Source organism: Paraburkholderia sp. CNPSo 3272 (assembly GCF_024206495.1).
Classification (GTDB): Bacteria; Pseudomonadota; Gammaproteobacteria; order Burkholderiales; family Burkholderiaceae; genus Paraburkholderia.
On sequence record NZ_JAMBPQ010000012.1, the window covers coordinates 1 to 54,701 of the forward strand.

The following is a 54,701-nucleotide window of genomic DNA, read 5'->3' on the forward strand; positions in this document are numbered from 1 at the left end:
GCAACAGCGGCGGCGCAAGCAGCAGCGGCGGCAGCTCAGGCGGCTGTGGCTGTGGCGGCCACGGCGGATCGGCAAGCGGCCCTTCGGGCGGTCCCGCAGGCGGATCCGGTGGTGGCGTTGGCGGGGGTTTCGGCGGATTCGGCGGTGGCTTCGGAGGTGGATTCGGCAAAGGTGGACCGTCGGGCGGCCCGGGCGGCGGGTACGGCGGCGGACACGGTGGCGGCCATGGCAGCGGTCATTGAACCTGTACGGCGGTGCAGGCAGACCGCTGCAGCCACTCCGATCTGGCGCGACGGCCAGGCGCGCCAGTCCTGGCGTCGGCGGCGGCGTCCCGGTCCCCCGGCCGGGCACCGCCGCCGTGGGCCGGTCGCCGGATGCGCGATGCGCGTGGCGGCCCCTGGCGGCCACACCGGCTGTTTGCTCGCCATACGCCGGCGCAGACCATGACCGCTTGCGCCAGGCGCGTACCCAACCACGTGCGCCCTACAGCATCTCCAGCGGACGCTTGCTGCGCGGCGGCTTGAAATACGCGTCCAGCGCCGCGTGCTCTTGTGAGCCGAGCACGAGATCGAGCGCCGCGCGGTTGTCGCGCACGTGCTCCACGCGAGCGGCCTTCGGAATCGCGCAGACCCCGCTTTGGCCCAGCACCCACGCCATCGCCACGCGATAGACCGACACCCCGTGTGCGTGAGCGATGTCGTCGAGCGGCGAGCGTCTGGGCAAGCGTGCGTGATCGACGGGGCTATACGCCGTCACCGGCATGCGATGCACAGCGCTCCACGGCAGCAGGTCGAATTCCGCGCCGCGCCGTGAGATGTTGTAGAGAATCTGGTTGGTCGCGCACGCCTCGCCGCCAGGCGTGGCGAACAGCTCCTCCATGTCGTCGGTGTCGAAGTTGCTCACGCCCCAGTGACGGATCTTGCCCGCGCGCACGAGCGCTTCGAACCCTTCGACCGTCTCTTCGAGCGGCACCCCGCCGCGCCAGTGCAGCAGATAGAGATCGAGCCGGTCGGTGCCGAGACGTTTGAGGCTCGCCTCGCACGCGCGCGCGACGCCGCTGCGGCTCGCGTTGTGCGGATACACCTTGCTCACCAGAAACACCTCGTCGCGCAGGCCCTGCAAAGCCTCGCCCACCAGGCGCTCGGTCGCGCCGTCGCCGTACATCTCGGCGGTGTCGATTAGCGTCATGCCGAGCGCCACGCCTTCGCGCAGCGCGGCGATTTCCGCCGCGCGATGCGCGCTGCGCTCGCCCATTTCCCACGTGCCCTGCCCGAGCTTCGGAATGCGTTCGCCGTCCGGCAATGCGACGCTTGCAATATCGGTCGTCATGATCTCCCTTTGCGCGCCGCAACGGCGCCCACTGGCAAAGAACGGCCAGTGTATCGCCTCGCGCGCAATGCGGTCATACGCACTCTCGCAAGCCGTTCATTTCCGCGATTGCGCATCGATGACATAAAATTGCCGTTCGCCTTTCATGCCTGCCTCCCATGAACGCACCCTCGGAAGACCGCTGGCGCGACCTGCGCCCGGACCCGGACAACGACACGCCGCTGTATTTGCAGCTCGCGCGCAAGCTGAGCCTTGCGATCCACGACAATCGCTGGAACGCGGGCGAAGCCCTGCCCTCGGAGCGCGCACTCGCGGAGTCGCTCGGCGTTTCGCGCATCACGGCGCGCAAGGCGATCGCGCTGCTCGTCGAGCAGGGCCTGATTCGCCGCACGCAAGGCGCGGGCAGCTTCATCACGCCGCGCATCGAAGACCCGCTCTCGCGCCTCACGAGCTTCAGCGAGATGCTGCGCCAGCGCGGCTTCACGCCGAGCTCGCGCTGGCTCTCGCGCGAAATCCAGCCCGCGAGCCGCGACGAAGTGATCCAGCTCGGGCTCTCGCCGGCGGCGGCCGTCACGCGCCTCAAGCGCCTGCGTCTGGCCGACGGCATCGTCATGGCCGTCGAGAACTCCACCTTCCCCGCCGCGCTGATTCCCGACCCGAACGCGATCGGCGACTCGCTCTACAGCTTTCTCGAACAGCGCGGGCTTTCGATCGTGCGCGCGCTGCAACACTTTCGCGCCGTGAACGCGAGCGAGGAAATCGCGCGGCAGATGAGCATCGCGCCCAACGAGGCGCTGTTGCTCATCACACGCGTAGGCTATACCGCCGATCAGCGCGCGATCGAACTCACCGATACCTACTGTCGCAACGATTATTACGATTTCGTCGCGGAATTGCGCAAGTAGCGCGCGCAAACGCGGCGGCATCTAGTCGTTCCATACCGGCGCATTGCTGCCGATCGGCACCGGCGGCCGCGCATGGAATGCAGGCGTGAGTTCGAGCCGCTCGGCGGGCGCCACCGCGCGCACGCGGCCGAACGGCGAATCCATTTCCTCCAGACAATCGGCGAGTTCGGCGGCGCCCACCTCGGGTGCCTGCTGGCCGTCCTCGAGCGTGCCCATCGTCTGCAGCCAGCGGCCCGTTTGCGCGAGCGAAAGGCGCACGTGCCAACTGCCGCCTTCGCGCATGCGCCGCGCAAGCGCGACCATCGCGCCGAACGCGGCGAGATAGCCCGTGGCGTGATCCAGCGCCTGGCACGGCAGCGGGCGCGCCGTAGTGAACGGCTGCGCGCCTGCTACGCCGTTGCTGGGTTTTGCTGCGGCGACGCTCTCGGCCCACACGATGCCGCTCGCCGACTGCACGAGGCTGTCGAAGCCGCGCCGCTCGCGCCACGGCCCGCGGTGCCCATACGCGCTGATCGACACGCACACGATGCCGGGCCGCACCTGCGCGAGCGCTTCGGGCGCGAATCCGCGCGCGGCGAGCGCACCCGGCCGGTAGCCTTGAACAAACACATCGGCGTCGCGCGCGAGTGCGCGCAACTGCTCGCACGCGGCTGCATCACGCAGGTCGAGCGTGGCCGAGCGCTTGCTGCGGCCGTTGTCGATCACGAGCGGCGCGATGTTCGGCAGATGCGGGCCGTTGATGAGCAGCACGTCCGCGCCGTGTTGACCGAGCGTGCGCCCCGCCACCGGCCCCGCGATGATGCGCGTGAGGTCGAGCACGCGCACGCCCTCCAGAGGACGCGCCCCGGCGCCCCCACGCGGCGCCTCGGCGGGCGCGTCGCCGATGCGCTCGATCTCGAAAAGCGGCAGGCTCGCCACGGCCTTCGCCTGCTCGTGCGCGGCCCATTCGCGCGGCGCGCGCACGAGTGCGGCGCACAGGCCCGCTTGCGCGAGCGCGTCGTCGAGCGCCGCGCCTTCCCAGCCCAGGATCGCGCGCGCCACGGCGTCGCGGTCGTCCGGGCATCGGAGCACGCGCAGGATGCCCGCGAGGTGATGCGGGAAGTTCGCGTGTAGCTGGACCCAGCGGCCGTCGCCGGTCGGGAAATGGCCCGTCACCGGATGACGCAGCTCCGCGGGCGGCTTGCCGTCCACGCTCAAATAGCGTTCGCTGCGAAACGCGGCGAGCGCGCGGCGCACGTCGATTGCGACGCGCTGCGTCCGGCCCGTGCGCAACGCGTGCAGTTGCGCCGCCGCGAGCCCCGCCGCGCCGATGCTCGCCGCCGCGAGCGTGCCCACGCGAAAGATCGAGGGCAGGCCCGGATCGCCGCCTTCCATGTCGAGCCAGTCGAGCGCGGACGGGTCGCAGCCCGCCAGCATCCAGAGGTGTTCGAGCGCGTCGCGTGGCGTCATGGCGAGCAGTCCTTTTGCGAGGGAATACGGTAAGAAAGCGAGCCGAAGTGATGTCACGCATCGTCGCGCCGCTCGAATCCGGGATCAATCTTGATTATCATGATCAACATAGATTGATTTCTCCGGTTCCAGGAGGCGAGCCACCATGTCCAGCTATATGACCGCGGAACAAGCCGCAGCCGAACTCGGCATCAGCCGCGCCACGCTCTACGCCTACGTGAGCCGCGGACTCATCGCCTCGGCGCCCTCGCCCAACGGCCGCCACAACCGCTACGACGCCGCCGAGGTGCGCCGCCTCGCGCGCCGCAAGGCCGATGGCAAGCGCGCGGGCAAGGTCGCGCAGAAGGTGCTCGACTGGGGCGTGCCCGTGCTCGAATCGTCGATCACGTTGATCGCCGACGGCAAGCTCTTTTATCGCGGCGAGGACGCCATCGCGCTCGCGCGTCAGGCCTCGCTCGAAGAGGTCGCGGCGCTGCTCTGGCAATGCGCGCCGCGCCGCGTGCTGCAGGCGCCCGAGGCGCCCATCGCGGCCGCGCAATGGTCGGCATGGCTGAAGATCTGGAGCGGGCACACGCCGCTCGAACGCGCACTCGTGCTGTTGCCGGCCGCCGCGGCGCAAATGCCGCGCATCTGGGCGCAGGGCCGCGACGCGCAAATCGACACCGCTGCGATGCTCATGCGCCTGCTCGCGGCGGCGCTCGTTTCCGCCGCGCCGTCGAACGAGCCGCTGCACCGTCAGCTAGGCGAGGCGTGGGGCGTGCGCTCGCGCGCGCAGACCGACCTGCTGCGCGCCGCGCTCGTGCTGTGCGCGGACCACGAGCTGAACGCCTCGACTTTCACGGTGCGCTGCATCACCTCCACCGGCACGCATCTGTTCGGCGCGGCGACGGGCGGCCTGGCCGCCCTGGCCGGGCCGCGCCACGGCGGCGAGACCACGCGCGTGGCTGCGCTGTTCGACGAAGCCGCGCGCGCCGACGACCTGCATCGCTATCTTGCCGACCGCCTCGCGCCCGACGAACTCGGCGCGGCCGTGCCGCTCTCCGGCTTCGGCCACCCGCTCTATCCCGATGGCGATCCGCGCGCGCGGCTCTTGCTGGACCTGCTCGCCCAACGCGCGCCGGCGCGCTCGCCAATGGACGAAGTCGACGCGCTCGCCCAGGCCGTAGCCGAGACGAGCGGCGCGCGGCCGACGCTCGACTACGCGCTCGCGGCCATCGAGCGCGTGCTGGGGCTGCCGCGCGGCGCGGCGTTCACGCTGTTCGCCGCAGGCCGTGTGACGGGCTGGATCGCGCATGCGCTCGAACAGACCGCCGATGGCCGGCTGATCCGCCCGCGCGCACGCTACGTGGGCGAAATGGCAGGCGATACGACGCATGCCGCGCGGCGCATCGCCTAGCACGAGCGACCACGTCAACCCGGTTCAACCCGCCGCCCGGACGCCCCACTGCCCGCGCTGCACCCAGCCGCGCAACGCCTCGCCGACGCGCGCCGCGACACCGCTCGCACCCGCCGCGCGCACGCGTTCCACGTCGACGGGCGCCACCGTGCACGCTGGCGCAGCGGCGCTTGCTCCGCCCAGCCCCAGCACGAAACGCGCCCCTTGGCGGCCCGCGCTCACGTGCACGCGCACGCCCGCCGCGAGCCCGACCGACTCGCCGGCACGTAGCCAGTAGTCGCCGGCGTCGCCCGCGATCGTGAGCCAGAGTTCGCCTTCGCTCACGTGCAATTGCATTGCCTGGGCAAGCCGCCAGGTTTCGACGGGTTCGCCATGTTCCAGTTCGAAGATTCGGATTTCGCGCATTGCCGTGCTCCTTGCAGACTGGCCGCCGAGTCCCCTCGGGCGGCCACCGGAAGGCTGGCTGACAAGGACTTGAAGCGCCTTACCGGTAGGAGCATTATTGCGAGCAGTGACGCACGGTCCCATGTACAGTTCCGAACAGTTCATGTAGAACTGTGCAGCCGAAAAACCGAACAGTCACTGCCGTTTCGAACCGCAGCCTCAAGCGGCATACCCTGCGAGACCCAGATGAAACTCCAACTCGACCGCGCGAGCGATGTGCCGCTCACCGAACAGATCGTCACCGGCGTGCAGACGTGGATCCGCTCGCGCGCGGCGCACCCTGGTTCGCGCCTACCGTCCATCCGCCAGTTCGCCGCCGATTACGCCATCAGCCGCTTTCCCGTGATCGAGGCCTATGACCGGCTCGTCTCGCTCGGCTACCTCGACTCGCGCCACGGCTCGGGCTTTTACGTGAGCGAGCACGCGCGGGCGGGCCTCGCCGGCATGGGCACCTGCGACCTCTCGAACGCCGCCGACGAATCGGGTCACCTGCTCAGCCAGCTCGAACGCGAGGGCGAACTGCTGCAGCTCGACAGCGGCTCGATCCCGCAGGCGTGGCGCGACATCGACGCGCTCGGCCAGGCAATCCGCCATGTGTCGCGCAGCGACCCCGCGAGCCTCGTCGACTACGGCACGCCGACGGGCGACGCCACGCTGCGCGAGCATCTGCGCAACCGGCTCGCGCCGCTTGGCATCGTCGCCGAGACGCCGCAGATCCTCATTACCGAAGGCGCGAGCGAAGGCCTCGACCTGCTAATGCGCTACATGCTCAAGCCCGGCGACACGGTATTCGTCGAGGACCCCGGCTACTACAACCTGTACGGTCTGCTCAAACTGCATGGCGTGCGCCTCGTGGGCATCCGCCGCACTGCGAGCGGCCCCGATCTCGACCATTTGCACGCGATGCTCGCCGAGCACCGTCCGCGCGCGTTCTTCGTCAACACGGTGTTCCACAACCCGACCGGCTCGACGATCTCGCCGCCCGTCGCGTTCCGCCTGCTGCAGCTCGCCCGCGAGCACCGCTTCACGATCGTCGAGGACGACATCTACGCCGACTTCCAGGCCGATCCCACCGACCGGCTCGCGGCGCTCGACCAGTTCGAGCACGTCGTGTACGTGGGCGGACTTTCGAAGACGCTCTCCTCGGCGCTGCGCGTGGGCTACGTGGTCGCCAACCCGGCGATCGTGCGCGATCTCGCGGCCATCAAGGCGCTCACCAGCATCAGCGGCTCGCGCTTCTCGCAGGCCGTCGCCGCCACGCTGCTCGAGCGCGGCGCGTATCGCAAATACCTCGAACGACTGCGCCGGCGCATTGCCGAGGCGCAAGGGTCGGCCACGCGCACGCTCGAAGCGCATGGGTGGGAGCTATTCGGCAGCGCGGCGGCGTCGACCGCCGCGGCGAGCGCGGCGCGCGGCTATGCGCAAACGGGCGGCAAGTTCGTCTGGGCGCGCGTGCCGCACGTGGAGGATTCCACCCGCCTCGCCGCCTGCGGCGAGCCGCTCGGCGTCGCGGTCTCGCCGGGCAGCCACTTCCGCCCGCAAGGCGAGTCGAGCCCGTGGATCCGCATCAACGTGGCGCTCACGCTCGACCCGCGCGCCCAGGCCTTCTTCGCGGCGGCGGCGCGTCTGGGAGGATAAACGCGCGAGGCGCCTCGGCCGCCTGCACCACGTTTGCGGCTGCGGGGCCGGCCGTCTGCGTGGGCACGCCGTTTTCCCTACAATGGCGCTTGCCTGCGCGCCACTCTCCTCGCCCATGTCCGAATCCACCACTGCGTCCAGCACCATTGCGTCGCCCCGCTCGTTGTCCGTGATGCTGTGGCTCGTCGCCACCGGCTTCTTCATGCAGACCCTCGATTCGACCATCGTCAACACGGCGTTGCCGGCGATGGCGAGGAGTCTTGGCGAACTACCGTTGCGCATGCAATCAGTCGTGATCGCGTATTCGCTCACGATGGCGGTGATGATCCCCGTATCGGGCTGGCTCGCGGACAAGCTCGGCACGCGGCGTGTGTTCCTCGGCGCGATTTTCGTGTTCACGGTCGGCTCGCTCCTGTGCGCGAGCGCGCATACGCTGAACCAGTTGGTGGTCTCGCGCATCGCGCAGGGCGTGGGCGGCGCGATGCTGCTGCCGGTCGGCCGGCTTGCCGTGCTGCGCACGTTTCCCGCCGAACGCTATCTGCCCGCGCTCTCGTTCGTGGCGATCCCGGGGCTGATCGGCCCGCTCATCGGCCCGACGCTCGGCGGCTGGCTCGTGCAGATCGCCTCGTGGCACTGGATCTTTCTCATCAACGTGCCGGTGGGCGTGGTGGGCTGCGTCGCCACCTTCATCTTCATGCCCGACAGCCGCAACCCCGACACGCCGCGCTTCGACGTGCCGGGCTACCTGCTGCTCGTGATCGGGATGCTAGCGATTTCGTTCGCGCTCGACGGGCGCAGCGAGTTCGGCATCCAGCACGCCACGGTGCTCGTGCTCTTCATCCTTTCGCTCGCCGCGTTCGTGGCCTACGGTCTGCACGCGGTGCGCACACCGCAGCCGATCTTTTCGCTCGACCTCTTCAAGATCCACACCTTCAGCGTCGGCCTGCTCGGCAATCTGTTCGCGCGTATCGGCAGCGGCGCGATGCCGTATCTGATCCCGCTGCTGCTTCAGGTGGCGCTCGGCTACACGGCCTTCGAGGCCGGCCTCATGATGCTGCCCACGGCCGCCGCGGGCATGTTCTCCAAGCGCCTCGTGACGTATCTCATCATGCGCTACGGCTACCGCAGCGTGCTGGTCTCGAACACGGTGCTCGTGGGCCTCATGATGGCGAGCTTCGCGCTTTCCACGCCCCACGAGCCGCTGTGGATGCGCATCGCGCAACTGGCGATCTTCGGCGCCGTGAACTCGATGCAGTTCACGGCGATGAACACCCTCACGCTCAAGGATCTCGGCACGGGTGGCGCGAGCAGCGGCAACAGCCTCTTCTCGCTCGTGCAAATGCTCTCGATGAGCCTTGGCGTGACCGTCGCGGGCGCGCTGCTCACCACCTTCACGGGCATCATGGCCCACAAGACCGGCGAGAACGTGATTCCGGCGTTCCATGCGACCTTCATCTGCGTGGGCATCATCACGGCGGGTTCGTCGTGGATCTTCGCGCAGCTCGCGTCTGACCTGCGCCGCACCGCGAAGAAGACCGATCCGTCCGAGCGGACCTGACAACAACCGGTCAAGCCGGGACCGCGGTCGTTGCGGTTGCATCCTCGCCGCCGACGCGCACCTCAAAGGTGCGGCGCGCCTCGTGGCCGTGCGTCGCCCGGGTTCGCGCCGGCTTTGCGCACCAACCCGCACACCCTCCCGAAATAGCGCGGGCGCCATCGCACGGGCCGACGGCCGCGGGACCCGGGACTCGCATACTTTTTGCTGTCCTATCCTGTAAACTTGGCGCTCACGCGTCCCGCCCGTCACGTCCGTCCCGCGCGCCATCGAAACGAAAATGACCAGCATGATCGACATCGATCCCCCCGGCTTCCAGTCGCGCCCTATCGCCGGCGAAGAAGGTGCCCGCCGCACCGTGCTGTACGGCGGCTACACCGTCTTCAGCGTGTTCCAGCCCGTGTTTTCGGTTGCGCACCGGCGCGCGATCGGCTATCACGCGTCGCTGCGCGCGCACGATGAGCAAGGCCAGCAGGCGCCGTCGCAGGAGGTGTTCACGCAGGCGGCGCGCCGCGGCGACCTGCTAGAACTGGGGCGCCTCGCGGAATCGCTGCATCTGGGCAATTTCAACGCGTTCGATTCGCATGACGAATGGCTGTTTCTGAGCCTGCACCCGGCCGCGCTAATGGACACGAGTTACGGCGACGCCCTGCTCGCCGGCCTCAAGGCGCTCGGCCTGCAGCCGCAGCGCGTGGTGCTGGAAGTGTCGGAACAGGCGGGCGGCGAGAATCCGCGCTTCGCGGAGATCATCGACGGATTGCGCAAGGCGGGCTTCGTGATCGCGCTGGATGGTTTCGGCGCGAAGCATTCGAACATCGACCGCGTGTGGCAGGTCCGGCCCGATATCGTCACGCTCGACCGCAGCCTGCTCGCCCAGGCGAGTCGCCACGCGCATATCGAGCGCGTGCTGCCGGGGCTCGTCTCTATGCTGCACGAGTCAGGTCAGCTCGTGCTCGTGGGCGGCCTTTCGACCGAGCGCGACGCACTGATCGCGCTGGAGAGCAACGCCGACTTCGTGCAGGGTGCGTATTTCGCGCGACCCGACGTCGAGCCGGTGCCGCCGGCCAAGGCCGCGCAGCTCATGGACGATCTTTCGTCGCGCCTGCGCGAGCGCGTGGCCGCGCGCGAGCGTTCGCAGTCGGCGCGTCTCGCGCCGTACGTGAGCGCCATCGAAGCGGCGGCGAAGCAGCTTGCCGAGGGCGCGAACATAAGCGACGCCACGCTGCCGCTGCTAGGCCTCGACGACACGGCGCGCTGCTTCCTGCTCGACGCGTCGGGCCGCCAGATCGGCGACAACGTGCTGCCCGACGGCCGCACGTCGCAGCGCGCCAAGCGCTTCCGGCCGCTGCTGCATTCCGAGGGCGCAAGCTGGGAACGGCGGCCTTACTTCATCGGCGCAATGAAGGCGCCAGGCCGCGTGCAGTTCACGCCGCCCTATCTGTCGATCAACGAGGCGCACCTGTGCGTCACGGCCTCGGTCGCCGTGCAAACGGAGCACGGCGTGCAGGTGTTGTGCGTCGATATCAACTGGGACGCCGCGTTGCGCGGCTAGCGTGCGTTCAGGCTGAGGCTGAGGCTGAGGCTCACGCTCACGCTCACGCTCACGCGAGGACGAGCGGCTGCGCGAGCAGGTTCGCGCCGCCGTGTGTGGTGGACGCGCGGGCGGTGACGGTGAGCGTGGACACGCACGCCGCGCCGTCGCTCGAGGCGAGCCGTGCCAGCATCTTGCGCACTGCCTCGCCGCCGAAAGCCCGGTTGGCCGCCTGGAGCCGGTTGGCCGGCCCCGCGCTCCCCTCCTCCATTGCCGCGATACACACGACCGGCCCGGGCAGCCCGTCGCGGTCGTCGCGCACATGCAGCCAGGCCGCGAACGCACCGTCCTGCGCGACGAGCGCCACGCCCGGCTCGCCGTCCAGCGCCAGTGCTTCGGCGCGCAAAACGTGCGCGGCGGGCGCTTCCTGCCGGGACTCGCCGTGAGCCGCTTCGGCCACGCTCGCCGCGACGAGCGCGTTTGCCGTCACCCCCAGCAAATCCATTAATCCCGCGCGATCGTGTGCATGCAGCACGTCGCGCAAACGCTCGACCGTGCGCGCGTGCTGCACTTTGTCGGCTGGCGCCGCCTGCGGCGCGGCCTCGCGGGCGAGGCGAACGCGGGCACGCCGCACGATCTGCCGACAATGCTCGTTCGTGCAGCCGGTCAGCGCGCCGATCTGCGCGTAGTCGCAGTCGAAGGCCTCGCGCAGCACGAACACCGCCTGCTCGAGCGGTCCCAGCCTTTCGAGCAGGAGCCGCAGTGCGTCCGAGAAGCGCCGCGTGCGCAACCCCGCCTCTTCCGCCGAAGGCGCCGCATCATCGAGCCATGAGGCCTCGTGTTCGCCCGCGTGCTCGCGACGCAGGCGCCGCAGCCTGTCTATGGCGAGCCGCACGGTGACCGTGGCGAGCCACGCCTGCGGTGCGCGCAAGGCCGGTGCGTCGGCGTCGCGCCAGCGGAACCACGCGTCCTGCACGACGTCCTCGGCCTCCGCGCGGCTGCCCAGCACGCGTGCGGCCAGCGCAATGAGCCGCCCGCGCGCCTCGCCGAAGGCGGCGGCGCGGCGAGCGTCGGTCCACGCCGCTGCCTCTGGCCCGGCTTCGTCGCTCACTGGGGTCGCAGCCTCATTGCGCCCAGCACCCTCCAGACTCGTTGCTTCGATTGTGTCGATCGCTTGCGTCATTCGCTTCGCTCCTTGGCCATGCGTGCTCGCTTCCGCCCGTTTCCCTCATGACGTCCGGCACACGGCCGGCGTGACAGCCGCTCGCGAAAATATTCTCGTCACGCGCGGGCCGCGCCGGGCGTCATGACAACAGCGGCGCAATCGCGCCGCCAACGCCAACCGCCGCCAACGGAAAAAACACGAGGCCACTCATGCCATCCTTTGCACTGAATCATGCAGCATTGCCGCCGAGCGCGCTCAATCTCGTCCCGACCGTGATCGAAACCTCGGGGCGCGGCGAGCGCGCCTACGACATCTACTCGCGCCTGTTGCGCGAGCGCATCGTGTTCCTCGTCGGGCCGGTGACCGAGCAAAGCGCGAGCCTCGTAGTCGCGCAACTGCTCTTTCTCGAAGCGGAAAACGCGGACAAGGACATCAGCTTCTATATCAACTCGCCGGGCGGGTCGGTCTACGACGGACTCGCCATTTACGACACGATGCAATTCATCAAGCCCGATGTCTCGACACTGTGCACGGGTTTCGCCGCCAGCATGGGGTCGTTTTTGCTCGCCGCGGGCGCGCATGGAAAACGCTTCGCACTACCAAACGCGCGCATCATGATCCATCAGCCTTCGGGTGGCGGCCAGGGCACCGCCGCCGATGTCGAGCTGCAGGCGCGCGAGATCCTGTATCTGCGCGAGCGCCTGAACGCGATGCTCGCCGCGCGTACCGGACGCAGCATCGAGCAGATCGCGCACGACAGCGACCGCGACAACTTCATGTCGGCCCAGGCGGCCGCCGAATACGGCTTGATCGACCGCGTGCTCGAGTCACGCAACGACCCGTTACTGCGCTAAGGCGCGGTGTTTGCGGCTCGCGAACTCACGCGAGCCGCACGGCGAGCCACGCCGCCAGCACGCCCTTGTACTCGGCGACCAGCAGCTTGCGCTCCTTCGGCTTCGCCGCGGCGTATAGTGGGTTGAGGCTCTTGATGATCTGCAGCATGACTTCGGCCACGCGATAGGCCTCATCGCACGCAAGCGCCGGCTGATAACGCAGGAAGAGCGCCGTGAAACGCTGGCGCAGCAGATTGCGCACGGCCGCATCGCGCCTGAAGCCGAGCGGCACGGAAAGCAGGGGCAAATACGCGGGATAGTCGTGCATCAGATCGACCATCAGGTCGAACAGACGCTCGACAAGCTGCGCGAGCGGCAGCTTGCCTGCGTCGTCGTGCGCGGCGATGAGCGCGCTCCAGCGCGCGTCCATTTCGTCGCCGTAGCGCTTGCGCAGTGCGAGGGCGAGTGCCTCCTTGTTCGGAAAGTACTGGTACGCCGCGCCCACCGAAACGCCCGCCTGCTGCGCGATCTGCGTCATCGTCGCCGCTTCGAAGCCGCGCTCGGCGAAGGCTTCGCCGGCGGCTTCGAGCAGCGCGTCGACCGTGCGCGCCGCGCGTTCCTGGCGCGGCACGCGCCGGGCGTTTTCGCGTGCCGCTTCCTTTTGCGCCTCCTTGCGCGCGAGCGGGTCTGCCGCCATATCTGAAGCCTCCTTCACATTCGTGTATGATTATGTGAAGCCATCCTCACATATAGGTGAACCATGACGCAAGCACTTTCACTGAACGCGCGCACCACGGCGCTCGTGATGATCGACCTTCAGCACGGCATCGTAGGCCGCCAGATCGCGCCCTATAGCGGCGCGCAGGTCGTCGCCAACGCCAGACCGCTCGCCGACGCACTGCGCGCCAAGGGCGGCACCGTCGTCTGGGTGCACGTGCTCCTGAACGAATTGCTCTCGCTGCCCGCCGACGCGCCCGGCCGCACGCCCGACACGCCGCCAGCCCCGGCCGAAGCCTCCGAACTCGTGCCCGAGATCGGCGCGCAACCCGGGGACGTGATCATCGCCAAGCGCCAATGGGGCGCGTTCTACGGCACCAACCTCGAGCAGCAGCTGCGCCGCCGCGGCATCGACACCATCGTCATCGGCGGTATCGCCACGAACTTCGGCGTCGAGTCCACCGCGCGCGCGGCGTTCGATCTCGGCTTCAGGCTCGTGTTCGTCGAAGATGCCACGTCGGGTCTGAACGAAGAGATGCATCACTTCTCGTTCGAGAAGCTGTTCCGCCACATGGGCCACGTGCGCTCGACGCAGGAAACCATCGCCGCGTTTGCGTAAAACGCTTCGCGCAAAACAAAAAAGCCCTCGATTCGCATCGAGGGCTTTTTGCATGTGCCGCAGCCAGTGCGGCGCATTCAGCAGGGCTTCGTATCAAGCGAAGTTTTGTGCTGCGAAGTCCCAGTTCACGATGTTCCAGAACGCTTCGACGAACTTCGGACGCGCGTTGCGGTAGTCGATGTAGTAAGCGTGTTCCCACACGTCGATCGTGAGAAGCGCACGGGCGTCGGTCGTGAGCGGCGTGGCGGCGTTGCTGGTCGACACGATGTCGAGCGAGCCGTCTGCTTTCTTCACGAGCCACGTCCAGCCCGAACCGAAGTTGCCCACGGCAGCCTTCGTAAAGGCTTCCTTGAACGCGTCGTAGGAGCCCCACTTCGCGTTGATCGCCTCGCCGAGCGCGCCCGACGGTGCGCCGCCGCCTTGCGGCGAGAGGCTGTTCCAGAAGAACGTGTGATTCCAGATCTGCGCCGAGTTGTTGAACACGCCACCCGACGACTTCTTGACGATCTCTTCGAGCGAGAGCTTTTCGAACTCGGTGCCCGGAATCAGGTTATTCAGATTCGTGACGTAAGCCTGGTGGTGCTTGCCGTAGTGGAACTCGAGCGTCTCTTCCGACATGTGCGGAGCGAGGGCGTTCTTCGCGAACGGCAGCGGCGGGAGCGTAAATGACATGATGCGGTTCCTTCGTCGTGTTATGGGGAGTTCTGCGTGATAACCGGCATGGAGCACTCGATTGTAGGCGAGTTGGAATAACCCCGCAAACGAGCGGCCTTTATGCCGGATATCGTTTGCGCGGGGCTTTTCCGAATCAACCGCGATGCGTTTTGCGCCGATGCAATGACGCTCGAACAACGCTTTTCATGCCGCGCTTTCCATGCCCGCTTCGCACGCAGGCAAGACGGCTGCAATCGCTTTGCAACCTCCGCGCAACCGATGTGCAAACTTCCTGCAACGAGACTGCAACAATGGTTCGCCGCCACGATGATTCGTCGGGGCGAAGCGATCGGGCGATTGCGCCGGTGCCTGGCTGAGTAGCAAGCAACGGGCCCGGCAGGCCGGCTGCGCGCCGAGCTCAGAAACCGTCGGCGAGGCGCGGCTGGACATCGGCGAGCGCGACGTCGGCGCTGCCCTGCGCGAGGTGCACCGTAAGCCGCTTACCCGGTTTGAGCGTGGCGGGCGAGCGCACGGCCGCGCCGCTTTGCGCGTCGAGCAGCGCCGCGTAACCTCGCTCAAACGTGCGCTGCGGGCTCAGCACTTCGAGCCGCGCCGTGAGTTCCGAAACACGTGCCGCTTCGCGCTCGCGCTGGCGCGCGAAGGCGCCGTCCAGACGCCGTCCGAGCGACTCCAGCTGGGCGCGCTGCGCGGCGGCGTCGGGCCGCGCTCGCTGCCAGCGCATTTGCATGACGTTCAGGCGCGCACGCGCCTCGGCGCTGGCACGCGAGCCCGCCGAGCCGAGCCGTATCGTCAACTGGCGCAAGTGGGTGCGCTGCTGCGCAAGCCGCTCGACGGGCGAAACGAGCCGGCGCGCCAGCCAGTCGAGCTGCTGCGCGCGCCGCTCGAGCAGACGGCCGAAATCGCGGGCGAGCGCGGCATGGCGCTGGTCGAGGTCGCGCAGCAGCAGCGTGCGCTGCGGACTGACGAGTTCGGCCGCGCCAGTGGGCGTCGGCGCGCGCACGTCGGCGGCGAAGTCGGCGATCGTGAAATCGGTTTCGTGCCCCACGCCGCTCACCACCGGAATGGCGCTGGCCGCGATCGCGCGTGCAAGCGCCTCGTCGTTGAACGACCACAGGTCCTCGATCGAGCCGCCGCCGCGGCACAGCACGAGCACGTCCACCTCATTGCGCGCGTTCGCGGTTGCCAGCATCGCCGTGAGTTTCTCTGCCGAGCCCGCGCCCTGCACCGGCGCCGGATAGACGATCACCGGCACGTGCGGCGCGCGGCGGCACAGCGTGGTGAGCACGTCGCGCAGCGCGGCGGCCTGCATCGACGTAATCACGCCAATCGCGCGCGCATGCGTGGGCAGCGCGCGCTTGCGCTCGGCATCGAAGAGCCCTTCGGCCTCGAGTTGCGCCTTCAGTCGCAGGAACGCTTCATAAAGCCGGCCCTGGCCGGTGCGCCGTACGGCCTCGACGTTCAGCTGAAGTTCGCCGCGCGGCTCGTACATGGTGACGAGCGCGCGCACTTCGATGCGGTCGCCCTCGCGCGGCGTGAATTCGGCGTACTGCGCGCGGCCGCGGAACATTACGCAGCGAATCTGCGCCTGGGCGTCCTTGATCGAGAAGTACCAGTGGCCACTCGCGGCGCGCGTAAAGTTGGAAACTTCGCCGGAAATCCAGGCAAGCGGAAACGTGCGCTCGAGCATCGAGGCGATTGCCCGGTTGAGCGCCGAGACTGGCACGACGACGTCGCCCGAAGGCGCGGAGGGAGCGGAGAAGCGGTCGGATAGCATGCGTAAGGGTGGGGAGAAACCTTGGCCGGACAGACGATAGACCGTTCAGGGGGCGCTAGTCCAGCACGAATGAGACCCGGCCCGCAAACCCCGCGAAGTGTCCACATCGGCGCTGTCATGCGGCATGGTGACCGCAGCCGGCCCGCAAACGCTGAAAAAATACTGATGCCGTTGATTTTTATACGTTTTTTATCGATATCACATCCTGACAGGCCGATGGAGAGGCCGAAGAATGGGCCTTTGCGCCTTCCCGGGACCTACTTCTCCACAAAGTTATCCACAGGCGTTGATTTTTCGGGCGTTGCGCGCGGCTTGCAGGCAACCGACAGTTGCGTGCGGCCCGGCAACTTGCCGGGCAACGCCTACCCGCGCTAGAGTGCCGGGTTCACGAGCGCCTGTGCCGCATCGCGCGAAGCAGCGGTTGCTCGCCTGCGCAGGTCACTCGTCTGCCGGCCTGTTTGTCGCTCAGCTCACCTGGAACCGGAGAACCGACCCGATGCCCGCCCTGCCTGTCTGCTTCCCGCTTGCCGCGTGCGGCGCTTCGCGCGCAAGTTGCCGATGAGCGGCCCCGTCTCCAGTCTCAAGGAACGCCTCGAAGCGCAGTTTGCGCACGCCTGGCAACGCCGTGGCGCACTCGCCTGGGTGCTCACGCCGCTCGCCGCCGTGTTCGCCGCCGTGAGCGGTGCGCGCCGCGCCGCCTTTGCGGCGGGCTGGCTCAAGAGCATTCGCGTGGGCGTGCCCGTGGTGGTGGTCGGCAACGTGACGGTGGGCGGCACGGGCAAAACGCCCACGGTGATCGCGCTCGTCGAGGCGCTGCGCGCCGCCGGCTTCTCGCCGGGCGTGGTCTCGCGCGGGTACGGCGCGAAAATCGCCAGCCCCACGCCTGTCACGTCGGATACGCCCGCGCGCCTTTGCGGCGACGAACCCCTGCTGATCGCCCGCCGCACCGGCGTGCCCGTCTGGGTCTCGCCCGACCGCGTGGCGGCGGCCACGGCGCTGTGCGGCGCCCATAGCGATGTCGACGTGATCGTGAGCGACGACGGCCTGCAGCACTACCGCCTCGTGCGCGACGTCGAAATCGTGGTGTTCGACCATCGCCTGGGCGGCAATGGCTTTCTGCTGCCGGCGGGCCCGCTGCGCGAGCCGCTCTCGCGCCGGCGCGACGCCACGCTCGTGAATAACCCGTTTGAGCGCACGCTGCCAGCGTGGCCCAATACGTTCGCGCTGAAGCTCGAACCCGGCGACGCCTGGCATCTCGCCAATCCGGCGCTGCGCCGTCCGCTCGCGCAGTTTGCCGCGGGCGCGACCGCACCGGGGCAAGGCGCAGGCACACAGGGATCGCAGGGCGCGCTGCGCCTCGTGGCGGCGGCCGGCATCGGTTCGCCGGAGCGCTTTTTCGCGACGCTGCGCGCGGCCGGCCTCGCGCCGCAAACGCTGCCGCTGCCCGACCACTATGCCTACGCAACCAGCCCGTTCGCCGACGTCACTGCCGACGCGATCCTGGTCACCGAAAAGGATGCAGTAAAATTGGGGGCCTGGAACGACGCGCGCATCTGGGTCGTCCCCGTCGAAGCCGCGCTCGATCATCGCCTCATTACCCTGGTTGTGGAGAAACTCCGTGGACGCTCGTCTGCTTGAAATCCTGGTCTGCCCGATCTGCAAGGGCCCGCTCAGCTATGACCGCGCCGCGCAGGAGCTGATCTGCAACGCCGACAAGCTCGCCTACCCAATCCGCGACGGCATTCCGGTCATGCTCGTCGACGAAGCGCGTCAAACCGTGGAAGGCACGCCGGTCGATCCGCACGGGCCCGGCGCCGCGTAACGTGTGCTGGCGGCGCAGCGCGCGCCGCCAGCTGGCCGCGATCGCGCTCACTAGCGCCGCTCATGCCGCTCACGCCGCTCGCGCCGCTCACCTCATCTTACCGGCTCGAAACTGGATCACGCGCGCCGCCCCCGGCGCGCTGTCGTCTCCCAAGGCGGTTTCCCCGACCGGTTTCCCCACTTCCCTTTCCTGTCCTAGCTCGAACTGGCCATGACCGCTCCCGTGCAACCCTTCATCGCCGTCGTCCCGGCGCGTCTCGCGTCCACGCGGCTGCCGAACAAACCGCTCGCCGACATCGGCGGCAAGCCCATGGTCGTTCGCGTGGCCGAGCGCGCACGCGATTCGGGCGCGCAGCAGGTACTGATCGCCTCGGACGCCCAGAGCGTGCTCGACGCGGCCCGTGCCCACGGTTTCGAGGCAGTGCTCACGCGCGCCGACCACCCGTCGGGCACCGACCGGCTCGCCGAGGTCGCCGAGCACTACGGCTGGCGCGACGAGACGATCGTGGTCAACGTGCAGGGCGACGAGCCGCTGATCGACCCCGCGCTCGTGTGCGACGTTGCGTCGCACCTCGCCGCGCACCCCGAATGCGCGATCGCCACCGCCGCGCATCCCATCACAGCGCCCGACGAAATCTTCAGTCCAAACGTCGTGAAGGTCGTGCTGGACGCACGTGGCGTTGCGCTCTACTTCTCGCGCGCGCCGATTCCGTGGGCTCGCGACGCATGGCAGCCGCACTGGTCGCCGGCGCGCCTCGATCTCGGCGCAATGCCCGCCCCGCCGGCTCCCGCGACCGTTTATCGCCACATCGGCCTGTACGCGTACCGCGCGAAATTCCTGCGCAGCTATCCCTCGCTCGCGCATTCGCCGATCGAGCAGGTGGAGGCACTGGAGCAGCTGCGCGCGATGTGGCACGGCGAGCGCATCGCGGTGCTCGTGACGACCGAGGCACCCGCGCCGGGCGTCGACACCCCCGCCGACCTCGCCCGTGTGCAGGCGTTATACCGGCCTTAATTCCGTGCCGTGGGGCAAAAATCCCATGGCATAATCAATTGTTTGCGCGAGCCGTCTAAAGCCTTTGTGCGTCGGGGTTTCCCCGCTTTTCGGCACCGTCTTGCAGCGCCGCCCAGTGTCCAGTGCAACTCACGAACACCGGGCGAAAGCCGCGCGGGACGTGCCGTCGCCCCCGCCAGCGCTGCCTCGACGGCCGTGAGCGAACGGGCGAGGAGACGCACGACGCTGACGATGCCGCCCCACCGCGCGTGCGGGGCAGCCGCCGCGCCGCAAGAATTCACACAGATCGGAGATTGTTCACATGCGTTTGATCCTGTTGGGCGCCCCGGGCGCGGGCAAGGGAACCCAGGCAACCTTCATCAAGGAAAAGTTCGGCATTCCGCAAATCTCGACGGGCGACATGCTGCGCGCGGCCGTCAAGGCCGGTACGCCGCTTGGCCTCGAAGCGAAGCGATTCATGGACGCCGGCGAGCTCGTGACCGACGAGCTCATCATCAATCTCGTGAAGGAGCGCCTTCAGGAGCCCGACTGCCAGAACGGCTACCTGTTCGACGGTTTCCCGCGCACGCTGCCGCAAGCCGAAGCGATGAAGCAGGCGGGCGTCGCGATCGATTACGTGCTCGAGATCGACGTGCCGTTCGACGAGATCATCACGCGCATGAGCGGCCGCCGCATGCACCCGGCTTCGGGCCGCACTTATCACGTCAAGTTCAATCCGCCGAAAGTGGACATGACGGACGACGTGACGGGCGAACCGCTCGTCCAGCGCGACGACGACAAGGAAGAAACGGTGCGCAAGCGTCTGGACGTGTACGTCGCGCAGACCAAGCCGCTCATCGCCTACTACAGCGACTGGGCAAAGCGCGGTGCGGAAAACGGCCTGCAGGCGCCGCGGTATCGCGCGATTTCGGGCCTCGGCAGCGTCGACGAAATTCGCGAGCGCGCGTTCGAAGCGCTCAAGTAAGCGCGTCAAAATTCGCGGGTTAAAGTCCGCGGGTCACGATCCGCGGGTCAAAGGCCGACCCGAAGCCGGTTTCGGCACACTTGCTGGTTTGCCTGCGGGCCGGCTGGCGCCGCACTCCCGAGGTGGTTCGGGACGCGACGCCAGCCGGCCCGTTTTGTTTTTGGTGAGTCTCGCGCGGATTCGCTCTCTGCGCAGGACAGCACGGCCACAATGACAGGAGACAAAAGATGCAGATCCGCGGCAACGTATTTCTCATCACCGGCGGCGCGTCGGGGCTCGGCGCGGCCAGCGCGCGTCTGATTGCGGCCGAGGGTGGCCAGGTCGTCATCGCCGACCTCAACGAGGACGCCGGCAACGCGCTCGCGAAGGAACTGGGCGGCGCGTTCGTGAAGTGCAACGTGGCGAGCGAGGACGACGGCGCACGCGCCGTGGCCGCGGCAACCGCGCTCGGCACGCTGCGCGGCCTCGTGAACTGCGCGGGCATTGCGCCCGCCGTGAAGACCGTGGGCAAGGACGGTCCGCATCCGCTCGACACGTTCTCGAAGACCATTTCGGTCAACCTGATCGGCACCTTCAACATGATCCGCCTCGCGGCGGCCGCCATCGCCCAAACCGCACCGGCCGAGGGCGGCGAGCGCGGCGTGATCGTCAACACGGCTTCAGTGGCCGCTTACGACGGCCAGATCGGCCAGGCGGCTTACGCCGCGTCGAAGGGCGGCGTGGTCGCGATGACGCTGCCGATCGCGCGCGACCTTTCGCGCAGCGGCATCCGCGTGATGACGATCGCGCCCGGCATCTTCGAAACGCCGATGCTGCTCGGCATGCCCAAGGAGGTGCAGGATGCGCTCGGCGCCATGGTCCCGTTCCCGCCGCGCCTCGGCAAGCCGGACGAGTACGCGATGCTGGTCAAGCAGATCGTCGAGAATCCGATGCTCAACGGCGAGGTGATCCGTCTGGACGGCGCGATCCGCATGCAGCCGAAGTAACGGCGCGCCCTCTCCCCGCGCGATAAAAAAAGCCCGCGATGAAAATTTCGCGGGCTTTTTTCTGCGGCCAGGCCGCGGGCTTCAGTCGTTATCGAGCGTGCGCTGGCGCAACTCATGCAACTGCGACTCGACTACGGTTGCATCTTCCGCATCGGGGCGCTCGTCGAGATAGTGCTCGAGGTCTTCGAGCGCCGGGCGCAGATAGTCGAGCCGTGCATAAGCGAAGCCACGGTCGCGCACTTCCTCGATGTTCTCCGGCAGCAGGATCACGAGCCGCTGCTGGATGGCCAGCAGTCGCTGCCAGCGCTCGGTCTGCAGATAGACCGACTTCAGGTTGCGCAGCATGCGCGCGACGATCTCCCGCCGTGTGGCCGGCTCGAGCAGCATGCGCAGCGCGCGCGCCACGGAATCGCCGGCGTTGGCCACGAACGGTTCGAGCATCTCCACCATGTCGGATTCGGTGAGCGTGCGGCCCGTGGTGGGATCGAGCATCTCGTCGCCTTCGGGCAACGCCACGCGCAGCAGAAAATGCCCCGGAAACGACACGCCTTTCACCGGCAGACCCAGCTGGGTCGCCATTTCCAGATACAGCACCGCGAGCGAAATGGGGATGCCGCGCCTGCGCTTGAGCACGGCGTTCAGGTGGCTGTTTTCGGGATCGAGAAAGTCGTTGAGGTTGGCAGCGAACCCCATCTCGCGAAAGAAGCAGCGGTTGAGCACGGCAACTTGCTGGCGCACGTCCGCGCCTTCGGGCATGCGGCGCCGCACGCGCAGCGCGAGTTCGTCGATTTCGGCAAGCGTGCCTTGCAGATCGAGATCGGGATAGGCGTCCTGCGCGATCGCGAGTGCCGCCTCGGTGAGCGGCAGGCTCTCGTCGTCGGCAACGAGCGCGCTGAAATAATCCAGAACCCGCGTAGTCATCGTGATCACTTCGCCCGCCTCTTGAAGTACGCGTATTTGAAGCCCATCAGCCAAAGCATACCGAAATATAGCGCCGCGAACAGGACGAGGCACGCACCGAGCAAGGCGATGCGCTCGAGCGGCGCATGACGCAGTGCGATCCAGTCGTAGCTGATGGCGCACCAGTGCATCGCGCCGGCCAGCACGAGACATGCCCCGAGCAACTGCACGAAGAACGTGGTCCATCCGGAAGACGGCATATAGATGCCGCGGCGGCGCAGCCCGATGAACAGCAGCAGCGCGTTCATGCAGGCGCCGAGGCCGACCGAGAGCGTCAAGCCCGCGTGCGAGAAGATCGGCACGAAGATGTAGTTGCTGATCTGCGTGGCGATGAGCACGCCCACACCGATCTTGACCGGCGTCTTGATGTCCTGGCGCGCGTAGAAGCCTGGCGCGAGGATCTTGATAAGGATGAGGCCGACGAGCCCCACGCCGTAGGCCGCTAGCGCGCGGGCCGTCATGATGACGGACGTGGCGTCGAACTTGCCGTAGTGAAAGAGCGTGGCCGTGAGCGGCTCGGCGAAGAAAAAGAGCGCGACGGCCGAGGGCGCGGCAAGCAGGAACGTCACGCGCAGGCCCCAGTCGAGCAACGCCGAGTACTCGTGCGGATCAGCATCGACGTGCGCCTTCGAGAGACTCGGCAGCAGGATCGTGCCGAGCGCCACGCCGAGCAGCGCGGTCGGGAACTCCATCAGGCGGTCGGCGTAGTTGATCCACGATACCGCGCCGGGCCCCAGACGCGAGGCGATATTGGTATTGATGATGAGGCTGATCTGCGCGACCGAGACGGCGAACATCGCGGGCACCATCTTCGCGAGCACCCGCTTCACGCCTCTGTGCGCGAGCGCCTTGAGCGGGTTCAAGCCGATGCGCGGCATCATGTCGATGCGCTTCAGGCCCGGCAACTGCACGATGAACTGCAGCACGCCGCCCACGATCACGGCCCACGCGAGCGCGTAGACGGGCTGCTTCATGTGCGGCGCGAAGGCGAGCGCCGCCGTGATGAACGAGACATTGAGCAGCACCGGCGCGAACGCGGGCAGCGAGAACTGCTTGTACGTGTTGAGCACGCCGGACGCGAGCGACGTCAGCGAGATGAACACGATATAGGGGAACATGATGCGCGTCATCGTGACGGCGAGCGGGAACGCTTGCCCGTCGCTTTTCAGGCCCGACGCGACCACGATCACGACGAACGTGGCGCCGAAAATGCCGAGCAGCGAGAGGATCGCAAGCACCCAGGCGAGCACGGTCGAAGTGGCGTCGACGAGCGCGCGCGTGGCGTCGTGGCCCTTCTGGTTCTTGAACTCCGCGAGAATCGGCACGAACGCCTGCGAAAAGGCGCCTTCCGCCGAGATGCGGCGCAGCAGGTTGGGAATACGAAACGCGACGTAGAAAGCGTCGGTGTACTGGCTCGCACCGAAGGCGCGTGCAATCAGCGTTTCTCGGGCCAGACCGGTCACGCGCGACAGCAGCGTGAAGCCGCTGACTGTCAGCAGGGCTCGGAATAGATTCATGGGGCGGTCATTATACGGGCGTCGTCCGCTCCAACGCGGATGCGCAGCGCAAAGGTCGGCGCAAAACCCCGGCGACGCCCAGGCGAGCGGGAGGCAAAGTCCAAGCGCGCTGATTGTGACCGTCCCGCGTGAAAGGCGTTCACACCGATAGCGTCTGGCTACGCCATAGCGTCGCGATTGCCGCCATCATTATTCTGTTGCTATAATTGTTGATTCGAGTTCTCCCAGAGGGCTCGAAACGCGTCTTGGAAAGGGGGCAGGAAAGCGTCAGAAACCCGCTCTGGCACAAGAGGCGCGGCTGGTTGAGCGAAACTCAGCCGGCAAATACCGTTTTGAACGTCTCAGGCCTCGCTGCCGGTCGTTCAAATCCAGGCAAAGAGCGCGGTCGTACCACGCTCCGCAATCACAAGGAATCGCAATGGCAAACTCCGCACAAGCACGCAAGCGCGCCCGTCAGGCCGCGAAGGCAAACTCGCACAACTCGGCACTGCGCTCGAAGTTCCGCACCGCCATCAAGGCTGTTCGCAAGGCAATCGACGCCGGCGACCAGGCTAAGGCCGCTGAAGTTCTGAAGGCATCGGGCAAGACGCTCGACATCATCGCCGACAAGAAGATCGTTCACAAGAACAAGGCCGCTCGCCATAAGAGCCGCCTGGCTGCTGCCGTCAAGGCAATGCAAGCCGCGCAGTAAAGGGCTTCGGCTTGCCGGCCACGGCTGGCAGCCCCCTCTTTGCGCTGCACCACAAAAAACCCGCTTCGGCGGGTTTTTTGTTACTGCCGAGCGCAAAAAACCCGCCGAAGCGGGTGCGTTGGTCGCCGTCAGCGCACGTTGGCTTGCTGCGTGGCGTGGTCGTGAGGCAGTTCGCACGCCTCGGTCACGACGAGGTCGTTGTCCTTCGCAAAGTTCATCACGAAATTGAAGGCCATGGGCTCGATGTCCTTCAGGCGCGAGTCCAGCACGACGACCTTGAGGTCGCCGATCATCGTCGGGCGCACATAGAGCGAGTAGCGCAGATAAGCGTTCGGGCCGCGCGCATTGGCCGACGCTTTCGGACCAAAGCTCGACATCACTCCGGCGAGGCGCTCCGACCAGTCACTCGGACGAAACTTCTTCCCCGCGCTAGTGATGCCTTGAATGAAGTATTCGGTTGGAGCTTCGTCGGCCATGCAGGAGTACCTGTGTGTGTAGCTGCTGGGTGCGTTTGCAGCGTGTAACGGCGGCACGAGCGCTGCGCCCGCGCGGGTACCGCGGAACGCCGGCCGCGGAGATGGTCCGCCGCCACACGCATGGACAGTCCGATGGATAGGGAACGGCTGCCGCACCCGCCCTGGCGTGACGTCTCGAAATTCGCCGCCGACGCGTGTCACAAGCAGTCCTCGCAACCGGATCGACAGGACGATTTCGCGGCGCACCGCCAGCCGACGCACAGGCCGCTCCCGCGGGCTTGCCTCGCGCGGTAGAAAGGTGTTCCCACCTTGCCTTACACACGTTAGGGGCCCGTTTGTCGTGCCTAAGAAATCTCTGGGATTATAGCGCACTGACCGTTTTGACGCAGTGCACACAAGGCACTTGAAAGGCTGAAACCGGGCCCTCTCGGTGCGAGCGAAACGAGCAGAAAAGCCGACGCGAAAGCACCGCCAACCGTGCGCCACGGCACCCTGCCTATATTTTGGGCAACTCGTCAAAATCCGCAAAATCCTTTATGCTGCTTTGACTTACCACCAACCGCAGCGGCGTCGCCGGCCCAATCCTGCAGTTCGAGGCCGGATCGGGCGCCGTTTCTGTTTCATGACCTCCCGGACCATACGCCATTACCTGCAGTTCAAGGATTTCTCCCTTGACGAATATGAATATGTGCTGGAGCGCGCGCGCATCCTGAAGCGCAAGTTCAAGAACTACGAGACCTATCACCCGCTGCACGACCGCACGCTGGCGATGATCTTCGAGAAGAGCTCCACGCGCACGCGCCTCTCGTTCGAAGCGGGTATCTTCCAGCTGGGCGGCCACGCCGTGTTCATGAACACGCGCGACACGCAGCTCGGCCGCGGCGAGCCGATCGAAGATTCGGCTCAGGTCATCTCGCGCATGGTCGACATCATCATGATCCGCACGTTCGGCCAGGACATCCTGCAGCGCTTCGCCGAAAGCTCGCGCGTGCCGGTCATCAACGGTCTCACGAACGAGTACCACCCCTGCCAGGTGCTGGCCGACATCTTCACGTACTACGAGCACCGCGGCCCGATCCGCGGCAAGACCGTGGCGTGGGTGGGCGACGCCAACAACATGCTCTACACGTGGATCGAAGCCGCGCAGATCCTCGGCCTCAAGCTGCGCATCTCCACGCCGCCCGGTTATGCGCTCGATCCGGCGTTGGTCGCGCCGGAAAGCAAGCCGTTCTACGACGTGTTCGAGGACCCGCACGACGCCTGCGACGGCGCCGACCTCGTCACGACCGACGTCTGGACCAGCATGGGCTTCGAGGCCGAAAACGAAGCGCGCAAGCAGGCCTTCGCCGACTGGTGCGTGGACGCGCCGATGATGGCCCGCGCCAACACCGATGCGCTTTTCATGCACTGCCTGCCCGCGCATCGAGGCGAGGAAGTGAGCGCAGAAGTGATCGACGGCCCGCAGAGCGTGGTCTGGGACGAGGCGGAAAACCGCCTGCACGTGCAGAAGGCGCTCATGGAGTTCCTGCTGCTCGGGCGCCTGAACCACTGAGCCTGGCGCACGCCATCATGAAGAAAGCCGACCCGAAGGTCTGACCCGAAGGTCGGCTTTTTTTGTGCCCGCTGTGGCTCGCGGCCCGCGCGTCAGACCGTTTCGCCAAGACGACGCGCCAGCGACTTCAGAAGCGGAGCCACGCGCTCCCGAAACACCTCTGGCCCCATCGACGAAGCCGGCCCGCTGCAGCTGAGCACGAGCCAGCGACGCTCGCGCGGCTCGCGAAACGGCACCGCCGCGGCGTTGACGTCTTCGTGCCAGTCGCGAAACGAATAGCAGCACCCTTCTTTGCCGAACACCTCGATCTCGCGTTTCGCGGCCGCAACCAACGCCGGCCCTTCGGTGCCCGCTGTCTTCTCCAGTTCCGCGAACAACGCCATGCGCACATCGATGGGCTGCACGGCCAGATACGCGCGGCCCATCGAGCTCGTGAGCATCGAGAGGCGCGAGCCCGACGCGAGGCCGAGCGTGAGCGCCGTCTCGCTGCGGATCGTCTCCAGATAGATCACGTCGAGGCCGTCGCGGCACCCCAGCGACACCGCGGCGCCCACCTCGCGCGCGAATGCGCGCATATGCGGGCGGGCGAGTTCGAGCGTGTCCGTGCCGGAGAGCAGCGCAAAGCCGAGTGACAGCACCCCGGCGTCGAGCGCATATTTGCCTAACGATTCGTCAAAGCGCAGATAGCCGAGCACGGTGAGCGTGTACGCGAGCCGGTTCACGGTCGCCTTGGGCAGGCCCGTGCGCTCAACGAAATCGCGGTTGCCGAGCAGCGTCTCGCCGGGGCGGAACGCCCGCAGCAGGTCGAGCCCGCGGGCGAGCGCCACGACGAACTTGCGCTCGTCGATCGGCCCCTCGGCCAGCGAAGAAGAAAAAGATGAAGTCGTAGTCATTCCGGATGCAGACATGGGCGCCCTGGTGCTACACTAAACTCAATCTGCAAAACATTGTTCCGCATAGCGGAACTCACGTCAAGCACGAATTTGCCCAGTTCAAGGATTTGAGGAAAGGAGAGACACCATGGCCGCACACGCCCAGTTCCATTGGGAAGACCCGCTTCTGCTCGACCAGCAGCTCACCGAGGAGGAGCGCATGGTGCGCGACGCCGCCGCCGCGTACGCCCAGGACAAGCTCGCGCCGCGCGTACTGGAAGCGTTCCGCCACGAGAAGACGGACGCCTCGATCTTCCGCGAGATGGGCGAAGTCGGTCTGCTCGGCCCGACGATTCCCGAGCAGTACGGCGGCCCCGGCCTCAATTACGTTGCCTATGGCCTGATCGCTCGCGAAGTGGAGCGCATCGACTCGGGCTATCGCTCGATGATGTCGGTGCAGTCGTCGCTCGTGATGGTGCCGATCTTCGAATTCGGCTCGGAAGCGCAAAAGCAGAAGTACCTGCCCAAGCTCGCGAGCGGCGAGTGGATCGGCTGCTTCGGCCTCACGGAGCCGAACCACGGCTCGGACCCGGGCAGCATGGTCACGCGTGCGAAGAAGGTGAACGGCGGCTATTCGCTCTCGGGCGCGAAGATGTGGATCACGAATTCGCCGATCGCCGACGTGTTCGTCGTCTGGGCAAAGCTCGAGGAAGACGGCAAGGACGACATCCGCGGCTTCATTCTGGAGAAGGGCTGGAAGGGTCTCTCGGCACCGGCGATCCACGGCAAGGTGGGGCTGCGCGCCTCGATCACCGGCGAAATCGTGCTCGACGAAGTGTTCGTGCCCGAAGAAAACCTCATGCCGGGCGTGAAGGGCCTGCGCGGCCCGTTCACCTGCCTGAACTCGGCGCGTTATGGCATTGCCTGGGGCGCGCTCGGCGCCGCAGAGTCGTGCTGGCACACCGCGCGCCAGTACGTGCTCGACCGCAAGCAGTTCGGCCGCCCGCTTGCCGCGAATCAGCTGATCCAGAAGAAGCTCGCCGACATGCAAACGGAAATCACGCTCGGCCTGCAGGGTTGCCTGCGTCTGGGCCGCATGAAGGACGAAGGCACCGCGGCCGTCGAGATCACGTCGATCATGAAGCGCAACTCGTGCGGCAAGTCACTCGATATCGCGCGTCTCGCCCGCGACATGCTGGGCGGCAACGGCATTTCCGACGAGTTTGGGGTGGCGCGCCACCTCGTGAACCTCGAAGTGGTGAACACCTACGAGGGCACGCACGACATCCACGCGCTGATCCTCGGCCGCGCACAAACGGGCATTCAGGCGTTCTTCTGAACGCCGCCTGGGCCAGCCTCGCCGGTGCATGAAAAAACGCCGCACGACTTGTCTCGTGCGGCGTTTCTGTTTTGGCGCCTGTGGGGCGGACGCTGGCCGAACGGCTTACTTGTTCGGCTGCGGCGTCATGCGCAGATACGGACGCAGGGCCTTGTAGCCCTTCGGGAATTTCTGCTTGAGGACTTCTTCGTCCTTCAGCGACGGCACGATCACGACGTCGTCGCCCTGCTTCCAGTTGCCGGGCGTCGCAACCTGGTAGTTGTCGGTGAGCTGCAGCGAGTCGATCACGCGCAGCACTTCGTCGAAGTTGCGGCCCGTACTCGCCGGATAGGTGATGATGAGGCGCACCTTCTTGTTCGGGTCGATCACGAACAGCGAGCGCACGGTGAGCGTCTCGTTCGCGTTCGGATGGATCATGTCGTACAGCGTGGACACCTTGCGGTCGCCGTCCGCGAGAATCGGGAAGCCGACGTTCGCGGCCTGCGTCTCGTTGATGTCCTTGATCCACTCGTTGTGCGACTGGGCGCTGTCCACCGAAAGCGCAATCGTCTTCACGTTGCGCTTCTCGAATTCGTCCTTGAGTTTGGCGGTCAGGCCAAGCTCGGTCGTGCAGACCGGCGTGAAGTCGGCCGGGTGCGAAAACAGCACGCCCCAGCTATCGCCGAGCCACTCGTGAAACTTGATGCGGCCAACGCTCGAATCCTGCTCGAAGTCGGGTGCGATATCGCCAAGACGTAGACTCATGGTGCGGTTCCTTTGAACGAGGTGAACGGGTTTGATCGAAACGGCGCGCGCGGCGCGTTGATCCAGTGGACATTTACAACATTCGAGCATACAGGCCCTGGCTGCGCCCCGCGAACGAACATTGCCTCACACCGGTATGAGTTTTTGTAATTTTGAACCGCTTGGAGGAAACTTTAGGTGCCGGATCAAATCAATGACTCTTACCCCCGCGAGTTTTGGTGAGCGGGATCCAGAACCCCGTCGACGCACACTCGCGGGAACGAATCGTGCGAATGCGCAGGTCGTAACGGCGCGTCACGCTTGCCAGCGCCCGTATCTTTGTTACGATTCACGCGTGATGTGACACGATGGGAGCCAGTCAATGTCAGAGGTCAACAAGGAGAGGCTGATGTCCGATATCAAAACCGTCCTCGCGGATGCAGAGGACCTGCTCAAGCAGGCTGCGAGCGCTACGGGCGAGCGCGCTTCGGAGTTGCGCGAAACGGCACTCTCGCGTCTGAAGCAGGCAAAAGAGAAGGCCGCCGACGTCCAGGTGGTCGTGGTCGAGAAAGGCAAGAAAGCGGCACGCGCCACCGACGACTATGTCCACGAGCATCCGTGGGCGTCGATCGGAATCGCCGCCGGCTTGGGCGTACTGGTCGGTTTGCTGATCAACCGCAAATAAAGAGGCTTCGCCGCACCACGCGGACGGTCTCCGGGCCGCTCGCGCGGCGCGGCTCGACCAGCCGCTGGCAGCGGGTGGCTGACGGCTCTTTGCTGACGCCGCCTGCCGCACTGATTGGTCTCGCCGGGCTAATCGAGCCCGTTGTCTTTTCTCGCGTTTTTTCTCGCCCATTGCTCGCGCATCCGCCTGCGCCACCTGCCATCGCCATGACGACAGACACCCACTCGCAGCGACACGAACACGGGCCGTTGCGCCGCCTGCTCGGCTCCGCGTCCGCGATGCTTCAGACGCGGCTAGAACTGATCGGCATCGAACTCGCCGAGGAGAAGGACCGCCTCATCGGCGTGCTTTTCCTTGGCCTCGCGGGGATGATGTTCGCGATGCTTGCCTTGATCGCGCTCACGGCGCTCGTGGCCATCGCCTTTTGGGACACGTACCGCTGGGAGGCGCTCGCCGGTCTCACGATCGTCTATGCGATCGCGGCGATTTTCTGCGGCCTGAAGGCGCGCCGCGGGCTGCACACCGCGCCACTCGTATTCCAGGCGACGCTCGATGAGTTCGAGAAAGACCGAGATGCCCTGCGCAACCCCTAGCCGCGAGCCGACGCCATGAATCAACCCCGACCGGACACTGCTTTTCGCCCCCGCCGCGGCCATGCGCACGATCTCTCGACACCGCAGTTGCGCGCCCTGCGCAAGGAACTGCTGCTCGTGCGAGCGAGCGTCGAGCGTGCCGAAATGGCCGAAGCGCTCGTGGACATCCGCGCGACGGTCACGAATTTCAGCTGGCTGCGTTTCGTGGTGCCCGGATTCAGTCGCTCCGGCGCCGGCGGCGGCGTGGCTTTCGGCCTCGGCAGCCTGCTCAAGCAATATCCGCTGGTCAGTTCGCTCATCTCGCTCGTCGTGGCGAAGCCGCTGCGGACGAGCATCGTTTCGGCCGCGCGCCCCGTCATCAAGTGGGGAGGCCTCGCCTTTACGGCGTGGGAAGCGTATCGCGTGTGGCAGCAGATGCGGCGCCAGCGCGACGCCTCGGCGCATCCGCCTGCCCGCGACAGGTCCGACGAAGACGACGTCACCGGCTGATTGCCCTCCGCGATGCCCCTCCGGGGCGTTCAACGATCCCGCCAGCACATCGGTGTAGCCGCCGCGACAGCGCCACCGCCCGCGGCTTGATTGCTGCGCGCGCCGGTTGCGTCGAGCACGAAGGCGCCGCACGCATCGCCACGCATCGGCCCGGCCTCCACTGGATCGGCTACGAGGGCGTAGCCACCGTTGGAATCGTCGGCGGGCATGAGACGCAGGCGGTAGACGGGCGCTCCCGTCGGCGGAGCCTGGTCGAACCCGGTTGGCAAACGCGCCATCGTCGCGCTCTGCGTATCGACGAGTTGCGCTGCGCGATACAGCGCGGCCACGGCGTCGATGCGATGTGCCCGCGCGATCTGCGCGCTCCACCCCGGCATCGCAAAGGTGGCCACGATAGCGGCCACGGCCAGCGCGATGACCAGTTCGAGCAGTGTGAACGCGTTGTACCGGTTGCTCTTCACGTTACCTCCCGTTTGCCTCATCAAAATGGCCTCGCGACGACGCGACGCCAGTGATGCTCGACGCGCGTCGCGTAACCCTCGGCTGCGATGACCACCTGGTCCTGCAGCCAGCTTTGCGTGTCTTCCGATGCGCCGAACCCTCGCGCCGTGACGAGATACGCTCGAGCCAGCGGACGGCTATCGATGCGCCAGGCCTCGACGAAGCATTGCGGCGTGCGCACAGACCCCGGCCACGCAGCGAGGGGCGCGACCGCCTGCCGCTCGAAGCTGTCCTGCCGTCGCCAGGCTTGCGGCTCGCCGGGCTGCGTGGCCGCCACAGGCGCGGCCAGCGAGCCATTCGTCAGCGCGCGCGAGCACAACACGAGCGCGGCGTCGGCGGCATGGAAGGACTGCAGATGATCGGCGACGGCATCGGCGTTGCGCCGCGCGAGCAGCGCTGCCTCGAACCACGCCGCCGAAGTCACGAGCATCATCGCGACAACAAGCAGCACGACTGGGAGCGCCACGCCGCGACGCGCGGCGCGCGCGCGACGCTCCCCGCGCGGGCTCGTTCTCATGACGCTGCCGGCAGAACGTTACGCAGCACGATGTGCCGCCAGAACGCCTGTCGCGCTCGCCCATCCGCGCCGACGGCCTGCCCACCATCGCAATCGACGTAGCGCATGCGCCGCGCAAAGGCCGCCCCGCGCACCAGCACGCACAGATCGACTGCCACGACCGACGCCCACTGATCGCGCGCGAGCGCCGAAGCCTCGACCGCCTGCGCCGCGCCCGCCGTCCAGTAGCGCAGGCGCAAACGCTCGACGCCCTCCACGAGCGGCTGCGGCTTGCCAGCGCCCGCGCAGTAAAGCTCGCTCCCGCGAGTCGTCTGGCTCGCCACATCGGCGTAATAGCGGTTCACGATTTCCACGCCTGCCACGCCAACCCCCTGCCCGAGGCAGTCGGTTACCTGGCCGTTTACGGTGGGCCACGTCGATACACGGTCGCCTTGATAGCGCACGGCCAATCCGTCCGACCGGCTCGGCAGCGGCTCGCAGCTAAGCGCCGCATCGGTGCCGATCGGGCGCCCCGCCGCGCAGCCGAAGATCGCCGGGCCGGCAAGTGTCGAGCGCGCGTCCGCGGCAACAAAGCCGGCCATCTGGATCTGCTCGCCGATCAGCATCAACGCATTCATGCCGGCCTCGTGGATGCGCGCGGCGTCGTTCGCGTGCGCATAGGCTTGGCGCTGCGTGCGATAAGCCGAGAGCGCGCCAAGCGTCACCACGAGGCCCAACGCTACGGCAATCGTTAGTTCGAGCAGCGTGTGGCCGGCCTGCTGGCGCACGTGGGCGAAACGAATGTTCATCGCAGATACGCGAGGGCGACGCAGGCGCGCCCGGCGGGCGCCGTGGCATCGAGACACGGCGCAACCCGCGAAACGGCCGTCGATCCCGACGCTGCGCCGAGCGGTGACGTCGCCCAACTCACGGACGCGACCGATGCGTTGCCGCCCACGCTCGACGTGGTCAGCCGCCCTTCGGGCACGATGCTCGCCGTCAGTGCCTTCCATCGATCGCCCACGGCGGGCGTTGCAATCGCCACGCGCGCCGCTTCGGCCATGGCGTCAGCGGCAAACGCCGCGCGCTCGCGCTCCGCCGCCAGTTGTGCGTGCCGAACGAGCCCAAGCTGCGTGCTCATCAGGCCGAGCCCGCACATCGCCATGACGCCGAGCGCAATGGCGACTTCCAGCAGCGTCGAGCCGCGCTCGCTCACCTGGCTCATGACGCCGCCGTGCATGCACCGTCGCTGATGCGTGCCCGGCCCCCCTGCGCGATCCGTATGCAGCGACGCCAGCCCGCGCCGCGTTGTGCCGCCGACGTGGCCCGCGGGGCAATCTCGAAGTTGCGCAAGCTGCCGATGGTCTGCCCCGCCGGCGGCGAAAACGTGATGGCAGTGAGCCCCGACGCCACGGAAATCGTGTCGAGCGCCGGCTGGATGCGCAACGGGATAGAGGCTCCGGCGCGCTCTATCATGACGGCCCAGCCGCAGGACCAGTCTGCAACACCGGACGGACACGCTTTGGCAGCCTCGATGCAATGGCGCGCGGCGTCGACGCGGCAAACGGTAACCCGCGACTTGCGCCGTATGGCCTCGTTGCGTGCGTAGGCGAGCGTGCCGAGCAAGGCGTTGGCGCGCGCGTCGACCTGATCGCGCACGCGCCACGCGGTGAAAACCGGCGTGGAAACCGTTGCGCAAATCGCCAGCAGGACGATGACGACCATCGTCTCAATGAGCGTGAATCCTCCGTACTTCATCAGCAATCCTTAGTTCGAGCGGATTGCCATCAATCTACGGACGAAAGCGAAACGGAACAATTAGCCGAACGGCTAGCTGGTGCGCGCAGCGGCGGCTCGCGAGAATGCAAGCGTTACGACAGCGGCCTGGCAGGGGGAAGTAAAATGCGAATGCGCTCAGCGCTTTTTCGCGGGGTTGTTCGCACCCGCGCGGCGGAATTCCTCGATCACGTCTTCGAATTCGGAGACGTCCTCGAAGCGTCGATACACCGAAGCAAACCGTACGAACGCGACCTTGTCGAGTTCGCGCAATTCGCCCATGACGAGCTCGCCAAGGCGCTCGCTGCGCACTTCGCGCTCGCCGCTGCCGAGCAATTGATACTCGATACGCGCAACCGCCGCGTCGATCGCATCGGCCGCAACCGGGCGCTTGCGCAGCGCCAGTTGCATGCTCGCCATGATCTTGCGGCGGTCGAATTCCGTGCGGCTGCCATCCTTCTTGACGATCGAAGGCATCGCCAGCTCGACCCGCTCGTACGTCGTGAAACGCTTGTCGCAGGCCGGGCAGCGGCGGCGGCGCCGGATCGCGGCGCCGTCTTCGGACACGCGCGAGTCGACGACCTGCGTGTCTTCGTGCCGGCAAAAGGGGCAGCGCATGGGTTATCGCCTGGCTTAGCGGTAAACCGGGAAACGCTTCGTCAGCTCGGCGACCTGCGCCTTCACGCGCTCGATCGTCGCGGCGTCTTCCGGATTGTCGAGCACGTCGGCGATCAGGTTGCCCACCTGCTCGGCTTCCTTCACGCCAAAGCCGCGCGTCGTCATGGCCGGCGAACCGAGACGGATACCGCTCGTCACGAACGGCTTTTCCGGGTCGTTCGGGATCGCGTTCTTGTTGACCGTGATGTGCGCGGTGCCGAGCACGGCTTCGGCCGCCTTGCCGGTGATGTTCTTGGCGCGCAGGTCCACCAGCATCACGTGGCTTTCCGTGCGGCCCGAAACGATGCGCAGACCGCGCTTGACCAGCGTTTCCGCCAGCACGCGCGCGTTGTCAACCACCCGCTGCTGGTAGGTCTTGAATTCCGGCGAGAGCGCTTCCTTGAACGCCACGGCCTTGCCGGCAATGACGTGCATGAGCGGGCCGCCCTGGATGCCCGGGAAGATGGCCGAGTTGATCTGCTTCTCGAACTCCGCCTTCATCAGGATCACGCCGCCGCGCGGGCCGCGCAGGCTCTTGTGCGTGGTCGTGGTGACGAAGTCGGCGTGCGGCACCGGGTTCGGGTAGACGCCCGCGGCGATGAGGCCCGCGTAGTGCGCCATGTCGACCATGAAGTACGCGCCAACCGCCTTGGCCACCTTGGCGATGCGCTCGAAGTCGATACGCAGCGCGAATGCCGACGCGCCGGCGATGATCAGCTTCGGCTTCGTTTCATGCGCGCGCTTTTCGAGCGCGTCGTAGTCGATGTCTTCCTTGGCGTCGAGGCCGTAGCTCACGACGTTGAACCACTTGCCGCTCATGTTCAGCGCCATGCCGTGCGTGAGGTGGCCGCCCTCGGCGAGGCTCATGCCCATGATGGTGTCGCCCGGCTTGAGTACGGCGAAGAACACGCCCTGGTTGGCCTGCGAGCCCGAGTTCGGCTGAACGTTCGCGGCTTCGGCGCCGAACAGCTGCTTCACGCGGTCGATCGCGAGCTGCTCGACGATATCCACGTTTTCGCAGCCGCCGTAATAGCGCTTACCGGGGTAGCCTTCGGCGTACTTGTTGGTGAGCTGCGAACCCTGCGCGGCCATGACCGCGGGCGAGGTGTAGTTTTCCGACGCGATGAGCTCGATGTGCTCTTCCTGGCGGCGGTTCTCGAGTTCGATCGCCTTGAAGAGTTCGGGATCGACGTTGGCGATGGTGCTTTCGGCTCTGTCAAACATACGGATTCCGTTAAGTGTGTTCAGGTTGACCGGGTCTCGCGCGGAACGCGTAGCGGGTACGCGGCGCTGCTGGCGAAGAGGCCAGCCTTGACGTGGCGAAAGGAGGTGCCGCACACGCGAGGCAGGGCAGCCACGGCAGCGCAAACGAAAGCGCGCGAAATCAGGCTGCCCAGGCGAACGGCAAAACGGCACCCTGCGCTTCACGGTGGGTCGTTCCACCTTGGGTCCCCAATAACGAGCGCATGGTTACCGCCTATGCCGCCGTTCCGGAACCCTATCGCCAGTCACGCAGGGATTGAGCGCGTTAGTTTATTGGAACGGCAGGGAATAGGCAACCGCCCGCCCCCAGTGCGCTCGGCCGCTCCGCGGCCTGTGGCGCGCCGGGCGGCGCCTCGTGCCCTGGGGCCCGCGCGCGTACCGACCGTTTCTTGCCGCAATGCGGCATTGCAAGTAGGCTCTCCCCTTTTCTCGCCTTCTATCGACCAGAGAGCCCCCATGATCGTTTTCGTCACCGGCGCGTCCGCAGGATTCGGCGCCGCCATCGCCCGCGCCTTCGTGAAGGGCGGCCATCGTGTCGTCGCCACGGCTCGCCGCAAGGACCGCCTCGACGCCCTCGCCGCCGAACTCGGCGACGCCCTCCTGCCCTTCGAGCTCGACGTGCGCGACCGCGCGGCGGTCGAAGCCGCACCCGGCGCGCTGCCGCCCGGATTCGCCGGCATCGATGTGCTGGTCAACAACGCCGGCCTCGCTCTCGGCGTGGAGCCGGCACAGAGGGCTGACCTCGACGAGTGGGAAACCATGATCGACACCAACTGCACGGGCCTCGTGCAGGTCACTCACGCGTTTTTGCCCGGCATGGTCGAGCGCAACCGCGGCCACATTTTCAACCTCGGTTCGGTGGCGGGCCGCTGGCCGTATGCGGGCGGCAACGTCTACGGCGCCACCAAGGCGTTCGTGCGCCAGTTCAGCCTGAACCTGCGCGCGGACCTCGCGGGCACGGCACTGCGCGTGACCGACATCGAGCCGGGCCTGTGCGGCGGCACCGAGTTCTCGAACGTGCGCTTTCGCGGCGACGACACGAGGGCGGCCAACGTCTACAAGGACGTGCAGCCGCTCACGGCCGAGGACATCGCCGATTCGATCTACTGGATCGCCACGCGCCCCGCGCACGTCAACATCAACACGATCGAACTGATGCCCGTGGCCCAGACGTTCGCCGGCACCAGTGTGCACCGAGGCTAAAATTACCTTACAAAATTAATACTTACGTCAGTCGTACGAAAGACGTAGGGGCCTCCCGTTCCGGTAGAATGCGCGGCATGGAAAATTCCACCAGCAAGCCGGACGCGGTGTCGTCACCGGCCGCGCGCGGCTTTACATGGCCGGTGCGCGTCTACTACGAGGACACCGACGCGGGCGGCATCGTGTTTTACGCGAATTACCTGAAGTTCTTCGAACGCGCGCGCACCGAATGGCTGCGCGCGTGCGGCGTCGATCAGCGTCGGCTCGCCGAGGAAACGGGCGCGCTGTTCGTCGTGCGCAGCACCGCGCTCGACTACCGTTCGCCCGCGCGCCTCGACGACGTCGTCACTACCGTAACCCGCGTGGAGAAACTGGGCCGCGCTTCGGTCGACTTCGTGCAGGAAGCGTGGCGCGAGAACACGCTGCTCGCCACGGGCACCATTCGTGTCGCCTGCGTCGACAGCACAGTCATGCGCCCCGCACCGATTCCGGCCCCCGTTCATGAAGCCTTGCAACGTGGACCACAGAAAGACGTGCACGCCGTGTCAACGGCAGCGCAGTAATTACCGTTGATACGACGCCAGTGAACTCGCGCCGGTCAATGCAGGACCAAGCAGGGTTCGGCCGCGACGGCGCGAAAGCTTCCCAACCGCCTACAGGAAGCCTTGCGTTGTCTTGCAGCCGCTCGCCCCTTTCGGGACGTCACAACGAACCTATATGAACACTACACAAGATCTGTCGATCATTTCTCTCGTTCTTAATGCGAGCATACTGGCACAGGCGGTGATGGGGCTTCTTCTGCTCATGTCACTGATTTCCTGGACTTTCATCTTCCGCAAGTGGTTTGCGATCCGCCGGGCGCGGTCGCAGACTGAGCGCTTCGAGCGCGACTTCTGGTCAGGCGGCGACCTGCAGGCGCTCTACCAGAGCGCAGCCAACAACCGTCACACGATCGGCGCGCTCGAGCGTATCTTTGAGTCGGGCATGCGCGAATTCCTGAAGGCGAAAGAGAAGCGCCTGAACGATCCGAGCCTCGTGCTCGACGGCGCCCGGCGCGCAATGCGCGCCGCCTTCCAGCGCGAAATGGATGCGCTCGAGGCGAACCTGTCGTTTCTCGCTTCGGTCGGCTCGGTGAGTCCGTACATCGGTCTTTTCGGCACGGTCTGGGGGATCATGAACGCGTTCCGCGGTCTCGCGAACGTGCAGCAGGCCACGCTCGCGAACGTCGCGCCCGGCATCGCCGAAGCGCTGACGGCGACCGCGATCGGTCTGTTCGCCGCCATTCCGGCGGTGGTCGCGTACAACAGCTACGCGCACGACATCGACCGTCTGGCGATCCGCTTCGAAACCTTCATCGAAGAGTTTTCGAACATCCTGCAGCGTCAGGCCCACTAATCTTCACGAAGCAAGGAGTCGAAGATGGGAGGCTCAGTCCGTTCGAGCATGCGAGGCAGCCGCTCGCGCCGTGCGATGGCCGACATCAACGTCGTGCCGTACATCGACGTGATGCTGGTGTTGCTCGTGATCTTCATGGTGACCGCGCCGCTCGTGGCGCCGTCCATCGTCAATCTGCCGACCGTCGGCGGCGCGTCGCAGCAGCAGCAGGTGCCGCCCGTCGTGGTCAATATTCGCCCCGACGGCAATCTGAGCGTACGCTACAAGGATGACTCCGGCGCCACGCAGCAGCAGACCATGACGCGCGCCGATCTCAACGGCTTCGTCGCCGATCGCGAGCAGAGCCATCCCGACCAGCCCGTCGTGATCGCCGCCGACAAGTCCGTCAAATACGAGACGGTGATGAACGTGATGTCCGACCTGAAGTCGCATGGCGTCAAACGTGTCGGACTGCTCGTCAAATCGCAATGATCCGCAAGAACGATTCGTATCCGCTGCAGCCTCCGCGAGAGCGTGGCACGGGACGTGCTATCGCCCTCGCGGTGCTGATGCACGTGCTGCTCGGTCTGCTCCTCTATCACGGCATTCACTGGCAGAACAGCACGCCGGCGGGTGAAGAAGCGGAACTGTGGACCGAGGTGCCCGACCTGTCCACACCGAAGCCGCTGCCGCCGCCCGCGCCGGTTGCCCCTGCCCCGCCGCCGCCGCAAACCGAGGAAGCCGACATTGCGCTGCAACAGCAAAAGCGTAAGCAGCAGGAAGCGCAGCGCGAGGCGCAACTGGCCGAGCAGCAGCGTCTGAAAGCCCAGCAGGAAGCGGAAGCGAAGCGTCAACAGCAGCTCGCGGCCCAGCAGGCTGCACAGCTCGCGGCGCAGCAGAAGGCGCAAAAGCTCAAGCAGCAGCAGGAACAGCAGCAAGCCGCGGCAGAGAAGCAAAAGCAGCAGCAACAGCAGCAGGACGCGCTCAAGAAGCAGCAGCAGGAAGAAGAGCAGCAAAAGCAGGCGAAGCTCGACGCGCAGAAGAAGGCCGACGCCGAGAAGGCCGCCAAGGCGAAGGCGCAGGCTGACGCCCAGGCGAAGAAGCTCGACGCGGAACGCCGCGCTCGCATCGCGCAGATGCAAGGCTCGATGGGCGGCGGCGAAGGCACGAGCGGCAACGGTCTTGCGAAGAGCGGCACGGGCAGCGGCTCGGGCGGCAACGCGACGTCGCCGGGCTACGCCGACAAGGTGCGCCGCCGCGTGCGTCCGAACATCGTGTGGTCGGGCGAGACGTCGGGTCTCGAAACGGAAATCGCGGTGCATTGCTCGCCGACCGGCACGCTGCTTTCGGCGGCGATCACGCGCAGCAGCGGCAACTCGTCGTGGGACGACGCCGCGTTGCGTGCAGTCCAGCGCTCGGATCCGATGCCGCAAGACACGGATGGCAAGACGCCTTCGAGCTTCAAGATCACCTTGCGCCCGGCAGGTTAATGGCGTGCGCAAGGCGCAGAAAGGTTGAGGAAAGCCGCCGCGCAACAGTGGCTAAAAAGGAACGATTCGAACGTTTTCCGGTCAGTCTGCTGTTGCTCGTTATGACAAAATTGCTTTTTTCAGGAAATATCACAGCATGACATTGATGACGAAGCTTGGCCTGCGAACCCTCGTCGCGTCCTGCCTGATCACGGCGGGCGGCGCGGCAAACGCACAACTCAACGTCCTCGTCACCGGCGTGGGCTCGACCCAGTTCCCCATCGCCACGGCTAACTTTGCCGGTGAAGCGAATTCGCCCGAGCAGGTCGCGGCCATCGTGCGCGCCGACCTGCAACGCAGCGGGAAATTCACCAATATCGACGCCGGCAGCGCACCGATCTCGGAAAACGACTCCGTCGACCTCGGCAGCTGGAAGGCCAAGGGCGCCAATGCGTTCGTTGCGGGCAGCGTGAACAAGCTCGCCAACGGCCAGTACGAAGTGCGCTTCAAGCTCTACGACACCGTAAAGGGCGAAAGCCTCGGCGGCCTCGTGCTCACGAGCCCGGCAAGCGGCCTGCGCATGAGCGCGCACAAGGTTGCGGACTACATCTATCAGAAGCTGCTCGGCGATCGCGGCGTGTTCGCCACGCGTCTTTCGTACGTGATCAAGACGGGCGGCCGCTTCCAGTTGCAGGTTTCGGACTCCGATGGACAAGACGCGCACATCGCGCTGTCGAGCCCCGAGCCGATCATCTCGCCGGCCTGGTCGCCCGACGGCACCAAGGTCGCTTACGTATCTTTCGAAAAGAAGAAGCCGATCGTCTACGTGCACGACCTGCCGACGGGTCGCCGCGTGATCATCTCGGACCAGAAGGGCAACAATTCGGCGCCGGCATGGTCTCCTGACGGCCGCACGCTCGCGGTAGCACTGTCGCGCACGGGCAACACGCAGATCTTCGCCGTCAATGCCGACGGCTCCGGCCTGCACCGTCTCACGCAAGGCACGACGATCGACACCGAACCCAACTACTCTCCTGACGGACGCTGGATTTATTTCACGAGCGACCGCGGCGGCCAGCCTCAGATCTACAAGATGCCGGCCCAGGGCGAAAGCGCCGGAGCGGCACAGCGTGTGACGTTCACGGGCAACTACAATACGAGCCCGAAGGTCAGCCCGGACGGCAAGCAACTGGCGTACATCTCACGCACGGGCGGCGGATTTAAGCTGTACATTCAAGATCTGCAGTCCGGTGTCGCCACGGCGCTCACTGACACGACACATGACGAATCGCCCAGCTTCGCGGCGAACGGTCAGTACATTCTTTACGCCACACAGGTGAACGGCCGTGGCGTGCTGGCTGCTGTATCGACCGACGGTCGTACGCGGCAAATCCTGTCCGTTCAGGGCGGCAGCGTACGCGAGCCGTCCTGGGGTCCTTTTATGCAATAACACTTCAGGAGAGAAAAAATGATGTCGAAGAAAGTACGCCTGGCCTTGGCCGTGTTGATGATCGGTGCACTGGCAGCGTGCAAGTCGGGTGTCAAGGAAACGAACCCGAACGCCGGTGCGATGAACACCCAGCCGAACCCGAACGCGGTCGCCCAGGTGAACGTCGATGAGCTGAACAACCCGAACAGCCCGCTCGCCAAGCGCAGCGTGTACTTCGATTTCGACAGCTACGCCGTCAAGGACGACTACCAGTCGCTGCTGCAAGCTCACGCACAGTACCTCAAGACGCACCCGGAACGTCATGTCCTGATCCAGGGCAACACCGACGAGCGCGGCACGAGCGAATACAACCTGGCGCTGGGTCAGAAGCGTGCTGAAGCGGTCCGTCGCGCCCTCTCGCTGATGGGCGTGCCCGATTCGCAAATGGAAGCCGTCAGCCTCGGCAAGGAAAAGCCGGTCGCAACGGGCCACGACGAAGCATCGTGGGCACAGAATCGCCGTGCTGACCTCGTGTATCAACAGTAATTGAGCATTGGATGAAGGGGCGTATGTCGCACCGTTTCTCCCCGCTGCGCGCAGCCGCAGCCGCCTGCGTGGCTGGCGTCGCCTTTGCGGCGCTGCCCGCTCACGCGGGTATCTTCGATGACGATCAGGCGCGCCAGGCGATTCTCGACCTGCGCGCGAAAACGGATAGCCTGTCCAGCCAGCTGTCCGCCGCTCAACGCACGATCCTCGACCAGTCCAACCACCTCGACCAGCTCAACCAGCAGGTCGCGACGTTGCGCGGACAGAACGAGGATATGGCGAACCAGTTGGCGACCCTGCAGAAGCAACAGAAGGACTACTACACGGATCTCGACACGCGACTCAAGAAGTTCGAGCCTCAGCAGGAGACCGTGGACGGCATGCAAGGCACGGTTCAGCCGGGTGAGATGGACGCGTTCAACGCCGCTTCGCAGCAGTTCCGCAACGGCGACTTCAAGAACGCGGCGGCATCGTTCCGTAGCTTCATCGCGAAGTTCCCGCAGAGTCCTTACCAGCCGACCGCGCAGTACTGGCTCGGCAACGCGCTCTATGCGCTGAAGGACTACAAGGGGTCGACCGCGACGTGGCAGAACGTCGTCAACAAATACCCGCAGCATCCGCGCGCCCCCGAGGCGCTACTGGCCATTGCGAACAACCAGATCGAGCAGGGGCAAAAGGCTGCGGCCAAACGCACGCTCGAGCAGGTCGTTTCCCAATACGGCAACTCGGATGTCGCCCAGACGGCGCAGAGCAAGCTTTCACAGCTCAAATAAGCGCTGCTGGCTGGTTTTGGCGTGACGTGGCGATGGCGTAATGCCAACACCGCGAAATGCGCCTCTCGCATACAGGGAAGGCCCGGGGCGCGGTGTGCTCCGGGCGCTTCCATCGGCTTTATGGCGGCAAAGGTTGACGCGTTAGCCATGCGCCGCTATAATCCCGCTTCTCTTTTGGGTCGTTAGCTCAGCTGGTAGAGCAGCGGACTTTTAATCCGTTGGTCACAGGTTCGAATCCCGTACGGCCTACCAAAGCATCAAACAAAAAGCCCAGTCTTCGGACTGGGCTTTTTGCTTTGCAGCGTACGGCGCAAGCTCAAGCGGTCTGAGAGGCTCGGCGCGCGAGCATGCGTCCAGCATGTATACTCCCTCCTCCCCGCCGTCCCATCCCCGCTGCACAGCACGTCATCATGAAGTTCACGACCCCTGCCTGCGCCCTGCTCGCGCTTTTCTGGCTCAGTCTGCGCGTTCAGGCGCAAGTTCAACCGCAACCCGAAGACTACTCATACCTGCGCCGCATTCGCGTGCCGGACGCCGTCGTCAATTGCGTTGCCGCGCTCGACCAGTGGGTGCATAAGGCGCAGCGCTACGATTCGCTGCTCGTGCCCGATCGGCGCGCCCTCTCGGCGACGATCGAGCAGCCCGCGACCGCCAATGCCACGCCCGCGCCCGCGCCCGCCGCGAGCGACGCGCTCACGCCCGTCCCGTCCATCGACACGCTGATTCACTTGCGCGCGTTCGCCAAGGTCCGCGGCAAGTACGCCTGGGTGCCCGTGAAGGCCACCTGCGGGATCTGGCATTCGCACGTCGTCGACGTCGCGCTGTCGCCGCGCGGCACGCACGCAACGTCGCCAATCCACTGACGACACTTCGTCGTCCTTAGCGCCTCCCGCAACAAAAAAGCCCGCACGCCAAACGGCGCACGGGCTTCGCATCGAGCGACGCGCGGCCCATGCCGCGCGCAAACTCAGTCTGCCTTGACGCCTTCCACCTGGATCTGCAGCGTCGTAGCCGTCTTGAAGCCATACGACTGGCCCCAGTTCACGCCGTAGTCCGCGCGGTCGAATTGCGCCGATGCATCCGCGCCACACACTTCACGCTTGAGCATCGGGTTCTGGAAGCACTTGAACGAGTCGATCTTCAGGTTCAGCGGCTTCGTCACGCCATGCAGCGTGAACGAGCCGATCACTTCCACCGGCTTGTCGCCTTCGAAGCGGATCGACGTGCCCTTGTAGGTGGCCGTCGGGTACTTCGCGGTGTCGAGGAATTCGGCCGAGCTCACGTGCTTGTCGAGCTTCGCGTTGCCGGTATCGATCGACGATGCGTCGATCGTCACGTCCACCGTGCCCGTCTTCGCCTCGCGGTCGAGCGTGACCGTGCCCGAGCTCTTCGTGAACTTGCCGCGCCACACCGAGACGCCGCCGAAGTGATCGGCTTCGAAGCTCGGATACGTGTGCATCGGGTCGAGGTTGTAGGTCGTGGCGGCTGCGAGCGCCGGTGTGGCGACGAAGGCTGCGAGCGAGGCGGCAACGGCCGCGGCGAAAATCGTGGTCTTCATGAATCGATTCCTGGTGCGGGAGAAACTGGGTGAAAAAGCGATGCCGTACGCGCGTCAGTGCGCGGCGGACACGATGTGAAACTTGATTTGCACGTCGTCGGCGACGATCGAGGTGTCCTTCCACTCGCCCGAGCCGATGCCGTAAGCGAGACGCTTGATCGGCAGTGTGCCGTCGAACACCTGGTTGGCGCCGTCCTTGCGGTACTGCACCGGCACGACGACGTCGGTCGTCTTGCCCTTGATGGTCAGCTTGCCGGTCACCGCGAACGCGCCGTTCGCGGCGGGCTTGATCTGCGTGGAGACGAAGGTCGCGTGCGGGAAATGGGAAGCGTCGAACCACTCGTCGCCGGCGACTTCCTTGTTGTATTCCGGCGCGCCGAGGTCGAAGCTCGCCACCTCGACGTCGAGCTTCGCGCTCGAGGCTGCGACGTTCGCCGGATCGAAGCGGACGTCGGCGGTGAAGTGGTTGAAGCGGCCTTCGACCGGCACGTTCATTTGCTTGAACACGGCGCTCACGGAGTTCTTCGCGACTTCGGCCGCAGCGCTGGCGTTCGTGGCGAAGGTCGTGGCAAAAGCCGCGCCGGCGGCGAGCGCCGCGCCTAGCGCGACGACGGAAGCGGTATGGGCAAAACGCTGGATCATGGGCAGTCGGTCCAAGGTGGGAGACAACGGGGAAACGGAGTCGGCGCATGCGCGCCGCGAAGTCAGTCGCGCGGCGTGCCGAACGGCAGCATGCGAGAGAGGATGTTCTGGCGGTCGAACAACTGGTGCTTGATGACGGCGAGCACGTGCAGCACGACCACGGTGAGCAGGGTGTAGTTCAGCGAGATGTGCACGACGCGCAGCACGCCCTTGAGCGCGGTGTCGGGGCCGATCAGCACGGGCATCGGCCAGATGCCGAGGTACACGACCTGAATGCCCGCCGCCGAGCTATAGAGATAACCCGTCACCGGTATCGCAACCATCAACACGTAAAGCGCGGTGTGGCCGAGGTGCGCGGCGAGCCGTTCCCAGCCATGCATGGAGCCAGGCAGCGCGGGCGCGGTGTGCGTGAGACGCCAGAGAATGCGCACGAGCACGAGCGCAAGCACGGTTACGCCAATCCACTTGTGCCACGAGAAGTAGCGCAGCTTCGTGGGCGTGATGCCCGCAATGTCGGTCATGACCCAGCCGAGCGCAAAGCCCCAGACGATCAGCGCGGCGATTAGCCAGTGCAGCAGCATGGCAACGCCGTTATAGCGGCCGGCGGGCTTGATGTGCGGGTTCATCGGCATACGACTCCATTATTCGAGGTGTGCACTTTACCCGGCGAAACCTATTCAAACAATCGTCTAAAATGGATGGTTATCATCCACTTTTTCGATAGCTCAAAAAGGACCGCACCTCGTGGACCGCACCTCGGACCGCTCCCCTAGCCTCGAGCAGCTGCGCGCGCTGATTGCCGTCGCGGAAACCGGCAGCTTCTCGGCGGCGGCGCGCCAACTCGACCGCGCGCAATCGGTGGTCAGCTATACGATCGCCAATCTCGAGGCGCTGCTGGGCGTCGCGCTGTTCGAGCGCGGCAAGCGCAAGCCGGAACTCACGGCCGCGGGCCGCGCAATTCTCGCCGACGCGCGCCGCCTCGATCTGCTCATGGGTCAGCTTAACGCCAAGGCGGCCGGACTGCAGAGGGGGCTCGAGGGCGAGGTTTCGCTCGCCGTGGACGTGATGTTTCCGTCGCAGCGCCTCGTCGAGGCGCTGCAGGCGTTCGCGTTCACGTTTCCCACCGTCGCATTGAATCTCACCATGGAAGCGCTCGGCGGCGTGCTCAAGCTCGTGCTCGACGGCGACTGCGCGGTGGGGATCAGCGGGCCGAACCATAACTGGCCGCACGTGATCGAGGCGCAGTCCATCGGCACCGTGGAACTCGTGCTCGTGGCCGCCCCCTGCCATCCGCTCGCCAGGGCGGAGCAACCCATACGCATTTCGGATGCGCGCGAGCACACGCAGCTGGTGCTCACCGACCGCAGCCGCCTCACCGAAGGCCAGAACTTCGGCGTGTACAGCAATCGCGCGTGGAAGCTCGGCGACCTCGGCGCCAAGCACCGGCTGCTGCTCGCAGGCCTCGGCTGGGGGTCGATGCCGAAACACCTCGTGCAAGCCGATCTCGAGGCCGGGCGGCTCGTGCGCGTCGCGCTCGCGGACCGGCGCTCGGTGAGCTACAACATCTCGCTGATCCATCGCACCGACGCGGCGCGCGGCCCCGCCAGCGAGTGGCTCTGCCACTACCTCACGCAAGGCACGCCGCCGCAGGCGCCGCTGCCCGACGCGCGCTGAACGCTGAACGGGCGGGGAGCGATGCGTGTGCGGGTTGTACGAATGCAGTCCCGCGCACGCCTGAATGTCGCCCTGGCGAGGTAAGGCGCGCCACCCGCTTCAGCCCTTCCTCGCCCGGGCAGGCTTGTCAGCCTTGGCCGCCTTGGCGGGCGTCGCCGCCACCGCCGTCGCTGGCGCCGCGGCTGGCGCCACGCCCGACCAGCCCGGCAAATAACGCGCGTCAGGATCGTGAGCGTGCGATAGCGCTTCGGCGAGCGCCGCGTCGAAGTCCTTGCGCAGGCGCGTTTTGGATACCTTGCGGCGCAGATAGTCGGCCCACAGGAATTCGCTGAACGGCGTCGTGTCCTTCGCGTAGCCGCCCGACATGCGCAACTCGCCCGCGAGGCTACGATACGGATCGTCGGCAAGACCGAGGAGCTGCTTGGGCAACTGGTCGAATTCGCAGCGCTCGCCCGCAGCATCGAACGGATGCACCCACTGGTCGTGCTCCATCATGCGCCAGAAGATGGTGGGCTCGAGCCACGAAAGATCCTTGAGCACGGTCACCCGCACGCTTTCCACCGATTCTTCGAGCCACGCGCGGCCAAGGTGGTGATGATCGACCACGTAGTAGCGCGACTTCGGCCCCAGCACGGCGGGAAACCAGTGCGAGTCGATGGCCGCCGCGCGCCCCTTCTTGTCGAGCGTCTGCCAGTGCGCGCGCTTGGCGTTCACCTCACGAAAGCCCACCGTGATCTGCGTGGGACGCAGCTCGTCGAGCTTCACGGTGATGAGACGGAGATCGGTATTCGGCAGGTTCATGGCGGGCCTCCTGTTTAGTGTCGGTTGGTTTCGGGGTCGATCGCGCAACGATACAGCCGAACGGCCATGCATGCCGCATCAAGCGATCGCGCGCCGCGCGCGTGTGCGCCGGGGTCAACCCTGAGACGGCCGGGCACGCTGGATGCACGCTTTCGCCGCTTCGCCTATAAATGCGCCAAGGGACAGACTGCGCGTACCACGGCGCCCGTCATGCTCCCGCCGCTGTCAGTTGCACGTCTTCCAGGCTCAACCAACGACACAAGCGAGGGCATTTTGGATCTCGAAACCATCCGCGTATTCCTCATGACCCGAGGCATCGACTTCGGGACCAAGGTCCTGGCGGCAATCGTCCTGTGGATCATCGGACGGTGGGCCATCAACCTCCTCGCCGGTGTGCTGCGCAAGGTGCTCGCGCGCAACGAGCGCGTCGATCCCACGCTCGCGCATTACCTCAGTTCGATCCTCGCCGCCGTGTTGAACCTGCTGCTGGTCCTCGCGATCCTGCAGGTGTTCGGCGTGCAGACCACCTCGTTCGCGGCGCTCCTCGCCGGTCTCGGCCTCGCCATCGGTACGGCGTGGGGCGGCCTGCTCGCGCATTTCGCGGCGGGCGTGTTCATGCAGGTGCTGCGCCCGTTCAAGGTTGGCGACTTCGTGACGGCCGGGGGCGTGACGGGCACCGTGAAGGAACTGGGCATCTTCGGCACGACCATCATCTCGCCCGACAACGTGGTCAACATCGTCGGCAACAACAAGATCTTCTCGGACACCATCTCGAACTACAGCGCGACGCCCGTGCGCCGCGTGGAGCTGACCGCGAAGATCGCCAACGGCGTCGATCCCGTCGACGCCGCCAGCCGCCTGCGCGCAGCCATCGCGAAAATTCCGAACGTTGTACAGGAGCCGCCGCCCGACGTCGAGATTCTCTCGTTCACGCCCGAAGGCCCGCTGCTGGCCGTGCGGCCCTACACCAGCAACGACAGCTACTGGCAGGTCTATTTCGACACCAACCGCGCGATTGTCGAGACCTTCAAGGATGCGGGCTACCCCACGCCCGAAACGCCCTCGATCATTCGCCGCGTGGGCGCCTAGCGCGCCGCATACGACGCGAGCGCCAAAACAAAACGGCATCGCCTGCGCAGGCGATGCCGTTTTTTGATTGCGGTGCGGCCTGAAGGCGCCGCTCGCTCAACCGCCGTTGGGCTTGCGCACCGCGCCGCTGCGCGAGTCCTTGCGCAGCATCTTCCACACGCCGCCGATCAGGATCGGCACGATCGCCGCGCCAATGCCGACGAGCACGATCACGTTGAGGTACTGGCGAATGAACGGAATGTTGCCGAAGAAGTAGCCGAGCAGCACGAGCAGCAGCACCCAGAACAGCGCGCCCGTGACCGTGAAGAACTGAAAGCGTCGCATAGGCATTTGCGAGACGCCCGCCACGAACGGTGCAAACGTGCGTACCACAGGAATGAAGCGCGCGAGCACGATGGTCTTGCCGCCGTGGCGTTCGTAGAATTCGTGCGTTTTCTGCAGCGCGGCGCGGTCGAGGAAGCGTTCGAGGACGGGAATGTGCGTGTTGAACACCTTCGGCCCGATGGCGCGCCCAATCAGAAAGTTCACGGTATTGCCGAGGACCGCCGCCACGAGCAGCAGAACGATCAGCACGCCGAGATTCATTTCGTGCGTGGCGGCAAACGCGCCGCCGATGAAGAGCAGCGAGTCGCCGGGCAGGAACGGCAGCACCACGAGGCCGGTTTCGCAGAACACGATCAGGAACAGCACCGCGTAGACCCAGCCGCCGTATTGCTGGATAAAGACACCGAGAAACTTGTCGATGTGCAAGACAAGATTGACGAACTGCAGGAGCGTATCCAAAAGTGTCCCTTATTGAGCGTGGGCCGCGCGCCTGAAAAAGCGCGTTCGCCCTGTGTTGCGCGAGAAGCCAAATTGACCGCGCCATGATACCGAAAGTGCCCGCGCGCCACGAAAATTTCCCGCTAATTTCGGTGAATTTGCGCACAAAGCGCTGCTAGATGAGGGTTTCGCGAGCGCTGAAGCGCGCCGGGTCGGTTAGCGCCGACTCGCTATAATTGCGCGCATGTCTTCGAATTCCGAACCCACCGGCGCCGTGCCGAATTCCGCCAGCAACGCCGACACTGCGAGCGCGACCAGCGCCACACTCGCGTCGCGTGCCGCGCAGCCCGCGCGCGCGATCCTGGCGCTGCCCGACCAGCTCATCAGCCAGATCGCCGCGGGTGAAGTGGTCGAGCGGCCCGCCTCCGTCGTCAAGGAACTGCTCGAAAATGCGCTCGACGCAGGCGCGAGCACGCTGCGCATCCTGCTCGACGAGGGCGGCGTCAAGCGCATCTCCATCGCCGACGACGGCTGCGGCATTCCCGAAGCCGAACTCCCGCTCGCGCTCATGCGCCACGCCACGAGCAAGATCCGCTCGCTCGCCGAACTGGAGAGCGTCGCGACGCTCGGGTTCCGGGGCGAAGCGCTGGCGTCGATCGCCTCGGTGGCGCAGATGTCGATCACGAGCCGCAGCGCCGACGCGCCGCACGCCGTGAAGATCGAGGGGCACACCGGCGCGGTTTCGCCGGCTGCGGGCGGCCAGGGCACGACCATCGAAGTGCGCGAGCTGTATTTCAACACGCCCGCGCGCCGCAAGTTCCTCAAGAGCGAGCAGACCGAACTGGGCCATTGCCTCGAGATGATCCGCCGCAGCGCGCTCGCGCGCCCGGACGTCGCGATCTCGGTGCTGCACAACGGCCGCGCGGTCGAGCACTGGAACGCGAGCGATCCGGCCACGCGCGTCTCGAAGATCCTCGGCGAAGTGTTCGCCACGGCGCATCTTCCGCTCGACGAGCGCGCCGGGCCGCTCGCCGTCTACGGTTGTGCGGGCCTGCCTACGGCGAGCCGCAACCGCGCCGACCAGCAATACTTCTTCGTGAACGGCCGTTTCGTGCGCGACAAGCTGCTCACGCACGCGGTGCGCTCGGCGTATGAGGACGTGCTGCACGGCGAGCGCTACCCGTCGTACGTGCTGTTCCTCGACCTGCCGCCCGAAGCCGTCGACGTGAACGTGCATCCCTCGAAAATCGAAGTGCGTTTCCGCGATTCGCGCTCGATTCACCAGTTCGTGTTCCATGCCGTGCAGCGCGCGCTCGCGCGCCACGCGGGCGCCTCGCCCGAGACGACCTCGGGCGGCCATGCCGCCGCGCTCATCGAGCCGCGGGCGTTGCCGGGCGCCGGGGTGCTGGGCGCCTCGGTCGGGCTCGCTTCGGGCGCGGCCGACTCCGCGCGCGCGGGCGCAGCGCCGGGCGCGGCGGGCGGCTTCAGCGCGGACGGCAGGTTCGGCACCGCGAGCGTGGCGAGCAGCTTCGGCGGCGGCGCGGGTGGCCTGCCTTCGCGCGCGTCGGGTTTCGGCCAGCCAGGCGGCGGCGATGCGGGCGCGAGCAGCGGTAACACCTGGCTGCGCCAGTCGCGCATGACGCAAGGCAGCCTGCCAGTCGCGCAGCCGCTCGCACTTTATGACGCGTTGTTCGGCCGCAAGGATCTCGGCGCCGGCACGGCGCAAGGTTCGAGCGTGCCGCAGGCGCAAGACGGCGCAGCCGGTGCCGCCCGTGCCGCCGGTGCGTTCCCCGCCGGCGCGCCCCACGCCGCCTTCGAAGCCGGCGAGGACCACCCGCTCGGCTTCGCGCTCGGCCAGGTCCACGGGATCTACGTGCTCGCGCAGAACGCGCGCGGCCTCGTGATCGTCGACATGCACGCCGCGCACGAGCGCATCCTGTACGAGCAGTTCAAGCAGGCCCTCGCCGAACGCTCGCTCGCTGTGCAGCCCTTGCTGATCCCGATCTCGATGACAGCCGATCCCGTCGAAACCGGCACCGTCGAAGAAGAAAAGGCCACGCTCGAAGCGCTGGGCTTCGATCTCGCCGTGCTCTCGCCGACCTCGATTGCGATCCGCGCGGTGCCCGCGCTCCTCAAGGACGCCGATCTCCAGGCGCTCGCGCGCGCCGTGCTCGCCGATCTGCACGCGTACGGCGGCTCGCGCGTGCTCACCGAGCGCCAGCACGAGATGCTCGGCACGCTCGCCTGCCATCACGCGGTGCGCGCGAACCGGCGTCTCACGCTCGACGAAATGAACGCGCTCCTGCGCCAGATGGAAGCCACCGAGCGCGCCGACCAGTGCAACCACGGCCGGCCGACCTGGTACCAGCTCACGCTCGCCGATCTCGATCGGCTCTTCATGCGCGGTCAATGACGCAGTCCACGAAACAAGAAAGCGGCGCGTTGCCGGTTGCCTGTCTGCTCGGCCCCACGGCCTCGGGCAAGACGGCGGCCGCGCTCGCGTATGCCGCGCAGTCGGCGGCGCGCGGGCGCATGGTGGAGATCGTGAGCGTCGATTCGGCGCTCGTGTATCGAGAGATGGACATCGGCACCGCGAAGCCGAGCGCCGCGGAGCGCGCGGCCGCCCCGCATCATCTGATCGATATCGTCGATCCTCTGGACGCCTATTCCGCCGCCGACTTTCGCGCCGACGCGCTGCGCGTGACGGGCGAGATCGTCGCGCGCGGGAACGTGCCGCTGCTCGTGGGCGGGACGATGCTCTACTACAAGGCGCTCACGCAAGGCCTGAACGACCTGCCCTCGGCGGATCCGGCCGTGCGCGCGCAACTCGACGCCGAGGCCGCGCGCGATGGCTGGCCCGCCATGCATGCCCGCCTCGCGCAGGTCGATCCCGCCACGGCTGCGCGCCTCGCTCCGAACGACTCGCAGCGCATCCAGCGCGCGCTCGAAATCTTCATGCTGAGCGGGCAGCCCATGTCAGTGCTGCTCGCCACGCCGTCCACGCGCGAGGATGAAGCCGCGCGCTACCGCTTCGTGCCCGTCGCGCTCGAGCCGTCCGATCGCAGCGTGCTGCACGCGCGCATCGAAGCACGCTTCGACGCGATGCTCGCGGGCGGTCTCATCGACGAGGTGAAGGCGCTGCGCGCGCGCGGCGACCTGAACCCCAACCTGCCGTCCATGCGCTGCGTGGGTTATCGCCAGGTTTGGGAATACCTCGACGGCGAAGTCGATTACGACATCATGCGCGACAAGGGCGTGTTCGCCACGCGCCAGCTCTGCAAGCGCCAGCTCACATGGCTGCGCGCCATGCCGGAGCGCATCGTGGTGGATTGCTGCGCGCGCGATGCGAGCGCACAGGCCGTCGCGGCAGTCGCGCAGATTGGCGGCTAAGCCCGCCGCTCCCCTTTCCCACCCTCTGCTGCCGGGCGCTTTGTGCGCCACAGCATCCCCGCTCGGCCGGCAGGCGGCGCGCGTCGGTGCGCTGCACGCGCGCCATCGGCCGCCGCAGCGCGCCACCGAAATCCCCCTCGCCCGCTTGACTTTCAATCGACCCGATGCGATCATTCGTTCATCAATAGAGCAATTGCTCAGGCATGAGCCGATCGGCCGCTTCGAGTAAGGAGACACCGAATGAACACCGAACGCAGCAATGCCAACGTGATCCTGCACATCGGCGCCGGGTCGTTTCACCGGGCGCATCAGGCGTGGTACCTGCATCGCGTGAACCTCACGCGCAAGCCCGACGAGGCCGCATGGTCGCTCACCGTCGGCAACATCCGCTCCGACATGAACGCCGTGATGGACGCGCTGGCCGCGCAGAACGGCGCCTACACGCTCGAAACGGTCACCCCGCAGGGCGAGCGCGCCTACGAGACGATCCGCTCGATCACGCGCGTGCTGCCGTGGTCGGCCGATCTCGCGAGCCTGACCGATGCAGGCGCCGACGCGAACTGCAGGATCATCGCGTTCACCGTGACCGAAGGTGGCTATTACCTCGACGAACACGACCGCCTCGACACCGCGAACCCCGACCTCGCCGCCGACCTCAAGGGCGGCCGCACGACTATTTACGGCGCGCTCGCCGCGATCCTCGAAGCGCGCAAGGCGCGCGACGGCGGCCCCGTCACGCTGCAAACCTGCGACAACCTGCGCAGCAACGGCAAGCGCTTTCACGCGGGCATGCGCGAATTTCTCGCGCTGCGCGGCGCAACGGATCTGCGCGATTGGTTCGACGCGAACACGGCCTGCCCCGACTCCATGGTCGACCGCATCACGCCGCGCCCCACGCCCGACGTGCGCGAGCGCGTGAAAGCGGCGACCGGCGTAGACGACGCCTGCCCGGTCATGGGCGAGGCGTTCATCCAGTGGGTGATCGAGGATCACTTCTGCGCGGGGCGGCCCGCCTGGGAGCGCGCAGGCGCGGAGATGGTCGAATCGGTGATGCCCTACGAGGAAGCGAAGATCCGCATCCTCAACGCCACGCACAGCTGCATTGCGTGGGCGGGCACGCTCGTCGCGCTCGACTTCATCCACGAAGGCACCCACGACGCCGACATCCGCACCTTCGCGCGCGAGTACGTGAGCGAGGACGTGATTCCCTGCCTCACGCCCAGCCCGCTCGATCTCGCGAAGTATCGCGACGTCGTGCTCGAACGCTTCAGCAATCCGTACATCCAGGACACGAACCAGCGCGTCGCCGCCGACGGCTACTCGAAGATCCCCGGCTTCATCGCGCCCACGCTCGCGCAACGCATCGCCGCGGGCGCGACGCCCGCCGCCACGGCCATGCTGCCCGCGCTCTTCCTGCGCTTTCTGGAACGCTGGCACAAGGGCACGCTGCCGTACCGCTACCAGGACGGCGTGATGGACGAAGCAGCCGTGCACCGCATGTTCGATAGCGGCGACCCCGTCTCGACGTTCCTCGGCGACAAGCTGCTGTGGGGCGGCCTCGCCGGCAATCCGACCCTGGGCGGCGCAGTGCGCGGCGCGCTCACGCGCGTCGACGCGTGGCTCGCCTCACGCGGCTGCAGCGTTTGAAGCAACACTGCGGCATCACCCCTTAGACCGCGCCATGCGCCCTCCGGGTCGGCGCGCATGGCGTCGCACCCGGCGCGCGGCTAAAGTAGCGCAACTCCTCATCACGACTTCAGCGCGCCTATGTATCTCGGCATCGACCTCGGCACCTCCGAAGTGAAAGTCCTGCTGCTCGCGCCCGACGGCCGCGTGGTCGGCACTGCCGGCACGCCCTTCGTCGTCTCGCGCCCCCACCCGCGCTGGTCCGAGCAGAATCCCGCCGACTGGTGGGACGGCACGCGCCGCGCGCTCGCCGCGCTGCGCGAGGCGCATCCGCACGATTTCGCGCAGGTGCGCGGCATCGGCCTTTCCGGACAGATGCACGGCGCCGTGCTGCTCGACGCGCACGACAACGTGCTGCGTCCCGCGATCCTCTGGAACGACATGCGCGCGGTGGACGAATGCGCCGAACTCACCGCGCGCGCGCCGCAGTTGCATCGCATCGCGGGCAATCTCGCCATGCCGGGCTTCACCGCGCCCAAGCTGCTGTGGGTCGCGCGCCACGAGCCGCAGATCTTTCGCGAGACGGCCTGTGTGCTGCTGCCGAAGGACTATCTGCGCCTGCAACTCACCGGCGGCAAGGTCTCCGATCCGTCCGATGCCGCGGGTACGCTCTGGCTCGACGTGGCCAAACGCGACTGGTCCGACGCGCTGCTCGACGCCTGCAACATGACGCGCGCGCAAATGCCTGCGCTCGCCGAAGGCAGCGCGCCCTCCGGCACGCTCCTGCCCGCGCTCGCGCGCGAATTCGGTCTGCGCGAGGACGTGGTCGTGGCGGCGGGCGGCGGCGACAACGCGACGAGCGCCATCGGTATCGGCGCCACGCAGCCCGGCGACGGCTTCGTCTCGCTCGGCACCTCGGGCGTGCTTTGCGTGGTAGGCGACCGCTTCCGGCCCAACCC

At 66.5% G+C, this 54,701-nt stretch carries 58 protein-coding genes, 1 tRNA gene, 1 pseudogene and 1 riboswitch (1 of these 61 running past the window's edge); of the genes and pseudogenes, 36 read left to right on the forward strand and 24 right to left on the reverse strand.

The features are described from left to right. Positions 1–242, forward strand: a 242-nt coding sequence (locus M3I53_RS16645; RefSeq protein ID WP_254317003.1) for a hypothetical protein, incomplete at its 5' end; no start/stop codon positions are given. 241 nt (positions 243–483) lie between these two features. Here the strand turns inward: M3I53_RS16645 and M3I53_RS16650 are convergent. Continuing rightward, positions 484–1,329 carry an aldo/keto reductase gene (locus M3I53_RS16650; protein ID WP_254317004.1) on the reverse strand — a complete coding sequence of 282 codons (846 nt, stop codon included), beginning with the start codon at positions 1,327–1,329 and terminating at the stop codon, positions 484–486. Between the two features lie 158 nt (positions 1,330–1,487). Between M3I53_RS16650 and M3I53_RS16655 the strand changes: the two genes are divergently transcribed. Further along, on the forward strand, positions 1,488–2,234 hold the full coding sequence (locus tag M3I53_RS16655) for a GntR family transcriptional regulator (RefSeq protein ID WP_254317005.1): 747 nt from the start codon (positions 1,488–1,490) through the stop codon (positions 2,232–2,234). A gap of 21 nt (positions 2,235–2,255) precedes the next feature. Here M3I53_RS16655 and M3I53_RS16660 read toward each other — a convergent pair whose 3' ends face one another. Further along, the gene (locus M3I53_RS16660; protein WP_254317006.1) at positions 2,256–3,683 is read right to left on the reverse strand and encodes a CoA transferase; all 1,428 of its coding nucleotides are present in this window, start codon (positions 3,681–3,683) and stop codon (positions 2,256–2,258) included. A 145-nt stretch (positions 3,684–3,828) separates the two neighbouring features. Here M3I53_RS16660 and M3I53_RS16665 point away from each other — a divergent pair, with 145 nt between their 5' ends. Then, a complete protein-coding gene (locus M3I53_RS16665; protein WP_254317007.1) occupies positions 3,829–5,079 on the forward strand; it encodes a citrate synthase family protein in 1,251 nt (416 codons plus the stop codon). A 24-nt stretch (positions 5,080–5,103) separates the two neighbouring features. On the opposite strand, the gene M3I53_RS16670 is transcribed toward M3I53_RS16665, so the two are convergent. Continuing rightward, positions 5,104–5,484: a DUF2917 domain-containing protein gene (locus M3I53_RS16670; RefSeq protein ID WP_254317008.1), complete on the reverse strand. Its 381-nt coding sequence runs from the start codon at positions 5,482–5,484 to the stop codon at positions 5,104–5,106. A 225-nt stretch (positions 5,485–5,709) separates the two neighbouring features. On the opposite strand from M3I53_RS16670, the gene M3I53_RS16675 reads away from it, so the two are divergent. The 3 genes from M3I53_RS16675 to M3I53_RS16685 all read left to right on the forward strand — a co-directional run bounded on the left by M3I53_RS16675 (position 5,710) and on the right by M3I53_RS16685 (position 10,268). Next, positions 5,710–7,161 (forward strand): PLP-dependent aminotransferase family protein, encoded by a 1,452-nt coding sequence (locus tag M3I53_RS16675; RefSeq protein WP_254317009.1) that lies wholly within the window; start codon positions 5,710–5,712, stop codon positions 7,159–7,161. 115 nt (positions 7,162–7,276) lie between these two features. Next, entirely contained in the window at positions 7,277–8,719 is a 1,443-nt protein-coding gene (gene mdtD, locus M3I53_RS16680; RefSeq protein ID WP_254317010.1) for a multidrug transporter subunit MdtD, read from the forward strand. 277 nt (positions 8,720–8,996) lie between these two features. Next, the gene (locus tag M3I53_RS16685; RefSeq protein ID WP_254317011.1) at positions 8,997–10,268 is read left to right on the forward strand and encodes an EAL domain-containing protein; all 1,272 of its coding nucleotides are present in this window, start codon (positions 8,997–8,999) and stop codon (positions 10,266–10,268) included. Between the two features lie 49 nt (positions 10,269–10,317). On the opposite strand, the gene M3I53_RS16690 is transcribed toward M3I53_RS16685, so the two are convergent. Next, positions 10,318–11,430 (reverse strand): sigma-70 family RNA polymerase sigma factor, encoded by a 1,113-nt coding sequence (locus M3I53_RS16690; RefSeq protein ID WP_254317012.1) that lies wholly within the window; start codon positions 11,428–11,430, stop codon positions 10,318–10,320. 191 nt (positions 11,431–11,621) lie between these two features. On the opposite strand from M3I53_RS16690, the gene clpP reads away from it, so the two are divergent. Beyond that, positions 11,622–12,266, forward strand: coding sequence for an ATP-dependent Clp endopeptidase proteolytic subunit ClpP (gene clpP / locus M3I53_RS16695; RefSeq protein WP_254317013.1), 645 nt, complete (start codon positions 11,622–11,624; stop codon positions 12,264–12,266). Positions 12,267–12,291: 25 nt separating this feature from the next. On the opposite strand, the gene M3I53_RS16700 is transcribed toward clpP, so the two are convergent. Further along, positions 12,292–12,942, reverse strand: coding sequence for a TetR/AcrR family transcriptional regulator (locus M3I53_RS16700; RefSeq protein ID WP_254317014.1), 651 nt, complete (start codon positions 12,940–12,942; stop codon positions 12,292–12,294). A gap of 63 nt (positions 12,943–13,005) precedes the next feature. On the opposite strand from M3I53_RS16700, the gene M3I53_RS16705 reads away from it, so the two are divergent. After that, the gene (locus M3I53_RS16705; RefSeq protein WP_254317015.1) at positions 13,006–13,581 is read left to right on the forward strand and encodes an isochorismatase family protein; all 576 of its coding nucleotides are present in this window, start codon (positions 13,006–13,008) and stop codon (positions 13,579–13,581) included. Between the two features lie 93 nt (positions 13,582–13,674). On the opposite strand, the gene sodB is transcribed toward M3I53_RS16705, so the two are convergent. Next, positions 13,675–14,253, reverse strand: coding sequence for a superoxide dismutase [Fe] (gene sodB, locus M3I53_RS16710; protein ID WP_254317016.1), 579 nt, complete (start codon positions 14,251–14,253; stop codon positions 13,675–13,677). 102 nt (positions 14,254–14,355) lie between these two features. Between sodB and M3I53_RS16715 the strand changes: the two genes are divergently transcribed. Further along, positions 14,356–14,616, forward strand: a complete 261-nt coding sequence (locus tag M3I53_RS16715; RefSeq protein WP_254317017.1) for a hypothetical protein — start codon at positions 14,356–14,358, stop codon at positions 14,614–14,616. 37 nt (positions 14,617–14,653) lie between these two features. Here the strand turns inward: M3I53_RS16715 and xseA are convergent, their stop codons facing one another. After that, positions 14,654–16,030 (reverse strand): exodeoxyribonuclease VII large subunit, encoded by a 1,377-nt coding sequence (gene xseA, locus M3I53_RS16720; protein ID WP_254317018.1) that lies wholly within the window; start codon positions 16,028–16,030, stop codon positions 14,654–14,656. 558 nt (positions 16,031–16,588) lie between these two features. Here xseA and lpxK point away from each other — a divergent pair. The 5 genes from lpxK to M3I53_RS16745 all read left to right on the forward strand — a co-directional run bounded on the left by lpxK (position 16,589) and on the right by M3I53_RS16745 (position 20,816). After that, complete coding sequence (lpxK, locus tag M3I53_RS16725; RefSeq protein WP_254317019.1) at positions 16,589–17,668, forward strand: tetraacyldisaccharide 4'-kinase; 1,080 nt, start codon at positions 16,589–16,591, stop codon at positions 17,666–17,668. Beyond that, positions 17,649–17,852 (forward strand): Trm112 family protein, encoded by a 204-nt coding sequence (locus tag M3I53_RS16730; RefSeq protein ID WP_028205303.1) that lies wholly within the window; start codon positions 17,649–17,651, stop codon positions 17,850–17,852. The genes lpxK and M3I53_RS16730 overlap by 20 nt, the downstream gene beginning before the upstream one ends. Before the next feature lie 210 nt (positions 17,853–18,062). Beyond that, on the forward strand, positions 18,063–18,866 hold the full coding sequence (gene kdsB / locus M3I53_RS16735) for a 3-deoxy-manno-octulosonate cytidylyltransferase (protein WP_254317020.1): 804 nt from the start codon (positions 18,063–18,065) through the stop codon (positions 18,864–18,866). Between the two features lie 301 nt (positions 18,867–19,167). Then, positions 19,168–19,830 (forward strand): adenylate kinase, encoded by a 663-nt coding sequence (adk, locus tag M3I53_RS16740; RefSeq protein ID WP_254317021.1) that lies wholly within the window; start codon positions 19,168–19,170, stop codon positions 19,828–19,830. Between the two features lie 227 nt (positions 19,831–20,057). After that, entirely contained in the window at positions 20,058–20,816 is a 759-nt protein-coding gene (locus tag M3I53_RS16745) for an SDR family NAD(P)-dependent oxidoreductase (protein WP_254317022.1), read from the forward strand. Positions 20,817–20,897: 81 nt separating this feature from the next. On the opposite strand, the gene M3I53_RS16750 is transcribed toward M3I53_RS16745, so the two are convergent. Then, positions 20,898–21,737, reverse strand: a complete 840-nt coding sequence (locus M3I53_RS16750; RefSeq protein WP_035513442.1) for a SirB1 family protein — start codon at positions 21,735–21,737, stop codon at positions 20,898–20,900. A 5-nt stretch (positions 21,738–21,742) separates the two neighbouring features. Beyond that, entirely contained in the window at positions 21,743–23,293 is a 1,551-nt protein-coding gene (gene murJ, locus M3I53_RS16755) for a murein biosynthesis integral membrane protein MurJ (RefSeq protein WP_254317023.1), read from the reverse strand. Between the two features lie 418 nt (positions 23,294–23,711). On the opposite strand from murJ, the gene rpsT reads away from it, so the two are divergent. After that, positions 23,712–23,984, forward strand: coding sequence for a 30S ribosomal protein S20 (gene rpsT, locus M3I53_RS16760; RefSeq protein ID WP_069262794.1), 273 nt, complete (start codon positions 23,712–23,714; stop codon positions 23,982–23,984). 128 nt (positions 23,985–24,112) lie between these two features. Here the strand turns inward: rpsT and M3I53_RS16765 are convergent, their stop codons facing one another. Beyond that, a complete protein-coding gene (locus M3I53_RS16765; RefSeq protein WP_069262795.1) occupies positions 24,113–24,460 on the reverse strand; it encodes a DUF3579 domain-containing protein in 348 nt (115 codons plus the stop codon). 622 nt (positions 24,461–25,082) lie between these two features. On the opposite strand from M3I53_RS16765, the gene argF reads away from it, so the two are divergent. Beyond that, positions 25,083–26,012: an ornithine carbamoyltransferase gene (gene argF, locus M3I53_RS16770; protein WP_254317024.1), complete on the forward strand. Its 930-nt coding sequence runs from the start codon at positions 25,083–25,085 to the stop codon at positions 26,010–26,012. 92 nt (positions 26,013–26,104) lie between these two features. On the opposite strand, the gene M3I53_RS16775 is transcribed toward argF, so the two are convergent. Then, a complete protein-coding gene (locus M3I53_RS16775; RefSeq protein ID WP_254317025.1) occupies positions 26,105–26,905 on the reverse strand; it encodes an IclR family transcriptional regulator in 801 nt (266 codons plus the stop codon). 127 nt (positions 26,906–27,032) lie between these two features. Here M3I53_RS16775 and M3I53_RS16780 point away from each other — a divergent pair, with 127 nt between their 5' ends. Then, positions 27,033–28,223, forward strand: coding sequence for an acyl-CoA dehydrogenase (locus tag M3I53_RS16780; protein WP_254317026.1), 1,191 nt, complete (start codon positions 27,033–27,035; stop codon positions 28,221–28,223). A gap of 105 nt (positions 28,224–28,328) precedes the next feature. Here M3I53_RS16780 and M3I53_RS16785 read toward each other — a convergent pair whose 3' ends face one another. Further along, positions 28,329–28,967, reverse strand: coding sequence for a peroxiredoxin (locus M3I53_RS16785; protein ID WP_254317027.1), 639 nt, complete (start codon positions 28,965–28,967; stop codon positions 28,329–28,331). 361 nt (positions 28,968–29,328) lie between these two features. Between M3I53_RS16785 and M3I53_RS16790 the strand changes: the two genes are divergently transcribed. The 3 genes from M3I53_RS16790 to M3I53_RS16800 all read left to right on the forward strand — a co-directional run bounded on the left by M3I53_RS16790 (position 29,329) and on the right by M3I53_RS16800 (position 30,713). Continuing rightward, on the forward strand, positions 29,329–29,631 hold the full coding sequence (locus M3I53_RS16790) for a YqjD family protein (RefSeq protein ID WP_254317028.1): 303 nt from the start codon (positions 29,329–29,331) through the stop codon (positions 29,629–29,631). A 206-nt stretch (positions 29,632–29,837) separates the two neighbouring features. Beyond that, complete coding sequence (locus M3I53_RS16795; protein ID WP_254317029.1) at positions 29,838–30,224, forward strand: phage holin family protein; 387 nt, start codon at positions 29,838–29,840, stop codon at positions 30,222–30,224. A 15-nt stretch (positions 30,225–30,239) separates the two neighbouring features. Beyond that, the gene (locus tag M3I53_RS16800) at positions 30,240–30,713 is read left to right on the forward strand and encodes a DUF3318 domain-containing protein (RefSeq protein ID WP_254317030.1); all 474 of its coding nucleotides are present in this window, start codon (positions 30,240–30,242) and stop codon (positions 30,711–30,713) included. 29 nt (positions 30,714–30,742) lie between these two features. Here M3I53_RS16800 and M3I53_RS16805 read toward each other — a convergent pair whose 3' ends face one another. The 7 genes from M3I53_RS16805 to glyA form a co-directional block, all read right to left on the reverse strand. Next, positions 30,743–31,174, reverse strand: coding sequence for a type IV pilin protein (locus M3I53_RS16805; RefSeq protein ID WP_254317031.1), 432 nt, complete (start codon positions 31,172–31,174; stop codon positions 30,743–30,745). A 20-nt stretch (positions 31,175–31,194) separates the two neighbouring features. Beyond that, a complete protein-coding gene (locus M3I53_RS16810) occupies positions 31,195–31,731 on the reverse strand; it encodes a hypothetical protein (RefSeq protein ID WP_254317032.1) in 537 nt (178 codons plus the stop codon). After that, on the reverse strand, positions 31,728–32,519 hold the full coding sequence (locus tag M3I53_RS16815; RefSeq protein ID WP_254317033.1) for a PilW family protein: 792 nt from the start codon (positions 32,517–32,519) through the stop codon (positions 31,728–31,730). Before M3I53_RS16815 ends, M3I53_RS16810 begins: the two co-directional genes overlap by 4 nt. Further along, positions 32,516–32,935 carry a hypothetical protein gene (locus M3I53_RS16820; protein WP_254317034.1) on the reverse strand — a complete coding sequence of 140 codons (420 nt, stop codon included), beginning with the start codon at positions 32,933–32,935 and terminating at the stop codon, positions 32,516–32,518. Before M3I53_RS16820 ends, M3I53_RS16815 begins: the two co-directional genes overlap by 4 nt. After that, positions 32,932–33,468, reverse strand: a complete 537-nt coding sequence (locus M3I53_RS16825) for a GspH/FimT family pseudopilin (protein WP_254317035.1) — start codon at positions 33,466–33,468, stop codon at positions 32,932–32,934. The genes M3I53_RS16820 and M3I53_RS16825 overlap by 4 nt, the downstream gene beginning before the upstream one ends. A 156-nt stretch (positions 33,469–33,624) precedes the next feature. Continuing rightward, complete coding sequence (gene nrdR / locus M3I53_RS16830; RefSeq protein WP_133182723.1) at positions 33,625–34,104, reverse strand: transcriptional regulator NrdR; 480 nt, start codon at positions 34,102–34,104, stop codon at positions 33,625–33,627. Between the two features lie 15 nt (positions 34,105–34,119). Beyond that, a complete protein-coding gene (gene glyA / locus M3I53_RS16835; RefSeq protein WP_254317036.1) occupies positions 34,120–35,367 on the reverse strand; it encodes a serine hydroxymethyltransferase in 1,248 nt (415 codons plus the stop codon). A 160-nt stretch (positions 35,368–35,527) separates the two neighbouring features. Beyond that, positions 35,528–35,665, reverse strand: a riboswitch (ZMP/ZTP riboswitch). 197 nt (positions 35,666–35,862) lie between these two features. On the opposite strand from glyA, the gene ydfG reads away from it, so the two are divergent. The 10 genes from ydfG (at position 35,863) to M3I53_RS16885 (ending at position 43,063) form a co-directional block, all read left to right on the forward strand. After that, positions 35,863–36,609: a bifunctional NADP-dependent 3-hydroxy acid dehydrogenase/3-hydroxypropionate dehydrogenase YdfG gene (ydfG, locus tag M3I53_RS16840; protein ID WP_254317037.1), complete on the forward strand. Its 747-nt coding sequence runs from the start codon at positions 35,863–35,865 to the stop codon at positions 36,607–36,609. A 68-nt stretch (positions 36,610–36,677) separates the two neighbouring features. Continuing rightward, on the forward strand, positions 36,678–37,172 hold the full coding sequence (gene ybgC, locus M3I53_RS16845) for a tol-pal system-associated acyl-CoA thioesterase (RefSeq protein ID WP_254317038.1): 495 nt from the start codon (positions 36,678–36,680) through the stop codon (positions 37,170–37,172). 154 nt (positions 37,173–37,326) lie between these two features. After that, on the forward strand, positions 37,327–38,004 hold the full coding sequence (tolQ, locus tag M3I53_RS16850) for a protein TolQ (RefSeq protein WP_028205324.1): 678 nt from the start codon (positions 37,327–37,329) through the stop codon (positions 38,002–38,004). Positions 38,005–38,028: 24 nt separating this feature from the next. After that, positions 38,029–38,475, forward strand: coding sequence for a protein TolR (tolR, locus tag M3I53_RS16855; RefSeq protein WP_035513412.1), 447 nt, complete (start codon positions 38,029–38,031; stop codon positions 38,473–38,475). Continuing rightward, the gene (tolA, locus tag M3I53_RS16860) at positions 38,472–39,473 is read left to right on the forward strand and encodes a cell envelope integrity protein TolA (RefSeq protein WP_254317039.1); all 1,002 of its coding nucleotides are present in this window, start codon (positions 38,472–38,474) and stop codon (positions 39,471–39,473) included. The genes tolR and tolA overlap by 4 nt, the downstream gene beginning before the upstream one ends. Before the next feature lie 136 nt (positions 39,474–39,609). Further along, complete coding sequence (gene tolB, locus M3I53_RS16865) at positions 39,610–40,902, forward strand: Tol-Pal system beta propeller repeat protein TolB (protein ID WP_110384286.1); 1,293 nt, start codon at positions 39,610–39,612, stop codon at positions 40,900–40,902. Between the two features lie 18 nt (positions 40,903–40,920). Beyond that, the gene (pal, locus tag M3I53_RS16870; RefSeq protein WP_042266217.1) at positions 40,921–41,427 is read left to right on the forward strand and encodes a peptidoglycan-associated lipoprotein Pal; all 507 of its coding nucleotides are present in this window, start codon (positions 40,921–40,923) and stop codon (positions 41,425–41,427) included. A 23-nt stretch (positions 41,428–41,450) separates the two neighbouring features. Next, positions 41,451–42,200 (forward strand): tol-pal system protein YbgF, encoded by a 750-nt coding sequence (gene ybgF, locus M3I53_RS16875; protein WP_254317040.1) that lies wholly within the window; start codon positions 41,451–41,453, stop codon positions 42,198–42,200. A 176-nt stretch (positions 42,201–42,376) separates the two neighbouring features. Continuing rightward, positions 42,377–42,452 (forward strand) — tRNA-Lys (locus tag M3I53_RS16880). A gap of 158 nt (positions 42,453–42,610) precedes the next feature. Then, positions 42,611–43,063 carry a BspC domain-containing protein gene (locus M3I53_RS16885; RefSeq protein WP_254317041.1) on the forward strand — a complete coding sequence of 151 codons (453 nt, stop codon included), beginning with the start codon at positions 42,611–42,613 and terminating at the stop codon, positions 43,061–43,063. A gap of 104 nt (positions 43,064–43,167) precedes the next feature. Here the strand turns inward: M3I53_RS16885 and M3I53_RS16890 are convergent, their stop codons facing one another. The 3 genes from M3I53_RS16890 to M3I53_RS16900 form a co-directional block, all read right to left on the reverse strand. Next, entirely contained in the window at positions 43,168–43,758 is a 591-nt protein-coding gene (locus tag M3I53_RS16890; protein WP_254317042.1) for a YceI family protein, read from the reverse strand. Between the two features lie 54 nt (positions 43,759–43,812). Continuing rightward, positions 43,813–44,400, reverse strand: a complete 588-nt coding sequence (locus M3I53_RS16895) for a YceI family protein (protein WP_254317043.1) — start codon at positions 44,398–44,400, stop codon at positions 43,813–43,815. A 62-nt stretch (positions 44,401–44,462) separates the two neighbouring features. After that, a complete protein-coding gene (locus M3I53_RS16900; RefSeq protein ID WP_375542541.1) occupies positions 44,463–45,032 on the reverse strand; it encodes a cytochrome b in 570 nt (189 codons plus the stop codon). Between the two features lie 112 nt (positions 45,033–45,144). Here M3I53_RS16900 and M3I53_RS16905 point away from each other — a divergent pair, with 112 nt between their 5' ends. Beyond that, the gene (locus tag M3I53_RS16905) at positions 45,145–46,074 is read left to right on the forward strand and encodes a LysR family transcriptional regulator (RefSeq protein WP_254317045.1); all 930 of its coding nucleotides are present in this window, start codon (positions 45,145–45,147) and stop codon (positions 46,072–46,074) included. Between the two features lie 180 nt (positions 46,075–46,254). Here the strand turns inward: M3I53_RS16905 and M3I53_RS16910 are convergent. Next, positions 46,255–46,875: pseudogene (locus M3I53_RS16910) on the reverse strand (ParB-like protein); the annotation flags it as partial. A 273-nt stretch (positions 46,876–47,148) separates the two neighbouring features. On the opposite strand from M3I53_RS16910, the gene M3I53_RS16915 reads away from it, so the two are divergent. Next, a complete protein-coding gene (locus M3I53_RS16915; RefSeq protein WP_254317046.1) occupies positions 47,149–47,964 on the forward strand; it encodes a mechanosensitive ion channel family protein in 816 nt (271 codons plus the stop codon). A 96-nt stretch (positions 47,965–48,060) separates the two neighbouring features. On the opposite strand, the gene M3I53_RS16920 is transcribed toward M3I53_RS16915, so the two are convergent. Further along, on the reverse strand, positions 48,061–48,747 hold the full coding sequence (locus tag M3I53_RS16920; RefSeq protein WP_254317047.1) for a DedA family protein: 687 nt from the start codon (positions 48,745–48,747) through the stop codon (positions 48,061–48,063). Between the two features lie 223 nt (positions 48,748–48,970). Between M3I53_RS16920 and mutL the strand changes: the two genes are divergently transcribed. The 4 genes from mutL to xylB form a co-directional block, all read left to right on the forward strand. After that, positions 48,971–51,139 carry a DNA mismatch repair endonuclease MutL gene (mutL, locus tag M3I53_RS16925; protein WP_254317048.1) on the forward strand — a complete coding sequence of 723 codons (2,169 nt, stop codon included), beginning with the start codon at positions 48,971–48,973 and terminating at the stop codon, positions 51,137–51,139. Then, complete coding sequence (miaA, locus tag M3I53_RS16930; protein WP_254317049.1) at positions 51,136–52,116, forward strand: tRNA (adenosine(37)-N6)-dimethylallyltransferase MiaA; 981 nt, start codon at positions 51,136–51,138, stop codon at positions 52,114–52,116. Before mutL ends, miaA begins: the two co-directional genes overlap by 4 nt. A gap of 240 nt (positions 52,117–52,356) precedes the next feature. Next, positions 52,357–53,763, forward strand: a complete 1,407-nt coding sequence (dalD, locus tag M3I53_RS16935) for a D-arabinitol 4-dehydrogenase (protein ID WP_254317050.1) — start codon at positions 52,357–52,359, stop codon at positions 53,761–53,763. Positions 53,764–53,883: 120 nt separating this feature from the next. Next, positions 53,884–54,701: the 5' portion of a xylulokinase gene (gene xylB / locus M3I53_RS16940; protein ID WP_254317051.1), read on the forward strand. Its footprint extends 664 nt past the window's final position; only the first 818 of its 1,482 coding nucleotides appear in the window; it begins with the start codon at positions 53,884–53,886; its stop codon lies off the right edge, out of view.

Bases quoted from the DNA above. Each gene is read 5' to 3' on its own strand.
- M3I53_RS16690 (WP_254317012.1), bottom strand. From the start codon at position 11,430: ATGACGCAAGCGATCGACACAATCGAAGCAACGAGTCTGGAGGGTGCT.
- M3I53_RS16700 (WP_254317014.1), bottom strand. From the start codon at position 12,942: ATGGCGGCAGACCCGCTCGCGCGCAAGGAGGCGCAAAAGGAAGCGGCA.
- M3I53_RS16675 (WP_254317009.1), top strand. From the start codon at position 5,710: ATGAAACTCCAACTCGACCGCGCGAGCGATGTGCCGCTCACCGAACAG.
- tolR (WP_035513412.1), top strand. From the start codon at position 38,029: ATGGGAGGCTCAGTCCGTTCGAGCATGCGAGGCAGCCGCTCGCGCCGT.
- murJ (WP_254317023.1), bottom strand. From the start codon at position 23,293: ATGAATCTATTCCGAGCCCTGCTGACAGTCAGCGGCTTCACGCTGCTG.
- nrdR (WP_133182723.1), bottom strand. From the start codon at position 34,104: ATGCGCTGCCCCTTTTGCCGGCACGAAGACACGCAGGTCGTCGACTCG.
- M3I53_RS16895 (WP_254317043.1), bottom strand. From the start codon at position 44,400: ATGATCCAGCGTTTTGCCCATACCGCTTCCGTCGTCGCGCTAGGCGCG.
- M3I53_RS16715 (WP_254317017.1), top strand. From the start codon at position 14,356: ATGCCGGATATCGTTTGCGCGGGGCTTTTCCGAATCAACCGCGATGCG.
- M3I53_RS16670 (WP_254317008.1), bottom strand. From the start codon at position 5,484: ATGCGCGAAATCCGAATCTTCGAACTGGAACATGGCGAACCCGTCGAA.
- sodB (WP_254317016.1), bottom strand. From the start codon at position 14,253: ATGTCATTTACGCTCCCGCCGCTGCCGTTCGCGAAGAACGCCCTCGCT.
- M3I53_RS16800 (WP_254317030.1), top strand. From the start codon at position 30,240: ATGAATCAACCCCGACCGGACACTGCTTTTCGCCCCCGCCGCGGCCAT.
- rpsT (WP_069262794.1), top strand. From the start codon at position 23,712: ATGGCAAACTCCGCACAAGCACGCAAGCGCGCCCGTCAGGCCGCGAAG.
- adk (WP_254317021.1), top strand. From the start codon at position 19,168: ATGCGTTTGATCCTGTTGGGCGCCCCGGGCGCGGGCAAGGGAACCCAG.
- M3I53_RS16785 (WP_254317027.1), bottom strand. From the start codon at position 28,967: ATGAGTCTACGTCTTGGCGATATCGCACCCGACTTCGAGCAGGATTCG.
- dalD (WP_254317050.1), top strand. From the start codon at position 52,357: ATGAACACCGAACGCAGCAATGCCAACGTGATCCTGCACATCGGCGCC.
- tolB (WP_110384286.1), top strand. From the start codon at position 39,610: ATGACATTGATGACGAAGCTTGGCCTGCGAACCCTCGTCGCGTCCTGC.
- tolA (WP_254317039.1), top strand. From the start codon at position 38,472: ATGATCCGCAAGAACGATTCGTATCCGCTGCAGCCTCCGCGAGAGCGT.
- ybgF (WP_254317040.1), top strand. From the start codon at position 41,451: ATGTCGCACCGTTTCTCCCCGCTGCGCGCAGCCGCAGCCGCCTGCGTG.
- M3I53_RS16665 (WP_254317007.1), top strand. From the start codon at position 3,829: ATGTCCAGCTATATGACCGCGGAACAAGCCGCAGCCGAACTCGGCATC.
- M3I53_RS16790 (WP_254317028.1), top strand. From the start codon at position 29,329: ATGTCAGAGGTCAACAAGGAGAGGCTGATGTCCGATATCAAAACCGTC.
- M3I53_RS16825 (WP_254317035.1), bottom strand. From the start codon at position 33,468: ATGAAGTACGGAGGATTCACGCTCATTGAGACGATGGTCGTCATCGTC.
- miaA (WP_254317049.1), top strand. From the start codon at position 51,136: ATGACGCAGTCCACGAAACAAGAAAGCGGCGCGTTGCCGGTTGCCTGT.
- ybgC (WP_254317038.1), top strand. From the start codon at position 36,678: ATGCGCGGCATGGAAAATTCCACCAGCAAGCCGGACGCGGTGTCGTCA.
- M3I53_RS16750 (WP_035513442.1), bottom strand. From the start codon at position 21,737: ATGACTACGCGGGTTCTGGATTATTTCAGCGCGCTCGTTGCCGACGAC.
- M3I53_RS16655 (WP_254317005.1), top strand. From the start codon at position 1,488: ATGAACGCACCCTCGGAAGACCGCTGGCGCGACCTGCGCCCGGACCCG.
- tolQ (WP_028205324.1), top strand. From the start codon at position 37,327: ATGAACACTACACAAGATCTGTCGATCATTTCTCTCGTTCTTAATGCG.
- M3I53_RS16820 (WP_254317034.1), bottom strand. From the start codon at position 32,935: ATGAGCCAGGTGAGCGAGCGCGGCTCGACGCTGCTGGAAGTCGCCATT.
- glyA (WP_254317036.1), bottom strand. From the start codon at position 35,367: ATGTTTGACAGAGCCGAAAGCACCATCGCCAACGTCGATCCCGAACTC.
- mutL (WP_254317048.1), top strand. From the start codon at position 48,971: ATGTCTTCGAATTCCGAACCCACCGGCGCCGTGCCGAATTCCGCCAGC.
- lpxK (WP_254317019.1), top strand. From the start codon at position 16,589: ATGAGCGGCCCCGTCTCCAGTCTCAAGGAACGCCTCGAAGCGCAGTTT.
- M3I53_RS16885 (WP_254317041.1), top strand. From the start codon at position 42,611: ATGAAGTTCACGACCCCTGCCTGCGCCCTGCTCGCGCTTTTCTGGCTC.
- mdtD (WP_254317010.1), top strand. From the start codon at position 7,277: ATGTCCGAATCCACCACTGCGTCCAGCACCATTGCGTCGCCCCGCTCG.
- M3I53_RS16705 (WP_254317015.1), top strand. From the start codon at position 13,006: ATGACGCAAGCACTTTCACTGAACGCGCGCACCACGGCGCTCGTGATG.
- xseA (WP_254317018.1), bottom strand. From the start codon at position 16,030: ATGCTATCCGACCGCTTCTCCGCTCCCTCCGCGCCTTCGGGCGACGTC.
- argF (WP_254317024.1), top strand. From the start codon at position 25,083: ATGACCTCCCGGACCATACGCCATTACCTGCAGTTCAAGGATTTCTCC.
- M3I53_RS16650 (WP_254317004.1), bottom strand. From the start codon at position 1,329: ATGACGACCGATATTGCAAGCGTCGCATTGCCGGACGGCGAACGCATT.
- M3I53_RS16775 (WP_254317025.1), bottom strand. From the start codon at position 26,905: ATGACTACGACTTCATCTTTTTCTTCTTCGCTGGCCGAGGGGCCGATC.
- M3I53_RS16780 (WP_254317026.1), top strand. From the start codon at position 27,033: ATGGCCGCACACGCCCAGTTCCATTGGGAAGACCCGCTTCTGCTCGAC.
- M3I53_RS16815 (WP_254317033.1), bottom strand. From the start codon at position 32,519: ATGAACATTCGTTTCGCCCACGTGCGCCAGCAGGCCGGCCACACGCTG.
- M3I53_RS16660 (WP_254317006.1), bottom strand. From the start codon at position 3,683: ATGACGCCACGCGACGCGCTCGAACACCTCTGGATGCTGGCGGGCTGC.
- M3I53_RS16890 (WP_254317042.1), bottom strand. From the start codon at position 43,758: ATGAAGACCACGATTTTCGCCGCGGCCGTTGCCGCCTCGCTCGCAGCC.
- M3I53_RS16810 (WP_254317032.1), bottom strand. From the start codon at position 31,731: ATGAGAACGAGCCCGCGCGGGGAGCGTCGCGCGCGCGCCGCGCGTCGC.
- M3I53_RS16795 (WP_254317029.1), top strand. From the start codon at position 29,838: ATGACGACAGACACCCACTCGCAGCGACACGAACACGGGCCGTTGCGC.
- clpP (WP_254317013.1), top strand. From the start codon at position 11,622: ATGCCATCCTTTGCACTGAATCATGCAGCATTGCCGCCGAGCGCGCTC.
- ydfG (WP_254317037.1), top strand. From the start codon at position 35,863: ATGATCGTTTTCGTCACCGGCGCGTCCGCAGGATTCGGCGCCGCCATC.
- M3I53_RS16765 (WP_069262795.1), bottom strand. From the start codon at position 24,460: ATGGCCGACGAAGCTCCAACCGAATACTTCATTCAAGGCATCACTAGC.
- M3I53_RS16745 (WP_254317022.1), top strand. From the start codon at position 20,058: ATGCAGATCCGCGGCAACGTATTTCTCATCACCGGCGGCGCGTCGGGG.
- M3I53_RS16685 (WP_254317011.1), top strand. From the start codon at position 8,997: ATGACCAGCATGATCGACATCGATCCCCCCGGCTTCCAGTCGCGCCCT.
- kdsB (WP_254317020.1), top strand. From the start codon at position 18,063: ATGACCGCTCCCGTGCAACCCTTCATCGCCGTCGTCCCGGCGCGTCTC.
- M3I53_RS16900 (WP_375542541.1), bottom strand. From the start codon at position 45,032: ATGCCGATGAACCCGCACATCAAGCCCGCCGGCCGCTATAACGGCGTT.
- pal (WP_042266217.1), top strand. From the start codon at position 40,921: ATGATGTCGAAGAAAGTACGCCTGGCCTTGGCCGTGTTGATGATCGGT.